The 57671-nt window shown below is 55.1% G+C and carries 51 protein-coding genes, 1 tRNA gene and 2 pseudogenes (1 of these 54 only partly in view); 31 read left to right on the top strand and 23 right to left on the bottom strand.

Annotation, left to right across the window (positions count from 1 at the left end):
• The 6 genes and pseudogenes from OM794_RS07570 to hutC form a co-directional block, all read left to right on the top strand.
• Positions 1-504, top strand: the 3' portion of a protein-coding gene (locus OM794_RS07570) for a transporter substrate-binding domain-containing protein (protein WP_226249652.1). 330 nt of this gene lie to the left of the window's left edge; 504 of the gene's 834 nt are visible here — the last part of the coding sequence; the start codon falls outside the window, past its left edge; it ends in the stop codon at positions 502-504.
• 78 nt (positions 505-582) lie between these two features.
• On the top strand, positions 583-1242 hold the full coding sequence (locus OM794_RS07565) for an amino acid ABC transporter permease (RefSeq protein ID WP_226249651.1): 660 nt from the start codon (positions 583-585) through the stop codon (positions 1240-1242).
• Positions 1239-1900: pseudogene (locus OM794_RS23345) on the top strand (amino acid ABC transporter permease). The gene OM794_RS07565 and the pseudogene OM794_RS23345 overlap by 4 nt, the downstream one beginning before the upstream one ends.
• Before the next feature lie 100 nt (positions 1901-2000).
• The gene (locus tag OM794_RS07550; protein WP_226249831.1) at positions 2001-2798 is read left to right on the top strand and encodes an amino acid ABC transporter ATP-binding protein; all 798 of its coding nucleotides are present in this window, start codon (positions 2001-2003) and stop codon (positions 2796-2798) included.
• The gene (hisC, locus tag OM794_RS07545; RefSeq protein ID WP_226249649.1) at positions 2798-3946 is read left to right on the top strand and encodes a histidinol-phosphate transaminase; all 1149 of its coding nucleotides are present in this window, start codon (positions 2798-2800) and stop codon (positions 3944-3946) included. The genes OM794_RS07550 and hisC overlap by 1 nt, the downstream gene beginning before the upstream one ends.
• A 132-nt stretch (positions 3947-4078) precedes the next feature.
• Positions 4079-4834, top strand: coding sequence for a histidine utilization repressor (gene hutC, locus OM794_RS07540; protein ID WP_226249648.1), 756 nt, complete (start codon positions 4079-4081; stop codon positions 4832-4834).
• Between the two features lie 79 nt (positions 4835-4913).
• Here hutC and OM794_RS07535 read toward each other — a convergent pair whose 3' ends face one another.
• Positions 4914-5231: a c-type cytochrome gene (locus OM794_RS07535; protein ID WP_226249647.1), complete on the bottom strand. Its 318-nt coding sequence runs from the start codon at positions 5229-5231 to the stop codon at positions 4914-4916.
• Between the two features lie 99 nt (positions 5232-5330).
• Positions 5331-6608, bottom strand: coding sequence for a PQQ-dependent sugar dehydrogenase (locus OM794_RS07530; RefSeq protein WP_226249646.1), 1278 nt, complete (start codon positions 6606-6608; stop codon positions 5331-5333).
• Between the two features lie 252 nt (positions 6609-6860).
• On the opposite strand from OM794_RS07530, the gene OM794_RS07525 reads away from it, so the two are divergent.
• The 4 genes from OM794_RS07525 (at position 6861) to OM794_RS07510 (ending at position 10009) form a co-directional block, all read left to right on the top strand.
• The gene (locus OM794_RS07525; protein ID WP_226249645.1) at positions 6861-7769 is read left to right on the top strand and encodes a 3-keto-5-aminohexanoate cleavage protein; all 909 of its coding nucleotides are present in this window, start codon (positions 6861-6863) and stop codon (positions 7767-7769) included.
• Positions 7766-8719, top strand: a complete 954-nt coding sequence (locus tag OM794_RS07520; protein ID WP_226249644.1) for an L-carnitine dehydrogenase — start codon at positions 7766-7768, stop codon at positions 8717-8719. The genes OM794_RS07525 and OM794_RS07520 overlap by 4 nt, the downstream gene beginning before the upstream one ends.
• Positions 8719-9174 (top strand): thioesterase family protein, encoded by a 456-nt coding sequence (locus tag OM794_RS07515; RefSeq protein WP_226249643.1) that lies wholly within the window; start codon positions 8719-8721, stop codon positions 9172-9174. Before OM794_RS07520 ends, OM794_RS07515 begins: the two co-directional genes overlap by 1 nt.
• A 142-nt stretch (positions 9175-9316) precedes the next feature.
• Positions 9317-10009 (top strand): alpha/beta hydrolase, encoded by a 693-nt coding sequence (locus tag OM794_RS07510; protein WP_265154430.1) that lies wholly within the window; start codon positions 9317-9319, stop codon positions 10007-10009.
• A gap of 26 nt (positions 10010-10035) precedes the next feature.
• Here OM794_RS07510 and OM794_RS07505 read toward each other — a convergent pair whose 3' ends face one another.
• The 3 genes from OM794_RS07505 to OM794_RS07495 all read right to left on the bottom strand — a co-directional run bounded on the left by OM794_RS07505 (position 10036) and on the right by OM794_RS07495 (position 13376).
• Positions 10036-11049: an ABC transporter substrate-binding protein gene (locus OM794_RS07505; protein WP_226249641.1), complete on the bottom strand. Its 1014-nt coding sequence runs from the start codon at positions 11047-11049 to the stop codon at positions 10036-10038.
• Positions 11050-11155: 106 nt separating this feature from the next.
• Positions 11156-12136 (bottom strand): GlxA family transcriptional regulator, encoded by a 981-nt coding sequence (locus OM794_RS07500; protein ID WP_226249640.1) that lies wholly within the window; start codon positions 12134-12136, stop codon positions 11156-11158.
• A gap of 4 nt (positions 12137-12140) precedes the next feature.
• Positions 12141-13376, bottom strand: coding sequence for a GAK system CofD-like protein (locus OM794_RS07495; protein ID WP_226249639.1), 1236 nt, complete (start codon positions 13374-13376; stop codon positions 12141-12143).
• A gap of 192 nt (positions 13377-13568) precedes the next feature.
• Between OM794_RS07495 and OM794_RS07490 the strand changes: the two genes are divergently transcribed.
• The 7 genes from OM794_RS07490 to OM794_RS07460 all read left to right on the top strand — a co-directional run bounded on the left by OM794_RS07490 (position 13569) and on the right by OM794_RS07460 (position 19867).
• Complete coding sequence (locus OM794_RS07490; protein ID WP_226249638.1) at positions 13569-15092, top strand: aminoglycoside phosphotransferase family protein; 1524 nt, start codon at positions 13569-13571, stop codon at positions 15090-15092.
• Entirely contained in the window at positions 15085-16008 is a 924-nt protein-coding gene (locus OM794_RS07485; protein WP_226249637.1) for a GAK system ATP-grasp enzyme, read from the top strand. Before OM794_RS07490 ends, OM794_RS07485 begins: the two co-directional genes overlap by 8 nt.
• Positions 16008-17117, top strand: a complete 1110-nt coding sequence (locus OM794_RS07480) for an HprK-related kinase B (protein ID WP_226249636.1) — start codon at positions 16008-16010, stop codon at positions 17115-17117. Before OM794_RS07485 ends, OM794_RS07480 begins: the two co-directional genes overlap by 1 nt.
• Positions 17117-17806, top strand: a complete 690-nt coding sequence (locus OM794_RS07475; RefSeq protein WP_226249635.1) for a histidine phosphatase family protein — start codon at positions 17117-17119, stop codon at positions 17804-17806. The genes OM794_RS07480 and OM794_RS07475 overlap by 1 nt, the downstream gene beginning before the upstream one ends.
• A gap of 27 nt (positions 17807-17833) precedes the next feature.
• Positions 17834-19165 (top strand): metallophosphoesterase, encoded by a 1332-nt coding sequence (locus OM794_RS07470; RefSeq protein ID WP_226249634.1) that lies wholly within the window; start codon positions 17834-17836, stop codon positions 19163-19165.
• Positions 19166-19447, top strand: a complete 282-nt coding sequence (locus OM794_RS07465; protein ID WP_226249633.1) for an amphi-Trp domain-containing protein — start codon at positions 19166-19168, stop codon at positions 19445-19447.
• Between the two features lie 102 nt (positions 19448-19549).
• Positions 19550-19867: a hypothetical protein gene (locus OM794_RS07460; protein WP_226249632.1), complete on the top strand. Its 318-nt coding sequence runs from the start codon at positions 19550-19552 to the stop codon at positions 19865-19867.
• Between the two features lie 46 nt (positions 19868-19913).
• Here OM794_RS07460 and OM794_RS07455 read toward each other — a convergent pair whose 3' ends face one another.
• Complete coding sequence (locus OM794_RS07455; protein ID WP_226249631.1) at positions 19914-20174, bottom strand: DUF333 domain-containing protein; 261 nt, start codon at positions 20172-20174, stop codon at positions 19914-19916.
• A 139-nt stretch (positions 20175-20313) separates the two neighbouring features.
• Between OM794_RS07455 and OM794_RS07450 the strand changes: the two genes are divergently transcribed.
• The 3 genes from OM794_RS07450 (at position 20314) to OM794_RS07440 (ending at position 21889) form a co-directional block, all read left to right on the top strand.
• Positions 20314-20709 (top strand): lysozyme inhibitor LprI family protein, encoded by a 396-nt coding sequence (locus OM794_RS07450; protein WP_226249630.1) that lies wholly within the window; start codon positions 20314-20316, stop codon positions 20707-20709.
• A gap of 135 nt (positions 20710-20844) precedes the next feature.
• Positions 20845-21333, top strand: coding sequence for a pyridoxamine 5'-phosphate oxidase family protein (locus tag OM794_RS07445; protein ID WP_226249629.1), 489 nt, complete (start codon positions 20845-20847; stop codon positions 21331-21333).
• Positions 21314-21889: a CAP domain-containing protein gene (locus OM794_RS07440; protein WP_226249628.1), complete on the top strand. Its 576-nt coding sequence runs from the start codon at positions 21314-21316 to the stop codon at positions 21887-21889. The genes OM794_RS07445 and OM794_RS07440 overlap by 20 nt, the downstream gene beginning before the upstream one ends.
• 15 nt (positions 21890-21904) lie before the next feature.
• Here the strand turns inward: OM794_RS07440 and OM794_RS07435 are convergent, their stop codons facing one another.
• The 4 genes from OM794_RS07435 to OM794_RS07420 all read right to left on the bottom strand — a co-directional run bounded on the left by OM794_RS07435 (position 21905) and on the right by OM794_RS07420 (position 23898).
• The gene (locus OM794_RS07435) at positions 21905-22393 is read right to left on the bottom strand and encodes a CreA family protein (RefSeq protein ID WP_226249627.1); all 489 of its coding nucleotides are present in this window, start codon (positions 22391-22393) and stop codon (positions 21905-21907) included.
• Between the two features lie 259 nt (positions 22394-22652).
• On the bottom strand, positions 22653-23213 hold the full coding sequence (locus tag OM794_RS07430) for a BON domain-containing protein (protein ID WP_265154428.1): 561 nt from the start codon (positions 23211-23213) through the stop codon (positions 22653-22655).
• Positions 23214-23390: 177 nt separating this feature from the next.
• Positions 23391-23543, bottom strand: a complete 153-nt coding sequence (locus tag OM794_RS07425; protein WP_265154426.1) for an Hsp20/alpha crystallin family protein — start codon at positions 23541-23543, stop codon at positions 23391-23393.
• A complete protein-coding gene (locus OM794_RS07420) occupies positions 23524-23898 on the bottom strand; it encodes an Hsp20/alpha crystallin family protein (RefSeq protein WP_265154424.1) in 375 nt (124 codons plus the stop codon). The genes OM794_RS07425 and OM794_RS07420 overlap by 20 nt, the downstream gene beginning before the upstream one ends.
• Before the next feature lie 374 nt (positions 23899-24272).
• Between OM794_RS07420 and OM794_RS07415 the strand changes: the two genes are divergently transcribed.
• Positions 24273-24965, top strand: a complete 693-nt coding sequence (locus tag OM794_RS07415) for a poly-beta-hydroxybutyrate polymerase N-terminal domain-containing protein (protein WP_226249625.1) — start codon at positions 24273-24275, stop codon at positions 24963-24965.
• A 359-nt stretch (positions 24966-25324) separates the two neighbouring features.
• Entirely contained in the window at positions 25325-26026 is a 702-nt protein-coding gene (locus tag OM794_RS07410; RefSeq protein WP_226249624.1) for a helix-turn-helix domain-containing protein, read from the top strand.
• A gap of 181 nt (positions 26027-26207) precedes the next feature.
• On the opposite strand, the gene OM794_RS07405 is transcribed toward OM794_RS07410, so the two are convergent.
• The 3 genes from OM794_RS07405 to OM794_RS07395 are packed head-to-tail and all read right to left on the bottom strand — an operon-like array spanning position 26208 to position 28847.
• Entirely contained in the window at positions 26208-27500 is a 1293-nt protein-coding gene (locus OM794_RS07405; RefSeq protein ID WP_265154421.1) for a GNAT family N-acetyltransferase, read from the bottom strand.
• Complete coding sequence (locus OM794_RS07400; protein ID WP_265154419.1) at positions 27425-28660, bottom strand: acetate--CoA ligase family protein; 1236 nt, start codon at positions 28658-28660, stop codon at positions 27425-27427. The genes OM794_RS07405 and OM794_RS07400 overlap by 76 nt, the downstream gene beginning before the upstream one ends.
• Before the next feature lie 22 nt (positions 28661-28682).
• Positions 28683-28847, bottom strand: coding sequence for a hypothetical protein (locus tag OM794_RS07395; protein WP_226249623.1), 165 nt, complete (start codon positions 28845-28847; stop codon positions 28683-28685).
• A 329-nt stretch (positions 28848-29176) separates the two neighbouring features.
• On the opposite strand from OM794_RS07395, the gene OM794_RS07390 reads away from it, so the two are divergent.
• Entirely contained in the window at positions 29177-29761 is a 585-nt protein-coding gene (locus OM794_RS07390; RefSeq protein ID WP_226249622.1) for a hypothetical protein, read from the top strand.
• Between the two features lie 139 nt (positions 29762-29900).
• Here OM794_RS07390 and OM794_RS07385 read toward each other — a convergent pair whose 3' ends face one another.
• The 8 genes from OM794_RS07385 to OM794_RS07350 form a co-directional block, all read right to left on the bottom strand.
• Positions 29901-30902 (bottom strand): GGDEF domain-containing protein, encoded by a 1002-nt coding sequence (locus OM794_RS07385; protein WP_226249621.1) that lies wholly within the window; start codon positions 30900-30902, stop codon positions 29901-29903.
• Positions 30903-30968: 66 nt separating this feature from the next.
• Positions 30969-31454 (bottom strand): hypothetical protein, encoded by a 486-nt coding sequence (locus OM794_RS07380; protein WP_226249620.1) that lies wholly within the window; start codon positions 31452-31454, stop codon positions 30969-30971.
• Between the two features lie 267 nt (positions 31455-31721).
• Positions 31722-32045, bottom strand: coding sequence for a chaperone modulator CbpM (locus OM794_RS07375; protein ID WP_226249619.1), 324 nt, complete (start codon positions 32043-32045; stop codon positions 31722-31724).
• A gap of 3 nt (positions 32046-32048) precedes the next feature.
• Positions 32049-32990 carry a DnaJ C-terminal domain-containing protein gene (locus tag OM794_RS07370; RefSeq protein ID WP_226249618.1) on the bottom strand — a complete coding sequence of 314 codons (942 nt, stop codon included), beginning with the start codon at positions 32988-32990 and terminating at the stop codon, positions 32049-32051.
• A gap of 596 nt (positions 32991-33586) precedes the next feature.
• Complete coding sequence (locus OM794_RS07365; protein ID WP_226251500.1) at positions 33587-34621, bottom strand: IS110 family transposase; 1035 nt, start codon at positions 34619-34621, stop codon at positions 33587-33589.
• Between the two features lie 800 nt (positions 34622-35421).
• A tRNA-Arg gene (locus tag OM794_RS07360) sits at positions 35422-35498 on the bottom strand.
• Between the two features lie 77 nt (positions 35499-35575).
• Positions 35576-36523 (bottom strand): AEC family transporter, encoded by a 948-nt coding sequence (locus OM794_RS07355; protein WP_226251451.1) that lies wholly within the window; start codon positions 36521-36523, stop codon positions 35576-35578.
• Positions 36524-36639: 116 nt separating this feature from the next.
• The gene (locus OM794_RS07350; RefSeq protein WP_265154413.1) at positions 36640-38661 is read right to left on the bottom strand and encodes a diguanylate cyclase; all 2022 of its coding nucleotides are present in this window, start codon (positions 38659-38661) and stop codon (positions 36640-36642) included.
• A 267-nt stretch (positions 38662-38928) separates the two neighbouring features.
• Between OM794_RS07350 and OM794_RS07345 the strand changes: the two genes are divergently transcribed.
• The 8 genes from OM794_RS07345 (at position 38929) to OM794_RS07310 (ending at position 54543) form a co-directional block, all read left to right on the top strand.
• Positions 38929-40935 carry a capsular polysaccharide biosynthesis protein gene (locus OM794_RS07345; protein ID WP_226251452.1) on the top strand — a complete coding sequence of 669 codons (2007 nt, stop codon included), beginning with the start codon at positions 38929-38931 and terminating at the stop codon, positions 40933-40935.
• A 1-nt stretch (position 40936) separates the two neighbouring features.
• On the top strand, positions 40937-42178 hold the full coding sequence (locus tag OM794_RS07340) for a capsule biosynthesis protein (RefSeq protein WP_226251453.1): 1242 nt from the start codon (positions 40937-40939) through the stop codon (positions 42176-42178).
• 20 nt (positions 42179-42198) lie between these two features.
• The gene (locus OM794_RS07335) at positions 42199-43020 is read left to right on the top strand and encodes an SDR family NAD(P)-dependent oxidoreductase (protein ID WP_226251459.1); all 822 of its coding nucleotides are present in this window, start codon (positions 42199-42201) and stop codon (positions 43018-43020) included.
• Complete coding sequence (locus OM794_RS07330; RefSeq protein WP_226251454.1) at positions 43013-44638, top strand: LTA synthase family protein; 1626 nt, start codon at positions 43013-43015, stop codon at positions 44636-44638. The genes OM794_RS07335 and OM794_RS07330 overlap by 8 nt, the downstream gene beginning before the upstream one ends.
• On the top strand, positions 44635-52086 hold the full coding sequence (locus tag OM794_RS07325; RefSeq protein WP_226251455.1) for a type I polyketide synthase: 7452 nt from the start codon (positions 44635-44637) through the stop codon (positions 52084-52086). The genes OM794_RS07330 and OM794_RS07325 overlap by 4 nt, the downstream gene beginning before the upstream one ends.
• Positions 52083-53408 (top strand): aminotransferase class I/II-fold pyridoxal phosphate-dependent enzyme, encoded by a 1326-nt coding sequence (locus OM794_RS07320; protein ID WP_226251456.1) that lies wholly within the window; start codon positions 52083-52085, stop codon positions 53406-53408. Before OM794_RS07325 ends, OM794_RS07320 begins: the two co-directional genes overlap by 4 nt.
• A 35-nt stretch (positions 53409-53443) precedes the next feature.
• A complete protein-coding gene (gene rfaH, locus OM794_RS07315) occupies positions 53444-53965 on the top strand; it encodes a transcription/translation regulatory transformer protein RfaH (RefSeq protein WP_226251457.1) in 522 nt (173 codons plus the stop codon).
• A gap of 68 nt (positions 53966-54033) precedes the next feature.
• The gene (locus tag OM794_RS07310) at positions 54034-54543 is read left to right on the top strand and encodes an REP-associated tyrosine transposase (protein ID WP_226251458.1); all 510 of its coding nucleotides are present in this window, start codon (positions 54034-54036) and stop codon (positions 54541-54543) included.
• Positions 54544-55060: 517 nt separating this feature from the next.
• Here OM794_RS07310 and OM794_RS07305 read toward each other — a convergent pair.
• Positions 55061-55267: a hypothetical protein gene (locus OM794_RS07305; protein WP_211593689.1), complete on the bottom strand. Its 207-nt coding sequence runs from the start codon at positions 55265-55267 to the stop codon at positions 55061-55063.
• 634 nt (positions 55268-55901) lie between these two features.
• Positions 55902-56878: pseudogene (locus OM794_RS07300) on the bottom strand (IS110 family transposase); the annotation flags it as partial.
• Between the last annotated feature and the right edge of the window lie 793 nt (positions 56879-57671).

Genomic DNA, 57671 nt, shown 5'->3' with positions numbered 1-57671 from the left:
CGCAAACTACGCTACAACTTCACCTTGCCTATCGCCGATGCCACGGTCGCTATTTTAAAACGTGCTGACGACGACTCTATTCAAACGCCTGAAGATATTTCGGGTAAAGCGGCCGGTGGTGGGCGCGGCACAGCGCAACTAGAGCAGCTAAAGACGTTTGCGGCTGAGCTGCCGGAGCCGCCCACCATTACCGAGTATGTTGATTATAGCCAAACCTACGCCGACCTTGCCGCTGGGCGAATTGATGCAGTGGCGAACTCGCTACCCAATATTGCTTATACCGCGACACAGCGCCCCATGTTCGAGGTTGTCCAACCACCTTTTGGTCAACCCGCCTACTTTGGCTATATGGCACGCAACGATGAGGAGTCCGCTTCCTTAGTTGAAGCTATCAACGAGGTACTTCTATCCATGCACGAAGATGGCAGCCTCTCGGAGCTGCAAACCAAGTGGTTCGGCGCACCAATGGACATTCCCAGCGAAGATTTTGAACCCGAGATCTAATCTGCCTCCAACGCGTGCTGAGGCAACCGCTGCATATGCCGCCCAGCACGCACTCCCTCACCTCCGGGGATCTTGCCAATGTTCGACTGGCCGACTTTTCTCTTTAGCCTGCCGCTGCTGGGTAAGGCGCTCCTTATCACGCTTCAGACGTCGCTGTTAGGCAATGCCATCGGCTTTGTGATTGGCACCCTTATTGCCAGCATGCAATTGGCCAAAATGCCCTTACTGCGGCGCATCGGCGGCAGCTATATCTTTATCTTTCGAGGAGTTCCGCTACTCGTCCAGCTACTGGTTATCTACTACTTGGCACCGATGTTCGGGCTACCCAACCTGTCCCCCATGGTAGCCGCCGTTATGGCGCTCTCGCTCTGCTCAGGCGCTTATATCGCAGAGATATTACGCGGGGGGCTGTTGGCGATTCCCTCTGGTCAGCGTGAAGCCGCCCATTTATTAGGCATGAGCCGTCCCGCTATTTTGCTACGCATCGAGCTGCCCCAAGCGGTTCAAAGCACCCTGCCCTCACTGGTAAACGAGTTGGTATTACTGATTAAAGCCTCGGCGCTGGTATCGGTCGTCGGTCTAGCAGATCTCACCCGGGTGGCCCAGAACCTGGCCTCTTCAGACTACTTGTTCTTCCAGCACTACCTGGTGCTGGCCGGGATCTACTGCCTGATCAACATACCGTTGACCATGTTCGGACGCCGACTTGAGCGTCACCTAGAGAGGAGTCTGGCGTGATTTTCGATCTATCCATTATTACCGCCAATGCCGACGCCATCCGGGGCGCTTTTTTAGTCACCATTTATACCTGGCTGGTGGGTAGCGTATTGGGGTTGGTAACGGGGCTGTTTATCGCTGCGCTGATGCTCTTTGGTGGTCGGCCACTGCAGCTCATATTGAGAGTGTTTATTGAGCTGGTACGCGGCACCCCCTTTTTGGTGATCCTGTTTCTGGTCTACTACGGCGGCCCATCATTCGGTGTACGTCTCGGCGCGATTACCGCTGGGGTGCTCTGCATCGCTTTCTACAGCAGCGTCTATTTCGCGGAGATTTTTCGTAGCGGCTTCGCCGCCGTCCCCGCGGGCAACTGGAAGCTGGCGAGTGCCTGGGACTAGGTCGCCTGCAGCTTATGTGGCGCATACAGCTGCCTCAAATGCTGGTACTGATCCTGCCAGCGATCGTCAATATGCTGACGATTCTATGCAAAGAGACCGCCGTTCTGTCGATTATCACCGTTCCTGAGTTAACCGCCGTGCTCACGGGCATTGGTACCCGCACGTTTACCTTTATTGAAACACTATTGGTTCTCTGCATCGCCTACCTGCTACTTATTGAGATCACCTCGCGGGTGGGCAGGTGGCTTGAGCACCGCGTCGGCACCTACTTACAGCGCTGAACAGGAGCTAGCTATGCCACTTTCCCTATCGTCGTCCACATCCACCCCTGCAGCGGCTTTGGTCGAAGCTACGCAAAAAGGGGCGGATAAGGCGCCCCCCATTATTCATCTTTCCGCCGTTGGCAAGCGCTTCGGCAAACATCAGGTACTCACTGATATCAACCTGGATGTGCATCACTCAGAGGTGGTCTGCCTGATTGGCCCATCGGGGTCGGGTAAAAGTACGCTTCTGCGCAGCATGGCCTTTCTTGAAGAGTATGACGAAGGGGAGATTCATATCGAGGGGCGCCTACTCGGCTGGGAAATTGATGACCGGGGGCGCCGCCAGCACGCCGGGCGCACCCGCCTCAATCAGGCCCGGCGCAATCTTGGCATCGTTTTTCAGCAGTTCAACTTATGGCCACATATGACAGCGCTGGGCAATGTCACCGAGGCCCTGGTAAGAGTGCGTCGGCTCAAGCGCAGCGAAGCTGAAAAACGCGCTATGGAAGTGCTCGACAAGGTTGGCCTGGCAGAGAAGGCCAAGGAGTACCCCGCACGGCTTTCCGGCGGCCAACAGCAGCGCGTGGCCATTGCCCGGGCACTAGCGATGGAGCCCAAGATTATGCTCTTCGATGAGCCTACCTCAGCACTCGACCCTGAGCTGGTGGGCGAGGTATTGGCAGTGATGAAACAGCTCGCTCTTGAAGGCATGACCATGGTAGTAGTGACTCATGAGATGGGCTTTGCCGCCCAAGTTGCTGACACCGTCGTCTTCCTTGATCAAGGCAGTATCGTTACCCGTGGTACGCCCAGCGAAGTATTCCGCGACACCCAGCATCCCCGCCTGCGCCAGTTTTTACAGAACTATCTTGACCGCAACGCCTTCTGGCATACCACAACGGAGCAAGCGAACTAATGCTGCCTCTCGACCCCTCTCCTCTCGCGCGCCGGGAAGTTCGCGAACTCGAAGGCTACAATGCAGGGCTTTCCAGCGAGCAGGTAGGCAAGCGCTTTGGTGTGTCAAAAATTGCCAAACTCGGTAGCAATGAAAACCCGTATGGCCCCTCACCCCAGGTAGCCACCGCCATCGCTAGCGCTATCACCGATAGTGGCCTTTACCCTGACGCCTCCTGTGGCCTGTTACGGGATGCGCTCGCGGCACGTCTCAAGGTTGCACCCGAGCGGCTGGTATTTGGAAATGGCTCAGAAGATCTGATTGCGATTTTGTGCCGGGTGTTTCTTGATCACGGTGACACCTTGGTCACTATCACACCTGCTTTTGGTCTGCATACGCTATATCCGCACTCGCTTGGTGCGCATATTCACGCCGTACCCATGTTAGATGGCGGACGTTTCGATATTGATGGGCTGCTTGAAGCGCTCATTGAGCCGCCACGTATGCTGATGTTCTCTTCACCTTCCAATCCGGTGGGCAGCACGCTATCAGCCAATCAGTTAGATCAACTGCTTAATGCGTTAACACCCGCCACCCTACTCGTCTTCGACGAGGCCTATTACGAGTACGCCCAGGCGAGTCCCGACTACCCGGATGTACTGGCTCGACTATCCCAACAGGAAACACCATGGATCGTTTTGCGCACCTTCTCAAAAGCCTACGCCCTGGCAGGATTACGCCTGGGCTATGGCATTGTGAGTAGTCCCGTGCTTGCCGACCTGATTGATCGCCTACGCACGCCATTTAACGTCAACCGTCTCGCTCAAGTGGCAGCACTTGCGGCACTGCAGGATGAAACTCACCTAAATACGGGGCTTGAAGAGACCATTCGCGAACGCGAGCGTGTTACCAAGGCGCTTAGAGACATGCATCTAACGGTAGTGTCTTCTCGGGCTAACTTCCTGTTTTTCAAAACAGATCAGACATCAGACGCCTTGCATGAAACACTGCTTACTCACGGAGTGATCGTTAAACCATGGCGTGAGCCGGGATACACCCACTGGGTGCGGGTCTCGATAGGTAGCCGCGAGCAAAACGACCAGTTTCTAGCAGCGCTATCTGCCTTACTGTCACCAGTCGCATTGAGTCATAACCATGATACTTTCTGAGCCAGGTCGCTTCATTCACACTACAGAATGGTTGACCATAAGACTATTGCCAACGCTAGCGTCACCTTAGATAGTTTACTTATTAAGAGGTTACGAGCGACTCGGCCTAATTTGTCATCACCGGAATAGCGAATGAAAAAAACCGATACTGATAGCGTGGCCACTCCAAAAGCACTCTATTTACAGGCCAAACAGTTTGTACTTGAGCGAACAGCCTCAGGTTTCTGGAAGCCTGGAGATATGATTCCATCTGAAAATCAGTTGGTTAACGAATTAGGCATGTCACGAATGACGATAAATCGGGCTTTGCGGGAATTGACCAACGAGGGTTACCTAGAACGTACCAGTGGGGTGGGGACTTTTATTGCCGAGCGCAAACCGCACTCCAATTTATTACAAATAGCCAATATCGCCGATGAGATCATTTCCCGCGGCCATCGTTACCATTGTGAAGTGCTCGAACTCGGTCGTGTCGCGGCACCATTCACCATTGCCTCAGCGCTTGAGCTAACGACAGGCAGTTCGGTTTATCATCTGCGCTGCGTTCACTATGAGGAAGACCTCGCCGTCCAGCTTGAGGATCGCTATGTTTCGCCAGCGATGGCCCCTGATTTTATTCTCCAGCAGTTCGATGACACGCTCCAACCTTCGCGCTACTTACTTAACACCATCCCTGTAGATGAGATAGAACATATCGTAGACGCACTACTGCCCTCGGATGAAGATGCTAAAGCGCTTGAGATCGATACCAACGAGCCATGCTTAGCGTTAATGCGTCGCACATGGAGTGCTTCACGGGTAGTCACCTACGTTAAGTTTCTGCATCCCTCCATGCGCTATCGGCTGGGTAGTCGGTACCCTGTCGATGCCAGTTCCCACGCGGGCTGACACTGCTCTTTATGATGAGGAATGACCCCATGAAATAAACAGGTCAAACCTACTAGAAGCTAATGTACAAAGAAGAGAGTCACTCGTCACTCTCAGTGAGAAAGGCGGCAAGGTTAGCAATATCATCATCCGACAAATCGGTGGCGTTGGGGATCATCAAAAAGGAGTTTGACCCCACCTTTTCACCAGCCCGATACGTTTCAAGGCGAGAAGTAATATACTCCGCGTCCCGACCACTAAGCGATGGAAAGCTAGCCATCCCTTGTGCATTTGGGCCGTGACACTGAGCGCATGCGTCCGCATAGAGTGTTTCTCCAGCCAACTTATCTGCCGCCTGCAGAGTAGCCGACTCCATTAGCAGCGCCGTCGCAATAACGAAAAAAAGTGATGCCTTCATAGAGACCTTTTCCCATTGGAGTGTTTTTAATCAAAAAGCTTAAAACGGCTTGAAGACAGCGCAGCCGCACAGGCATACGCCAGCGCGGCTGCCAATAACTCACTCCGGTGTGATGCGGTAAATACTGCCTTCATCAACTGCGGTATAAAGATCTCCCTCCGGGCCCAGCACTATCGACCGGAAGCGGGCCGCCCCCATGGGCAGCGGCATCTCAGCAACGTCATTGACCGAAAGACCATCCTCGGCAATATCGATCAGGTTAATGCGCTGCCCTACAGAAGTGCCTCCGAAACCGATGCCCATAAAACCAACAATCAGACGGCCATCCCAGTTGCCCCACTGCTCACCGGTCAGAAACTCGGCAGATGAGATGCCTTGCGAAAGTCCGTCGTTGCCCCAGGCCGGCTTCATGGCGTCGGGGTAGGTTTCGGTGTCCGTCACCGGCATATAGGCTGCACGCTCTTTGGGATCCATCCCCTCGGTCTGATTAGGCTCGTAACCGCAGTAATCGTCCGGGCAGTCGCCACGACCCGCCATATTGGGTTTCGGATCCCAGCCACTGTTACCACCATTGACCAACGCATTGATCTCATCCGAATGCCAGGGGCCGTGTTCCGTCACGATGGGCTGGCCGGTGTTCGGGTGGAAGGTAATGCCCTGTACGTTACGGTGACCATAGGTATAGATGCGAGGATCGAAGCCCTCTGGTGGTTCGTTACCCTCGGCAGCCTCGCCATCCCGGTCAATACGCAGAACTTTTCCCCCTAGCAGCTCCGGCGACTGAGGAATCTCGCTATTATGGTTATCGCCAGTAGTCACATAAAGATAGCCATCCTCGGGGCTGAAGCGAATACGGCCACCGTTATGGGCGCCAGCATCACCGAACGGATGGTCGGTGGCGGCAGGCTTGTACGGAATATCCTCGACAATATCGGTACGATCCGATACCTCATTAAACTCACTGTTTACCGTCATGCGCAGCACACGATTGGTGCGTGGCTCAGACATGTTGGAAGCAGAGTAAACGTAGACCGTGCGGTTTTCGTCAAAATCAGGATCGACTGCCACACCGTTCATCCCAGCCTGCCCCTCGCAAACAAGATCATCGGCGGTGGTGGCATACTCGTCCGTGCCTTCCATGCCTAGCAGGTGCTCTACCTCACCACCGGGCAGCCGTACCGACAGCCCTCGACAGCGCTCGGTGTAAAACATCGTCCCATCCGGTAAAAAGGCCATATCCCACGGGTTTTCTAGACCGGTTAACACCTCAGTTTGGCTGAGCTCAGGCTCATTGGCAGTCGCAACGGCAGGTAAGCCGATGATCACCGCAGAAGTGATGAACGTAGATAGCGGCCGCAGAACGGGTTTATAGGACATTGAAGGCACTCCTTCCTAGTGTTGTTTGTAATTGTTATCAACTTTGCCATGGGCTTCTTCAGTTTAGATCGGCAGCCATGCCGGTCAATATTTACCGCTCGCATAATGAGGAGATAGGAGTTAGGAGCAGTGAATTAATTAGCGAGGATCAAAACTGCATTTTGTGTATAGCGAATGTCGCTTTACGACAACTAATGTTTACCCACCGCGACACACTGGTAAGCGAATAAACCGCTGACTAGAGAGCACGCCATGAACCGCAATGTCATCCTCACCTGTGCCGTCACTGGCGCAGGTGATACCACCGCAAAAAATCCCAATGTGCCTGTTACACCCAAGGCTATCGCCGCTTCCTGCATTGAAGCGGCCCGTGCCGGGGCTAGCATCGCGCATATCCACGTTCGCGACCCGGAGACCGGCGGCATTAGCCATTCGACCGACCATTTCCGCGAGGTGATGGAGCGCGTACGCGAGGCCGATGTGGATATTGTGATGAACATCACCGCGGGCGGCGGCGGCGACTGGATACCGGATGCCACAGACCCGACCCGCGGCGGCCCAGGCACCGATATTCAAACGCCCGCCGAACGCCATGCCCCAGTCGGCGAGCTGCTCCCCGAGCTGTGTACGCTGGATTGCGGTAGCCTCAACTTTGGCGACATGGTCTACGTGAATCCCGCCGACTGGCTACGTGAGCACGCCCGTTTGGTGCAAGCCGCAGGTGTCAAGCCGGAGCTTGAGTGCTTTGATCTGGGCCATGTCTGGTTTGCCCGCCAGCTTCAACAAGAGGGCTTGATCGATGATGACCCACTCTATCAGCTCTGCCTGGGCATCCCCTGGGGCGCCGAAGCAGACACCGAAACCATGCTCGCCATGCGCAACAAGTTGCCAGAAAACGCCAACTGGGCAGCGTTCGGCATTGGCCGCCACCAGATGCCCATGGTCGCTCAAGCGGTGCTGCTGGGTGGTCACGCACGAGTGGGGTTGGAAGATAACTTGTTTCTAGAGAAAGGCGTGCTGGCCACTAACGGCCAACTGGTCGAGAAAGCCTCAACCATTATTGAAAACCTCGGTGCCCGGGTAATGACGCCAGCGGAAACACGCGCGCATCTTAGGTTACGTGACCCAGAGCTGCGCGCTCCGGCAGGAGGTGACGCATGAGCCGTTTAGCCGTGATTGGTACCGGCGTGATTGGCAATGGCTGGATTGCCCGCGCCCTCGCCCAAGGCTGGGACGTGGTTGCGTTTGATCCAGACCCATCAGCACCTACGCGCACCCGTGCATTTATCGACAACGCCTGGCCTTCGTTAACCCAGCTAGGCCTGTCACCTAATGCCAGCCCTGAGCGGCTAACGTTTGTGGCTACAATAGAAGAGGCCGTGAGCGGCGCTGATCTGATTCAGGAGAACGTGCCCGAGCGGCTACCGCTTAAGCAAGAAACTCTGGCCGCCATTGATGCCGCTGCCACGCCGGACGTTATCATTGGCTCGTCGACTTCTGGCTTTAAACCCAGTGATCTACAGCGGAACTGCCGCCAAGCGCCTGGTCGCGTGATCGTCGCTCACCCCTTCAACCCGGTGTATTTACTACCGCTGGTGGAGCTTGTGGGCGGCGAATCAACCCAGACCGCCCAGATTGCCACCGCCCAGAAACTCTATCAGGCCCTCGCCATGCGGCCGTTAGTGGTTCGCCGAGAAATAGAGGGCCATATCGCCGACCGCTTAATGGAAGCGCTATGGCGGGAAGCCCTGCATCTGGTCAACGATGGGGTGGCCACCACCGAAGAGATCGATGCGGCGGTGGTTTACGGCTGTGGGCTGCGCTGGCCGTTGATGGGCACTTTCTTGACCTTCCACCTGGCGGGCGGCGAGCCCGGCATGCGCCATATGCTGGAGCAGTTCGGCCCGGCGTTAAAACTGCCCTGGACCAAACTGGAAGCCCCAGAACTCACCGACGAACTGATTGATAAAGTGGTAGAAGGCTGTGAACATCAAGCCGCGGGTCGTTCAGTGGCCACGCTTGACCGCCGCCGGGATGACTTCCTGGTCGAGCTGCTTGAAGTGGTGCATAAGTACTGGCCAGAAGCCGAAGGCTTGGAGGGACGCATTTAATGATCATTTATAAGACCCAGGTCGCTCCCGAGTGGGTCGACTACAACGGGCATATGAACGACGCGGAGTACGCCCGCGTTTTCTCCCTGGCCTGTGAAGCACTGATTGACTACATTGGGCTGGATAAAGCGGGCCGTGAGCACTACGGCTATACGATCTATACCTTGGAAACGCACCTCTGCTACCGCCGCGAGGCACACCAAGGCCAAGCGCTAAACGTAGGATTTACATTGCTCGATAGCGACACAAAGCGCCTGCACCTCTTTTTCACCCTGTTCGATGACGAAGACAACCTGGTAGCGACCAGCGAGCAGATGCTGATGGGCATGAAACAAGCGTCTGGGCGTCCAAGCCCGTTTCCTGAAGCAATCGCGAATCGCATTGCAACACTGCCCAAAGCAGATAGCAGTGCCTGGCCAGAACTTGCCGGGCGCACCATCGGTATTCGGCGCTAAGGATGACAGTAGCGATGAATGTAGACGCCTTTATTCAGCGCTTTAGCGCAGGGCTGGCGGTAATGGAGGAGCAGCCCCTGCCTCAGGTAAGGCGCGCTTACGACAAGTTCTGCCGCTCGTTCGCCCCACCCGACCGGCCGGTATGCGGGTCGAAGATGGCAGTATTAATGGCGTTAGCGTGCGCCGCTTTACTCCTCAGCAGCAAGCGCCGGGTGTCGTGCTGTTTATACATGGCGGCGGTTTTACCATCGGCTCAACAGAGAGCCACCATGGCCCCGCTGCCAGCTTGGCCCAGCAGCTTGAGCGCGAAGTGGTCAGCGTTAACTACCGGCTGGCACCGGAAGTAACGTACCCCACCATGCTGGCAGACTGCCAAACGGTGTTAACAGCCATTCAACCTATTGCACTGGTGGGTGACAGCGCTGGCGGGCGACTAGCTATCGACCTTGCCCACCCGCTGAGTGAAGCGCCGCCGCTAGGGTTAATTTACCCGCCCGTTGGCGAACTTTCGCCAGCTTGCTTGGGTGAAGATGCCCCACTGCTTTCGCGCCACGATGTGCTCAGCATTCGCAAACAGTGCCCTGAGATTATCGCCGCTCAGCGGGATGGCCGTTCTCCTTCCCAGAGCATGGAAATCCTGACAGTAGAGCACGACCCGCTAACTCAGCCTATCGAAGCCGCAGTGGCCAACTGGCGAGCAGCAGGCGCCTCCGTGGGCTATCGTAGAGCGCCGCAGATGGTACACGCCGCCCTTCACGCCCAATCGCAGCTCCCCGAAATGGGCAGTGCGTGGCAGGATTTCTGCCACGCACTCAAGCAGCGGCTTGATGGATAAATAAACTATTTAAGAACCGAACCGGGTTAAGAATCGAACTGGGCCCGCACCTGCTCAATCGCGGACTCGCCATCGCGGGTTTTGACACCGTCGAGCCACTCAGCCACGGTGTCTAGATTATTACCAATCCACTCATGGGCCACTTCATCCGCCGGGCGGTCTTCGTAGCTATACTCGTGTACCCATTCGTTCTGGTCTTCGATATCGATCACGTACTGCGACAGGAAGCGGTGAACCTCCGGCGCTTCGTCCGCCAGGCTGGCAGGGGTAATTGTCCATACCGTGCTTTCAATGGAAGCCACGCCCGCATCATCGCTGTCGGCCAAGTAGGCCAAATCGAAGCTCACGTTCATCCAGTGGGGCTCCCAGCCGACAAAGGTCACCCACTCCTCATCGGCCATTTTCTGCTCAGCCTGGGCCAACATGGCCGACGTTGAGCTTTCACGGAGCTGCCAATCGCCTAGCCCGGCAAGGTCATTATCGATGGCGTTGAGAATGGCATCGTTGATGCCGGTGCCCGCTTCAATGCCCTGGATTTCACCATCAAAGCGGTCACGGTGTTCTGCCAGTTCAGCGACCGTGGTAACGCCGGCATCGTACACATACTGAGGAACCACCAGCCCCGAATTGGCGCCGCGGATATTGGAAACAACTTTTTCTACTTTGCCGTCGGCCACCAAGGGCTCGACCATATCGGTCTGAACCGGGTACCAGCCACCTAAATAAATTTCCAGATCGTTACGCGTCAGGCCTTCCAGAATAACGCTCACGGCTAAATCCTGCTGGCGGGTCTCATACCCCATGGCCTCGAGTAGTTGGGCGGCCACTTCGGACTTCACCGTCACCCCAGGCCATGGCGGCACCCCAAAACGCAGTTCATCAAGCTCCGCCATGGCCGGAGTGGCAGCAAACGCAGAGAGTAACAAGCCAGCTGTTACCGACAATGACTTGGTGGTGGGAGAGAGGGTCTTGGCAGAGATGGTTTTGGGAGAGACGGTTTTGGGAGAGATAGTCTTGGGAAAGATAGTCGTGGCAGACATTTAGCTAAACCTCTTATTCGTTGGGTTTAGTCAGTATGCGCGGCTGTCTCCTTACTACTAGGCATAAGGCGACACTTGCCATGCATTACACGACACTCATTGCGCTTTAAAGCTCTTTATCCGCCATGCCAGAACGAACCTGCCGGGGCGAGTAGCCGTAATGGGCACGAAAGGTACGCGCAAAGCTAGAGGAGGAATTAAACCCACAGGCTACGCCCACCGCCAGCACCGCGAGATCGGTCTCCGCCAGCAGCCGCCGGGCGCGCTTAACGCGCAGCTGCAAATACCACTGGCGCGGAGTTACGTTTAGCTCCTGCTCAAACAGGCGCTGTAGTTGGCGCACCGATACGTCTACTCGGCTGGCTATCTCTTCGAGGGGAAGTGGCTCTTCAAGGTTCTGCTCCATTAACGCCACCGCCTCCACAACCCGCCGGTTATGCGTACCTAAGCGCTTCACCAACGCCATGCGCTGCTGGTCGCTGCGGGTACGAATCCGGTCATGAATAAGCTGCTCAGAGACATCGATGGCCAACTTCGCGCCATGCCGCCGCGCAATCACTTCAAGCGCCATATCCATCGCCGCTGCACCACCCGCGCAGGAGAAACGTCGCTCACCCAACTCGTAAAGCTCATCAGTGGTATCAATGCCCGGAAAACGCTCGCGAAAGGCGGGCAGGCTCTCCCAGTGCAGCGCCACCCGTTCGTGCTTTAACAATCCTGTCGCGGCGAGCAGAAACGCCCCCGTATCGATACCGCCCAGGCAGCAGCCCGCCTGATCCAACTGATGCAGCCAGGCCATTAACGGTCGGGTAAGATGCGCTTCGGGGGTAAAGCCACTACACACCGCCAGGGAAGGTAGGTGGTGCACCTCCGCCGTTGCTTGATCGGCTATCAGGGTCATGCCGTTAGATGCCGTCACCGGCCCCCCATCAGCGCTGATTAATGTCCAGTCGAATAGCGGACGATGGGCGATGCGGTTGGCTATTCGTAGCGGCTCCACCGCCGCAAAAAAGGCCATCATGGAAAACTGCGGCAGCAGTAAAAATCCGACCATTTCCGGCAGCGGGCCTTGATAATTAAGACGCATGAAATCAGGTCAACCCCAGCAGCGCTTCAGCCAGCTTAACGTCATCATAACGGTGGCTTTCAGCGTTCTCCGGGGCAAGATCCAGGTCAATCACTTGTATTCCCATTTCATCGCGGATGGTCTCAATCTGTTGGGGAGAAACACTGAGCAGTTGCGAATCAAACAGTAAAAAATCGATGGAGGAGCGCTTAGACGACAAGGGCTCCAGTGTGCCAGACAAGTGTGCATTGAGCACTTGAACCTGATCCACCAGCGTCATGCCAAGCGTTTCAAGATCCGTGCCCAAACTCGGCACATACACCTTGGCTGACGGATTTTTAGCCAATGCTCTATCCACCCCTTTAGGCAGCAGGTTGGCAATGACACTGCTGTAAAAACTGCCCGGTGGGAAGACGATCAGCTCTGCCGAATCGATAAGATTACGGGTCTCTTTGCACACCTTGGAGGCATCCAGGGTATCGATATCATCCGCCTCACCGGATAATTTTATCGCTTGGATAGGTGAATCGATTTCCGCCATCTCTTTACCGGTAAAGCGGTGCTGGCCAATAATTTTTCGCCCATTCGCTAGCAACACCTCCAGTTGAAGGTTGGCGTCTGTCGTGGTGCGAACGGTTCCGCGGGTTTTGATCAACTGGCCAAACAGAAAAGCGATGGGATCCAGGGAGCGCTCATGAATCAGGTAGCCGCCGGTCAAGATAAGGTTCCCCACGCTGGCGCCAGCGAGGCTAAAATCCTTTGGCATATGTTTGTAGAAGGCAGCGATATAGCTCTGGATCAGTGAACGCATGGGCTCAGCGATCGCTTTAAGCAGCGGGTGCTTGGCACTGACAAGGGCCCGCAGGTTTTGCTCCAGGGCTGCCTTGACCGCTGCCTCGTCCTGCCCCTGCGCAGAAAGACGATGAGAGAAAAGCGCCGCCACTTCTGGGTGGCCAGTGACTGAGTCGTCAGCCAGCGCCAGCAGACGTGCTCTCAAGTCGCCCACGGCAGGCATTGCGAAGGCCCGGCGCAACTCTGCCGAGCTGCCCCCAGAATCAAACGGCGTCACCAGATGAATGGAGTTATGGGTATAGTCCGTCAACACTTCTGAAAAGCCTTTCAGTGCCGTACCGCCACTAAAGAAGAGTATTTTCGGCCCCAGCTCGGGAGCTTTCCGGTATCGGGCCAGGCGTAGATCCCGCCCCTTGCCAATCTCACGGGGCAGGCACATTCGGGTACCGATAAAACGTCTTTTTTTCATACAAGTCTTTGTACTGTAAGAAACATGTAACGTAAATGACGGCACGGTTATTTATACTGGTTACACTAAAATACAGTGGCTATCCAAGCGCACTTTATCTCGGTGAGGCAGCGTATCAATACGTCGATTTTGGAGCATTTCTATTTTCTACGATTCGAAGTTGAAAATCACTTCGAGTTAGTTGAAGTTTATGTGACCCAGCCTAGTGAATCGCTCGCGCAGCGCCTCATCAATCGCAAAGGGTATAGAAGCACACTGCTTGAGAAAGTCGAGCTTGCTGTCGCCATGGATGTGCAGCGACGCAAAGTCGATGGACAGGGTTTTCAACAATCCAAATCCCTTGAGCGTTTAGCCCGATTGCTTGACCAGCTTGGCCAAGCCTGCCTTGAATTCATCGCCATCAAGGCGCTAAAACAGCTTCCCGATAAGTCACGAAAAGAGTACGCCAAGCTGATTCGGCTGGTAGGTAAATCATTGAAGCTGGTGATCATCAACGTCGATGACGCAAACATTCGCCAAGGCCTTAAAATAGGCCGCCGAATACCCAAAATAACTAACCGTTTAACGACAGTTTTCGCCCCTGACAACTCAGGCGCCAAACACAGCGCCGTGGTGGATTTTCAGCTTCATCGTATGATCCACCTGCTCTCCGAACTCGCCGACGCCCTGCTCGCCACCAACTTTGGCCCAGCTGTACGCTTACAAAACTACAAGCAGTTGCAAGACGCCGCCCATGCGATGACTGCCCAAAGCGACGAATTTACCGTTGAGCGGCTGGCGCTTACCCGCAGCGGCAGCACCATCGCCACACTGAAAGCCGAGCACGCCGCCGGCAGCAGGATGGCCGTCTACAAGGAGGGTGAAAGTCAGAAAGTCATTGAAGAGCTGTACGGGGTCGATCAATGGAAGCGGGTCTACCCCAAGGTGGCGCCCACGGTGCTCTCGCACCACGTGGAGCAAGGGAACGAGCTGGGATCAATGGTCATCGAACACCTCCCAGGCCGAACCCTTGAGTCACTGCTGTTAAACAGCCAGTGGAAATCCGCCAATCAACTTATCCGTACACTCCAGCGGACGTTGAGAAAAATCTGGAAGAGCTCGCGCACGCCAGAACCCGCGCAGGCCGAGTATATGCAGCAATTGCGTAAACGCATGCCGGAAACCCGCCACACCCACTCGACGCTGTTTAAAGAACGCCAGACGATTTGCGGACTGCCACGCCCCAGCTTTGACGAGCTGATTGATCGGGTTGAGGCCCTGGAGAGTCAGTTGAGGGCGCCATTTTCCGTGCTGATCCACGGCGACTTTAACGTCGATAACCTCATTTATGACGACCTCAAAAATCGCATCTATTTCATTGACCTACACCGCGCCTCCTACTCAGATTATGTGCAGGATCTCTCCGTACTGATGGCGTCGATTTATCGGCTGCCCATTATGGACGCTGGCCCTAGAGCCGAACTAATGGCATTAATCGGGCAGCTCTATCAGTTTGCTCGTCGGTTTGCCAAGCAGAGTAGCGATACCCATTTTGACGCCCGGCTGGCGATCGCCCTAGGTCGCTCCTTTGCCACTTCCACACGCTTTATTTATGACAAGCCTTTTGCCACCAGGCTCGCCCTTAGAGCGAGCTACCTGCTAGAGGCTGTGACGCTTCTAAACCCTGAGCACAGTGATAAGTACCGGCTTCCCCTAGAGGACATTTTTAGTGATTAATAAGCGGATTGCAGTCATCGGGATACCTGGCAAATGGTCAACCGAAGTATTGGCGACGCACTTAGAGCAGCGCACCGGCTACCGCTGCGTCGTCGATATGGCGGACGTCGTACTGGAGCTTGAAACAGGCCAGTTGCGTTATCGGGACACCCTGCTCAATACACTTGATGGGGTGATCATCAAAAAAATAAGCCAGGATTACTCCCCTGCCGCAGACGACCGACTCCGCATGCTCAGCAGCCTCGAAGCACAGGGAGTGCGCTGCTTTAGCAGCCCGCACCAGGTAAGCCGTTTAATTAATCGACTGGAAGGCACCGCCGCCCTGGCAGCAGGCGGCGTCCCGCTGCCCCCAACTCGAGTTACCGAGAACACGGCTGCTGCGCTGGAGGCGATTCAAGCGTTTGGCAAAGCGATCCTAAAACCGCTCTACTCAACCAAAGCCCGCGGCATGGTGGTGCTAAAAGCGGCAGACGGTGAAAAAGCCAACACCCAAAAGCTTGAAAAGTTTAAGGCCAAACATGGTCTGTTTTACCTTCAGCAATTCGTTAACCTGGGCGGACAGGATCTAGGCATGGTATTTCTAGGCGGCGAGTACCTGTGTACCTATGCCCGCGTTAGCGATGGCAAAGCCTGGAACACGACGATCCACAGTGGCGGCAAATACCAACGCTATGAAGCCAGCCCTGAACTGATTGAACTTGGCCGCAAAGCCCAGGCATGCTTCGATCTCAGCTTTACCACTGTGGACATTGCCTTGACCGACGCAGGCCCCGTGGTGTTTGAGGTCTCCGCCTTTGGCGGGTTTAGCGGCGCCAAAAAAGGCTGTGGCATCGATGCCGCCGAAAAGCTGGGTGACTATGTGCTGAGCCAACTTGAGCCAGAGACAGCAGAGGCAGCAACAGCAGAGGCAGGCTAATGATCAATCTTTTTGACGACCAGCACATCATTCAGGCCAAGGCCGCGTGTCACTATGCGCTACCGCTGACGTTCAATGGCTTAACGGTGCGCGTGCGGGCCGAACAACCGGCCATTCTTGACCATCTGGAGAGTTACTACGCTGGCTTAACGGCGTCTGGTCTGCTCCCGAAAGACTTCCATACCCTTGACCAGCCAGAGCTACCGGTATGGCTACTGGATCAACAGGTGGATACCAGCGACCGCGAGTGGACAGCGGTCAAGCGGGCCAAGACCAGTACTCTAGGGCTGAAAGAGGCCTACGTGGATACGCCCCAAGGGCGCTGGATTCATAAAGTACGCACCGGGATGGTGCTGTTCCAGTCGTTAACGGCGCCGCTCGCGGTGGGTGAGCTAACCAGGCACCCCTCACAAGTCATCAACTTTATTAACAACCAGTTTCTCAATCATCACCAACGCCATGGTTACCTGCTTGGCCACGCCTCGGCTTTCGATATTGATGGCAACGTCACGGCTATTGCCGCCAGTTCCGGTGGCGGTAAATCCACCCTGATGCTGAAAGCACTGGAAACCGCCAAGGCGAGTTTTCTCTCCAATGACCGGATTCTGTTTAAGCCCGCAAACGGCCAGATAAACATTCTTGGGGTGGCCAAACACCCCCGCGTTAACCCAGGCACGCTGATCAACTCGCCGCGCTTGATCGACATACTGCCTGCCCATGAGCGTACCCGGTTTGAGCACATGCCCAGCAGCCAGCTATGGGGTATCGAGCAGAAGTACGATGTGCTGATCCCTAACGCCTACGGTGCGGATAAAACCGCCCTATCCGGCACGCTTAAACACTTGGTTCTGCTGGACTGGGCATTAGACTCAACCGCACCCACCGCGCTGAGCAGCGTGGATATTGCCACCACGCCAGAGGCTCTGGAGGGGTTACGCAAAAGCCCAGGACCATTTTTTCAACACGCGGATGGCAGCTTTCCCACTGAACAAGCCCAATCTGCCCAGATCTATGCAGACCACCTAGCGGGCGTTGAAGTACTGCGTCTCACCGGCGCTATCGACTTTGCACGGGCCATTGCGCTACTCCAAGAGAGGGGCATTCTCTAATGGTGGCGCTGGCACTGATTCGCCACGGCGAGTATGCGCAGTTGGCGAATACGCCCAGCGCCCTGCAGCCCTACCCCCTCACGGAAAAGGGTGCGGAAGAGGTTCGAGAGCAGGCGCAGCAATTCGGCGAATGGCTAGCCACATCAGGCTATCAGCTCAATGCCGAGATACACTGCTCGACGCTACTAAGAGCCTGGCAAACCGCCGAGATCTACCGGGAAGAGCTAGCCCCGTTTTTTATAGAGTCATCCTGCTCGCGCAGCTTTTCAGCCCTACGTGAACGCAGCGTAGGGGCACTGGCCAACCTGAGCGTTCAAGAAATAGAGCGCATCGTTGCTTTAGACCCCCGCCTTGAGCCGCTTCCAGCGGGCTGGAAATCGGCCAGCGATTTCAGGCTGCCCTTCGATGGCGCGGAGTCCCTGTTAGAGGCTGGCAAACGGGTTGCTGCCCATCTACAAACGCTTTTAGCGTCATCGCCGCGGTTTGCGGGTAAGCAACTGCAACTGATAGTGGGCCACGGCGCCTCCCTTCGCCACGCGAGCTATCATTTAGATGTCATACCCTTCAGCGATATTAAACGGTTAAGTATGTTTCATGGTCATCCGGTCGTTTTCGAGCGGCACCACCAAGGCTGGAGCCGACTGTACGGCAACTGGAAACAGCGCCAGTCGGCTGACCCACTCGATTAAACAATAGCGACCTACAAGATGGCTTCCATGACCGCGTTCAATGTTATTCCAAAAGTGACCGACCACCCCTATCACCATGCCATCCTGGCTCGCCTGCCCACGGAGTGGACACCCTGGCCCGACGATTCCAGCTCGGTCAATCACGACGAGGCGCTAAGCACCTTTGCTAAGCGCGCACAGAAAAAGGGCTTCTCCTGGCCCAAAAAGCCGGTGGTATTTATCTCAGACCCCCATGCGGATGCCGAGGCCTTCGAGGCATCGCTGATTGCCGCCGGGGTGATCGAACGTGACGGTGCTCACCTATGTGAATATGCACTGACCAAATTCGGCAAACATGCCGACATCGTGGTGGGCGGCGACTGCCTGGATAAAGGACCCAGCAACCTGATGATGCTGCGCAGCCTGGCCCACTTATACCGCCTCAACGCCAAGGTCACTCTGCTGGCCGGTAACCATGACCTACGCCTGTTGATGGGGCTGCTTTCCCTGGAACGCGACACGGACGCCGGTAGCCAGCACCTTTTTGTGCGCATGGGTAAAAAGGTGGTGCCACTCTTCAAGGAAGTCTTCGATCAATACCTGGCCGACACCCAGTGGGACAAAGGCGTACCGTCAGAAGAGGCGTGCCGACAAGCGCTGTTTCCAGGCAGCGACTGGTTCGAGAACTTCCCCTTCTATGCCGCCGGATTTCTAACGGATGAGGGCATAGCGCGTGAAATTAGCAAGATGACGACCAAAGCCCAGAACTTTGAAGCGCACTGTGCAAAAAACGGCCTATCGCTCTCCCAGGTCTACGCCGCCGCGATGAAGTGCCGTTCGCTGTTCCTCAAAAAGTCAGGGGAGTTTAGCTGGTTTTTCCGCCGCATGCGGCTGGTTAAAAAGCGCGGCTCCTTTCTGTTCCTGCATGCAGGCCTCGATGACCACATGGCCGTACTGCTCGCCAATCACGGCGTCAAGTATGCCAACCGCGCCTTCAAACAAAACCTGATGCACCAGAATCTGTTCAGTTTCTATTACGGCCCTTTAGCCAACACCTTCAGAACCAAATACCGTAAAGCAGACCTGCCCCTTACACCCCGCGGCGCCTACATTGCCCGACAGGCAGGCATTCAGGTACTGGTTCACGGCCATATCAACCAACACTTTGGCCAGCGGGTCACGCTTAAAAACGGCCTGATTCATATCGAAGCCGATATCACCCTGGACGCCCACTCGCGTAAAAACGAGGGGCTCGATGGCTGCGGTGTAGGGGTAACGTTAATCGACAAAAAGCGCGGTGTGGTCGGCCTGAGCTGTGACTACCCTCAGGCAAAAGTGTTCAACCCCGGCCTCAAAGAGAAACGGGTGGGAGCCCACTAAATGAAGTCCAAAACCAAATTCAGCCACGACTCGCTGCTGGATCGTCAGGCAACTCAGGAGCTGTTGATCACCCTGGCAAATGCGATCAATAAGGGCGAGTTAGCCTTCCAGGAGAGCGAAGGCGAGCTGGTGCTGACGCCCCAGCAGTTGCTGCAAGTCTCCCTACGCGCCAGTGATGAAGGCGACAAACAGGAGGTGGAAGTAAAGATTAAATGGCGCACCAAAGAGAAAGCGCTTGCCGATACGCCACCCAAAATTAAAACCAAGGCGGGTAAACGCTAGGCTCCACAGATGCCCCGTGCCCTACCATATGAATATGGGAGTATGATGCCCATGTTTGCGCCAGAGCCCTTTCGGCTCAGGAAAGGCGGTAGGAGCATGGAAATGGACGTTACACATTTAGAGCACGTCATTATCGCTTTACTAATTCAACTCTCTCTACTGCCGTTTGTTTCTGCACGTGTAGCCGGTGTTATTCCGCTGGCAATACTGCTCGGGCGCGAGATCGCGCAGCACGAATACCGGCTAGGCATTCAGCGTGGATGGGCGTGGGGCGAAACGCTACCGGTCGGCATGTTTGAAGGCGTCTGGGGTGCGTGGACGTTAGACTCAGTGCTTGATGTGCTGCTGCCAGCACTGGCATGCGGGCTGCTAGCGTTTCTGATTGAGTTTCAAAAAAGGCATACCACCAAGAAGAGCTAAGCCCTTTACATCCAGTGACTGACCTCAGCGGCATCAACGGTGTCGACTAGTCATTATCGAGACGCTCAGTACGGTATAGCTTCCACTCATTTTCAACCCGCCCATCAGGCAAGCGGCAGTAGCGACCGGTGCCCAGGCTGCTTTCGCGAATTTCATTCTCTCCGCCAAGGCTTCTGCAGTATTCAGCGGCATATTGCGTCATCTGATTTTCAGAATCCGGGCCTCCCCCGCTGCTGGCACAGCCAGCGAGCAGCAGCACCATAGGCATTGCTAAGTAGCGATATAAGTTACCCATACCTACCGACATTGTGATCTTCCTTCGTTCCCAGGGCCTGTTGACCTAGCCATTCATCGGCTACCCTTCATATTCGTAGATCAATGACGAAGTTGCCAATCCCAATAACCAGTGTCGGCTCAGTGTCAGCACCGCAATAGAGAAAAGCCTAATGAAACACTTCCTACTTCCGCTCTGCCTGTTCAGCACCACCCTACTGGCGAGTGCTGTCGTTTATGGTGAAGAAGCACGGCAGTCTCATGATGCCTGTCTGGAAAGCGCGGTCAGCACCGTGGACATTGTGGCATGCATTACGGAAGAGTTTGAACGCGAAGATAAGCGGCTTAACGACAACTACCAGCAACTGCGCAACCAGTTGAGTGAGAGTCGTAAAGAGCAACTGCTAACCGCCCAGCGAGCTTGGATTGCGTATAAGGAGGCTAACTGTGATTTTTATGCCGACCCGGAAGGTGGCACCTTGGCGAGGGTAAGTGCCAACTCCTGCGTACTTACCGAAACGACCAATCGTGCAGATGAGCTCGAAGCACTCATGCAGCCCCAAGAATAAGAGCCTGCATCTGCCGAGAGCGATGCGGGAGGGTCAGTTTGCTGTTATCAAAAATAGCAGCTAACCTTATACAGGCTATATACATAAAGATAGTCGTGTTCATATATAAACCCATTTCATAAGGAAACTGAAATTATGTCCAGCCCAGAGCATAAGCAGAAAATCTGGAAGATGATCAAAGATATCAAAGTCGGCATGCTCGTAACCTTGGATAACGACACACCGCGCGCCCGGCCCATGCACTTGGTGCAAGATGAGTACGACGGCACCCTATGGTTCTTCACCCGCCGCAGTGCCGAAAAAGTATTTGAAACCAAAAGCGATCACGATGTGTGCCTTAGCTTCTCCGATCAGGAGGATGGTGTTTATGTCTCGCTATCGGGCAAAGCCAACCTGACCGATAACCGCGAACTAATCGAGAAATACTGGAACCCCTTCGTCGCTGCCTGGTTCCCGGAAGGTAAAGACGACCCAGATGTTGCCCTACTGGAAATTAAAGTTGAGATGGGCGAGCACTGGAAAGCCAAAGAGAGCAAGACGTTCCAGCTCTACGAAATAGCCAAAGCTAACCTCAAAAAGGACGCTACGCCGAACCTTGGTGAGAATGAAAAGTTCGGTGGGTAACTTTCTACCCAAGCGCCCCGCTGCCGGGGCGCTTTTCTTCAGCCTGATCATCATCATGCTCATGGTTTCATCCACTTCATGGGCCAATGATCAGCCCCAGAGAGATGATGCTACCCATCAGGGTGAATGCGAGCCCAACGATCAGCAGCAGTCAATGCTCTCTCAAGTCAACGAAGCGCGTAGCCAAGCACGCCAATGCGGTGACCAACCGTTCGAGGCCGCAGAGCCGTTAACATGGAGCTGCAAGCTTGAAGCAGCGGCCGAAAGCCACTCCAAAGATATGGCCGAGAATGACTACTTTAGCCATACCGGCCCGGAGGGCGCAGGTATCGAGCAACGGGTGGGTAATCAGGATTACACATGGCAAGCCGTGGGGGAAAATATCGCCGCTGGCCACACCTCAGTCTCTGCCGTAGTAGCAGGCTGGCTAGACAGCCCCGGCCACTGCCGCAACATCATGAATGGCGCCTTTACCGAGATGGGCATGGCGAAAGCCGCAGATCCAGAGTCGCGCTACTCGACCTACTGGACACAAACGTTCGGCAATCCTCGCTAGGCGCCCATGAATCAATTATTGCCCGCCTCCTAAATCACCGTAGTGAACAGCCGTAATCGCATTTTTAGGCGAGCCATCAACCAGCTTGGTGCTATAGGTCAGGTACACAAAGGTCTCTGTTTCTGCATCATGCATGCGCACGACGCGCATATTCTTGAAAAGCGCCGAGCGGCGTTGACTAAAAATTACCTCTTGCTCCTCTACTTCCGCGGGGTCGAAGACAATCTCCCCTGTCTGCCGACACGCCACGCTCGCCTCACTGGCCTCCTCAGCCAGCCCCACCGCACCAGAGATTCCGCCAATCTGCGAATAGGAGAGATAACAGGAAATACCCTCAACCTTAGGGTCATCGAAGCGCTCCACTTCAATGGTGTTGTTCGGGCCCAGCAGCTTGAACTCGGTACGCACGCTGCCAATGTGGGCATCCTGGGCGAATAGCGTGGGTGGCAGTAGCGCAAACATAACGATGAACGAGGTGAGGACAACGCGTTTTGGGGAAAACATGGGTAACTTCCTTGGCAAGAGTCAGACGGTGGGATAGGGAAGCGTAGAGGATACCTGATGCGCCAACGTATCCAGATACACAGTTTGCCTCGGGGCATACAACACGCCAACGCCCTGCGCAAAGTCGGGGCGCTCATAACGCCAGCGTCAACACCAATCTCCCCCCACTACATTCCAGAAAAGCGAAGCCAAAAAGACAAAGGGTCGTCGCTCCCCCCTGGGATTCGTCGACCCTTCCCCCTTCTCAACAGCCAACGCATTAAGTTTTTATATTATCTGTAACCTTCCAAACACCGGGTGAATTCCAGACCGCATTATGTATTAAGTTTTTTTCTGCGAGGCTGTGCACCTTCCCACTCAGTGTTACATCATGATCATGCACTTCTACTTTGATGGCGTTAGCATCCTGAACAGCCCTACGTTTCAGTGAGGCTTCAATATCAGCCTTGACAGCCGCCGCCGTCGGCTTAGGTTTTAGAACGATTTGATTGCTAACACCGGTAACACCGGCCAGGTAGCGGATAGAACTAGCAGCCAAACGGCGTTGATACTCCCAGGGAACTTCTCCAGTCAGCGTCACCCAACCATCCTCTACCATTACTTTCAACGGATCATTGGGTATAAATACATTCCACTCCAGCGTGTTCTTCACCGCTCGTGCGATATCCGCATCGGTGCGCTGATTACTTCCTGGCAACTTCACGTCAATTTCTACCGCAACCCCTTTCACACCGCTGACTCTCTGTGCTGCGGTTTCTGCATGCCACTTCTCTGCATAGCTATCGACATGCCCAGCCAGTGTCACAATGCCGTCTTTCACCTCCACTCCAATATCTGTAGCGCGAACGGAGGATTCCCATTGAGTTCAGCAAGCACATCTTGCTGAATTTGAGTATCTGACTTAAACATAGCTATATCTCCTTTAACCGTATGAGTGAACTTAGGCGCAGACACTTTCAGTTAGCACACATTACCTATTAACAATTACTTACCTGACTCAGCTGGCTAATTTAACGTCTAACTTACGTCGTGAAGTCTTTTTTTCTTTAGGCAAAGTAATTGTCAAGATACCATCCTTAAACTTAGCGTCAGCATTTTGCGCATCCACTTCAGCGGGTAAAGCAACCGTCCTAGAAAAAGAGCCTTGCATATTTCCGAATAAAAATACTCATCCTTTTTTCTTCAGTCTCACCAGACCGCTGACCTTTCAATATTACCGAATGCTCAGTCACTTCAACCTCCAATTCTTTTCGATCAATTCCAGAAACTTCAGCACGTACTATTATTTCCTTTTCGCGATCAATAATATCAACCTTAGGGTTGCGTTGAGAGAACAGCCCCAAGCGCTCTTTCAATACATCGTCTTTAAAGAAGGGTTTCATCCAACTGCGTTCAAAAAACCCTTCCATCATACGGTCAAACTCATCCAAGGGGCTCAATGCACGACTAGGTGTCTGGGCATTACTTTTATCCTCTACTGAAGGTTTGATGGCAGTCTTGTTCATTTCATCACTCCTACTTAGGTTTTTCACACAAGCAATACAAAACATATTGCCCATTTCAGTATCGACAAATTCTCTCAATGATCACAAATAACCATTTTATTTTTTATAGCCCAACCCCAAATGAAAAGTAGATTATTAAAGTCATCAAAAAGTATTAACATACGTAAAAATTGACCTAGATCAAAACAGAACATAACACCCAAAATTCATCCAACACCCTTGATAATTATTCTTAGCAACTGCTTTTTATAAAATATAAATTTCAGAGCTTGAGTTTTCCTCGTCAGCGACCAAACTGAAGAGTGAAATAGACACTGATACTAGATAAGCGTAACTGCGCCCATGTTAATAACCGCACGTGAGGCATGAGACATATGTTTTACGAAAATTCTCAGCACCAAGATATTGATAGACTAGTGCGTGCTTCACTGGCGGGGCTGACTATGGGTATTTCACCCTCGTCGGTCATGCTTACTTATTTGGACTGGCTATCCAGCCTGGCCCTTTCGCCAGGAACCCAAGCTCATTTGCTACAAAAAGCGCTTAAAAAACAGCTACGCTTGCTTTCCTGGGCTAGCCATTCGGCTTTTGACCGCAATGCCCCTCCTTGCATTATCCCCTTACCTCAGGATCGTCGCTTTCGCGACCCTAGCTTGCGGGTGGATGACCACCCAGTAGCGCTTAGCGATATACAGGTACCGATCTTCTGTGTCGGCACCGAATGGGACCACGTTGCACCTTGGCGATCCACTTACAGACTGCACTTGCTTTCTGATGCACCTGAAATCACTTTCCTGCTCACCAGCGGTGGCCATAATGCGGGCATTATTAGCCCTCCTGAGCACCCTCACCGGCACTACCGAATAACGGTGGCCCATGAAAAAGATAGTTATATTGACCCCGACACTTGGCTTGAGAGCACAACCATACAGCCAGGCTCCTGGTGGGAAGAGTGGCAAATCTGGCTTGAGAAACGCTCAGGGCCTCTGGTTAGAAAGCCAACTCTAGGGTCAAACGACTATCCGCCATTAGAAGATGCACCGGGGAGCTACGTGAAGCAGCCATGAACAAGGCTTTCTTTTCGACAAGACCAGTCGAACACTGGTTCGCCAGAGAAACGCCAAGACTGAATTAACTGGCAAGATGCAGCTTCAGGGTGCTACCTAATATTGCCCCCCTCTTTTTTAACTTAAGAATCATCACGAACAGCCATTTTTTAAATAAACTTCAAATATAAAAAACACCTACTTTTTTCGTATTGCACAACTCAAAATCTCTTCTACGCTTAATTTCGCCAGCGTCTAAAAAATCAAAAAAAACACATAACTAACTGAATTACAATACTTACGGTAAAACCATTTTTAAAAATCGTTCGTGGCTCACGGCGCTTGCACTAATTTTCGTTGCAGAATCTAGGGTAAAACGTATGGAAACGTTTACTGGTTTGGATAAGCCATATCTCGAACAACGAGCGACTTCCAGTCACTCTTCCCTTTTAATTGTACAAGAGTTGAAAAACCTATCTCGATCCATATTAATCTTGCGTAGAAAAAAAACGCTATTATACCAAGGGGATGCTTTTCAAGGCTTATACATCGTACAATCTGGCATGCTAAAACAAACGCTTCAGTGCAAAAACGACAATGAGCAGCTTACACACTTTTTTCTACCTGACGACATTATTGGCCTAGATGCTATTGGCGAGGGATTTTATGCAGGTACCGTGATTGCCATTGAAACATCCGGTTTACTGCACATCCCCTTTAGACGAATTGAAGAGTTTCCCAACCTTCAAACTAACCATATGCAATTGCTGCGCTGCTTGAGTCGGGCCATGAGCCTTGAACACTCACGAATGTGGCAAATGATTAGCCAGCCTGCAGACGTCAGATTAGCCTGTTTTTTTGCTGCAATGTCGAGGAGTTTTTTTGCTCGGGGCTATTCGCCCTACTCTTTCAGACTGGCCATGTCGCGACAAGAAATGGCCGACTATCTCTGTATGGCAGTAGAGACACTCAGTCGCCTCATCAACCGCTTTCAGCAGCAAGGTATATTAACAGCACGTGGTCATGAGTACTGCATAGTAGACCTTGAAGCGTTAGCGTCTATAGCTGCAAAAAGGAAGTGAACTTATCGCAGACAACACTCTTCTAAGAAACCGCTTCCATGCTGGGTACAGGCGTGCTTTATCGCTTTCCTTTTACACAGTACGCATTATAAAAAACAACATCCTGGGCGCTCGTTACCGCAACTTTAAAAGCACTTATATTGGCGAAAGAGTTAACCATCGGTTCGGCGATGAGCTTCCATTACAGATTAAGCACGACGGTGACGCTATCTGCCTGATGGTTCGTTGGTAGCACCAGAAAACCAAACTCTTTTACCATCTTTAGCATTGGGTGATTCTCCCGCAGCACATCCGCAAATAGCTGCTTAATCGCGTTCATGCGTGCAAAATCAATTATCTGCTGCATAAGGCTATAACCCAGCCCGGTTCCTTTAAAATCACTACGCACCATGACCGCAAACTCCGCTTTATCTTTATCGGGATCGGCAGACAGGCGCACTACCCCCACAATCTCGTCGCTGCCAGAAGGTATCGCTACAAAGGCCATTTCCCGGTCGTAATCTATCTGGGTTAGTCGCGCCGCAAAGGCATAGTCAAACTTTCTGATGGCTGCAAAGAAGCGCAACCGCACATCACTGGGAGAAGACTGACCCAGCATGTGAACCAGCGCCGATTCGTCTTCGGGGCGTATGGGGCGCAAGCAATAGGCTTGGCCACTGCGTGTCGTGATTGTTTGGGCGAGCTGCTTGGGATAAGGGCGGATGGCCATTGGCAGCCGTTGTCGCTGACTGTATCTAATCACGATGCGCGCATCCAAAGCCATCACACCAGAGGCGTCAGCCAACAGCGGGTTGATATCCAGTTCGACTACGCGCTCCAAGTCGCTGGCCAGTTGTGACAATTTTATCAACGTGAGCGTGATTGCTTCCAAATCAGCTGCCGGCCGATCACGATAACCTTTCAACAGACGCGATATGCGTGTCGAGCTGATCATATCTTGAGCCAGCAGTGAGTTAAGCGGGGGCAAACCAACCACGCGGTCACCAATGACTTCAACGGCTTTACCACCCTGCCCAAACAGAATCACGGGGCCAAAAACGCGATCTTCAGCGACGCCTAAAATGAGTTCATGCGCCCCTGGACGTCGAATCATCGGTTGCACATTGAAACCATCGACCCGTGCCGTGGGAGCCTCATGGTGAATGACCCTAAGCATATTCTCGGCCGCCAGAAACACGGCCTCGGACGAAGCCAAATTTAGCTGCACGCCCCCGATATCAGACTTGTGAGAAATATCGCGCGACAAAATTTTCAGCACAACCGGGAAGCCCAACTGCTCTGCTGCGTGACTGGCCTCCTCCGGCGTGCGAGCCAACATGGCTGGCACCGTAGGTATGCCATAGGCAGCCAAGACAGCTGATGCTTCAGGTTCCGTCAGTACACTCCGGCCCTCATCAGTTACACGATCAATAATCGCGTTCGCGCTAGTCGTGTCGATGGTAATAAGATCAGAAACAGACGCTGGCGTCTCCATAAGGGCTCGCTGATTGCGACAGTAGCTGGAGAGGTGCAAAAGGCACGAACCGCCTGCTCCGGCGTGCCATACGAGGGGATACGTTTCTCCGCAAACAGTCGTCGGGCTTCTGCGGGCGCGCCTTCGCCGAGCCAACAGGTCAAAACGGGCAGCCGATGTTTCTCAAGTGTCGTGATTAACGCTTGAGCAGCCTCCAAACTGTCGGTAACCGCGACTGGGCAGTTAATAACGAAGAGTGCATCAGCACCGCGTTCATCAAGCAGTACGTTAACCGCCTCTGCATAGCGTTGGCCCGATGCATCGCCGAGAATATCAACGGGATTGGCGTGTGACCAAGCCTTGGGCAACACGGCATTCAAACGCGCCAAGGTCGCCTCGGAGAGCTCTGCCAAGTGGCCACCCACATCGATCAGTTCATCCACGGCTAACACACCGACCCCGCCACCGTTGGTGAGTATAGCCAGCCGATCTCCCTGCACGCGGATGCCCGTGGCAAGCGTTCCTGCCGCCTGAAATAGTTCATCCAGGGTTTTCACCCGAAGCATTCCCGCACGCCTAAAGGCAGCGTCATAGATAGCATCGGATCCCGCCAGAGCCCCAGTATGCGAAAGCGCCGCTTTGGCACCTTCATCACTGCGGCCGGCTTTCACCACCACGACCGGCTTGTTTCGTGAAGCCATGCGTGCAGCCGACAAGAATTTACGTGCGTCCGAAATGGCCTCGACGTAGAGCAGAATGGAGTGCGTTTTTGGGTCAAGCGCCAGGAAGTCGAGCACATCGCCAAAATCAACATCGCTCATTGCGCCTAGCGAAATGATATATGAGAAGCCGATCCCGCGCGCCGATGCCCAGTCGAGGATTGATGTTGCCACAGCCCCCGACTGGGTAACGAAAGCGATATCGCCCTTCAGAGGGGTAAGATGAGCGAAACTGGCATTGATACCCTTGTGAGGAGCCAAAATACCCAAACAGTTGGGCCCTACAATTCGCATTAGATAAGGGCGTGCCGCCTCAAGCATTGCCTGCTGAAGCGCCTTGCCATCCGCCTGCTCTCCTTCACCAAAGCCTGCGGTAATAACCACCGCCGCACGACAGCCCCGCTCGCCAAGTTCCTTGATCAAGCCCGGCACGCTCTCCGGCGGGGTCGCGATGATTGCCAAGTCAGGAGTCAGTGGCAGTTCACTAACAGAGTGGTAGTTCAGGGTTGACGGTTAGCACCGGCCCGGCAAAACCAGCACAGAGTAAATTGCGTGCCAACACGGCCCCCACCGACCCAGGCTGGTTGCTAGCACCGATGAGGGCAATTGTTTCAGGGGAGAACAGTACGTCTAAATTGCGAATCGACATCTAACATCTCCGATCATCGTGGGATTTCGGGACGCCTCACCTCGTTAGTAAAGTCATCTGAAGCAAGAAGATTGACCCTCACACTCGCTTTGCGTGAGAAATGACATGGACTAAATCATTGTATGACACTACTTGTTGCCGCAACTGTTTACTAACAGCAAAAATATTGATCTACAGCATCAAAGCATTGATTAATAGATACGCCAGGGAGCCTATTAGCTTCTATACTATTTTTCAGCTCTGGGAGGTAAAATCGACGACCATAACAACGTTACAGTCAAACACATCATAAAAACCTGTATGGATTCAAGTAGAAAGTAACGAGTGCTATGGTTGACGTAACCAAGAGGCGAATACACAAGGTCTCTGTGCTTAACGTGGAAACCCCAAGAGTGTCGCTGGTGCAAAACATAGCACAGCGTAAAACTAAAGAAATCAAAACTCTAACCAAAGCTGGACAAAACATGTCAGTCGAAACTGTTCAACAATTGTTGAAGATGACGCGTTTATTACACACTAACTTAGCTAATAGCTTAGAAAAAGCATCGCTTTCAACAAAAAATGAAAAAATGCTCATGCTGCTTGATTATCTATCACTACATGAAAAAGAGCTGAGCCGTGTCTTGGCACTGAGCGAGCAGGATGCCCAGTCAGCTGCCATTCACACATGGTGTGTAGAGTACTTCGACAAGCACGCTATCGCCCTCGACAATATTGACTACAGCAACATGACCTTCGCAGAAATCATGCGCTCAATCGTAACCATACATAACAAAATCATAGAGCTTTATCGCTATTTGGCGCTACGTGCAGAGTCAGTAGTTGCAAATGAGCTACTGAACAACCTCCTCACGCTTGAACAGCACGAAGCGATGCGCATGGTTCGTGACGCGCAAGAGCTTGAAGATCTTTAGTACTCTAAATAAAGGTACTCACGAGTTTAAAAAACCACCAAAGCTAACCTTGCATTAAAATAATTTCTGTCCAAATACATGAACATTAGACAATGACATCAAATAAAGTGAAGATTTCTTTGCTTTTATTAAGCACTCATCAGGCTGTGAGCGCATAAGAAGTACATTCAATACGGTTGCGGCCGTTTCGCTTGGCATTCAGTAGCAAGTGATCGGCACGGTTGATCAAATCATCAATGCAGCGATCATTCAGTTCAAGCGTGGCGATGCCAATGCTGACAGATAGCCTGGCACTCTGCAGAGTGTTACTCAGTCGCTCTGCTATCACCTGGGCGCCTTGGATATCCGTTTCAGGTAAGATGATAATAAATTCGTCCCCACCATACCGACCCACCAAATCCCAATCGCGCACCGTAGAACGCATCGCATGGGCAAGCGTTTTCAGCATATGATCACCCGCCGCGTGCCCCTGCTCATCATTGATAGTCTTAAAGTGGTCAATATCCAACATCATCACACAGAGCGATAAGCCATAACGAACAGCCCGCTTGAACTCAGTGTTAGCCAAATCAAGGAGATGGAGCCGATTATACGTTTGCGTGAGGCCATCATGGGTAGCCAGGTAGGTCAGATGCAAATTGGTAGCTACCAACTCAGCGGTACGCTCTATAACCCGGCGCTCCACTTCTTGCTCGGAGTATGTCGCAATCTGCGTCATGCTGGTCATATCTGAGTTCAAGACGATACAGAGTAGATGCGACACTACCCCTGGTTGATGCATGATAGGAAATAGAAGAAGCCTAAAGCTGCGCTGGTTATCCCCTGTATTGAAGCACCCACCCGCCACTTCAAAATTAACAGGCACTACCCCTTTTACGCAGCGTGTGCAGTTTACGATCAACTCCTCAGCTAGAGGGGATGGAAGTAGATTTCGGAAGGGTTTACCCACACTTACTAGATGATTGCTAAATTCAGCAGGTTGCAGATTCTTAATCTCTTCAATGATATAGTGATTTCGTTCAGTAACACGTACGATCATCATCTCTTTAGGGAAACACTCCCAAAGGCTTTTAGCCACTGAATTAAAATCGCAATCAAAACAGCTAAAAAAATCCGGTTTATTGCATACTGAAGAAAGCATGAACACACCTCACGGATATGAGCGTCTATATGTACAAAACTCTATTTCAGCTTTGAATGCAACAAGCTACTTATAAAAACCTATAGCCCGCTGTTCGCGACACTCCTGTATGATGCGAAACTCATTACTCTTCTGCGTTACAAATTGGAATAAAGTATTATGTAGCTCAGGAGTGGCATTGGTCTCTAGCAACCAGACAAAAAAAGCACACGAAAGTTTAGCAGCCTCTTCAGCGCTGGCAAGAATTTGATCTCCCATTTGATCATCCACTACAAAAAAATGCGATTCTTTTGTATTGAGCAAAGGGCTTTGTTCTAACGTCTCAGCATTAACGCAAGCACAGAGATCCATTTTCCTAGCCACCTCTTGTAAATTACAAAGGCGGTGCACGCACTCCATGCTAATCGCCGTCATCAAGCGACTAACCGATGAATCAAAAGGCAGAAAAGTAAGGGCTAGCCATTTATAGCGTTTTAGCTCACCAGCTTCATTAGAATAGGCTAAATTTAACTGCTCTTGAGGCAGAAGAGAAAGAGCTGCTAGATTATTCATGTTTACGACCTTTGGGTAATGAGAAAGAGACAAAGTGGTACCCACGGGTGCATACTAGAGTGGATGAAAGCCAGCTTTCTATGACATAGATCAACTTTTATATCGCGGTTAAAAATATACAAAAACCAATTAAAAAGATCCAACCACGACCCTTAATTTTTTATTGTTTGCTTTCAACAAGATTAGGGTGATCGTATTAATACTAATATTGCATTTTCGCATAAACAAAAGCACTAATAGCACGGGCGACACCACTGCCCGCGCCCCCTATCGGGCAGGATTTCCGCAAAGCCCAGCAGCGCGCATTCGATCTTTAAGTCGCTGGTTTTCCTCAATTAGGTCGGCCGTTAGTGCGGCAAGTTCGGGCACGGCCTCAAAATCGCGTTCCAACTGACGCATTCGCCGGGCACGGATCAAATCAAAGCTGGTGAAACGCCAGCTCGCCACAAAAGGCGAGCCATCAGCCAGTAAGCCACGCTCAATACGCTCGATGACCCAGGAGGTTTCCACTGAGCAAGCACGCGCCAACTCTTCAAGGGACAGGGTCGCCTCATCAATTAGATCACCGCTAATAGTAGCCCGCTGTACCATGGCTTAGCCTCCCTTGCGTTGGCGCGGATTAAAAGCCATTTCCCGCGCCATGGTTTCGTAGAGTTTCCGCGCCTTATCGCTATTGGCTGGGGGCAGTACGACCTCTAATTCCACATACAGATCGCCCGACTCAGGCCCAGGAATACCACGCCCCTTCAAGCGCAACCGGCGCCCTGTTTGAGAGCCAGGAGGCACCTTAAGTTTCACCCCCCCGGAAGGGGTGGGGATTTCAATGCTGGCACCTAACGCAGCCTCCCAGGGCGTGACCGGTACCGTCTGATACACATCACGCCCTTCAACACGGTAACGCGAGTTGGGGGTAAAGTGGATCTCAAGGAACAGATCCCCCGGAGATCCCCCGCCGACACCGGGGCCGCCCTGCCCCGTAAGACGGATATGCTGGCCCGCTTTAACGCCTTTGGGTATGCGCACGTTGAGGGTATGTTCTTTAGAACTGACGCGACCTTGGGCATCGGCCTGTGGCACAAGCAACGTGATCGGCCGGGTAGCACCGAGGTAGGCATCTTCGAGATCAATAACTACCTTGGCGTGACGATCTTCGCCACGCATTTGATGCCCGCCGGCGCCTCTTCTTGGGCGGCGCGCATGGCCGAAAATATTCGCAAAGAAATCACTGAATTCACCGAGGTCAGCCTCCTCGAAGCCACGGCCGCTGAACTCAAAACCTGCATCCCAGTCCGGAGGGGGATGGAAATCCTGGCCAGAGTGATACTGCTCAGCCAGTTGGTCATAGGCGAGACGCTTCTCGGGATCAGACAGCACTGCCTTGGCCTCATTGATTTCCTGCATACGCTGCTCGGCATCCGGCTCTTTGCTCACATCAGGATGAAACTTACGAGCCAGCTTGCGGTAGGCTTTTTTAATCTCCTCGGACGTTGCGGACTTCTCCACGCCGAGCATCTGATAATAATCCTTAAACTCCATGTTGAGAGCCTCCCGCAGTCGGAATGGGCTCCAGGCACTGTTCCGCCAAGTATCCCGGGTAACAAGCAGTAAATGACTCAAGGATAGTCGAAGTTCACCTTGCATGCTTGCAAGTTGGGTCGGGTGCCACTGGGCGTCGTTCCGCCGCCATTCGCGGGTGCCTGCGAACACTCGTTGAAATCGCGTTCTTCGTTACCACGCGCTACGGGTATGTGTACTCACGCGATTTCTGTGGTGTGATTATGTGCCAAGGCCATATGCATAACGTGCACACTCCCTTGGAATCCCCGCCTTCATGTGCAGGCGTGATTTAGTAGCGCGTATATGGACTCCTCCTCGCTTGCAAGCACAAAAGGTCATAGCGGCACGGTCGACTGCTAGCGTATATCCGGTCTCGTAAAAGATGCCTAACGTGTGGGCATCGGACCTTAATGGGCTATTCGCACGCCGGGTACCCGCAGGGTAAACGAGCTTTCATGCTCTACGCGCTACACGGTATGGCCCGGCGTCGGTTCGACCAGTTCGCCATCTCTCTTGTGGTGTTGCAATCGGGGTGGTGGGAACACTGGTTAAATGTTTCTGACCACGTCGCCCGCTTACGCCGCGGCAGCCAACTCAGGGTTATACGGCACCTCGTAACGCGTGACGGCCCACGCCATACGCGCTGTCTTGTTGGCTAGCGCCACAATCGCCACGTTACGATGTTTGCGCACGGCAAGATGCTTGATCCACTGACTAAGCCCGTCTTCTTGCCTGACGGCAAAACGCAGCACCGCTCGTGCGCCATGTACCAACAGCTTTCGTAGATAACTGTTGCCACGCTTACTAATCCCCAACAGGCGCTCTCGTCCGCCCGTGCTGTGTTGACGCGGGGTCAGCCCTAACGAGGCGGCAAAGTCGCGTCCTCGCTTGTAAATAGCGCCGTCACCCAGCACACCCGATAAGGCACTGGCGGTGATGGGGCCAATGCCGCGCAGGGTCATTAAGCGTTTGGCGACGGGGTCAGTGTTGGCGTGCGTTTCAATGGCAGACGTTAATTGCGCAACGCGCTCGTCTAAATAACGGAGGTCATCCGCTAAGTCGGCCAGAAGGCAGCGAAAGCGGTCACTGAGCCCATTGGTGGCATCCTCCAGCCAAAGAGGCAGCGCCCGCCGTAACTGCTGGATACCGGTGGGTGCAGTAAACCCATACTCACCGACGAGGCCACGGATTTGATTGGCCTTCGCCGTGCGCTGGCTAATCAGCTCTTCACGGATCCGGTGGGTGGCTTGGCAGTCCTGTTGATCAACGGTTTTTACGGCCACGAAGCGCATCGTAGGACGGCCTAATGCTTCACAAATCGCTTCAGCATCTGCCCGATCATTTTTATTCGTTTTAACGTAAGGCTTCACGAATTGGGCGGCGATCAGCTTGACCTGGTAACCACGCGCTTGAAGTTCACGTGCCCAGTAGTGGGCAGACGCACAGGCTTCCATGCCGATGACAGCCCCTTGGGGCACACGGCGCGAGATAGCTTCCAACCACTTGGCCCGGGAATATTTACCCCGCCATTGAGGCTTCTCATGCCGGTCAACGCCATGTACGTGAAAGACAGACTTTGCGATATCCACACCAACTCGGCTAATGTTCATATGGGCTTCTCCTGACTCTCAAGCTGATAGTTTTCCAACCACCTACCAGTATGGCGCACTGACGCCGGAGTAGGGTGAGGAGGAGTCCATCCCATTGGGTAAGCCTACAGCGCACCCGCGGGAGCAGCGCGCAGCGGTGCCGGGGTTTGGCTGAAGTGGATTTGGGCGTCGTTCCGCCTCCTAATGCCTTGACCTAACCATTGCAAGCGCGCTACGGGATGTGCACGAAGCTAAGTCGGTGGGTTTCGTAGCGCGTGGTAAGCCTACAGCGCACCCGCGGGAGCAGCGCGCAGCGGTGCCGGGGTTTGGCTGAAGTGGATTTGGGCGTCGTTCCGCCTCCTAATGCCTTGACCTAACCATTGCAAGCGCAGCCTCTCGGTTGATGGCAGGTATAGTTACGACTAATGCATGAGTTACCGCATGCTTTTCCTTTGGAGCAGGTGCGACAGCATCCGCCCTGAGCAAATAAAAGCTCTTCGGGTATCGTATCAAACACTAGGTCGCACTCGGTTTCTTCACCGCTCACGATAAGTTCGGCTTGGGTTATCCATTGACCAGGCATATCGGGCGTTTGTTCAGCGCTTGCCACACTGGCGAAACATAGCGCCAGCATTAATATCATTGCTTTGATAAGCACGGGCTTTCCCTTTAATTATTATTCGTCGATGCAGTATGGAGGTGAAGAGCAATATCTAATAGCCATTACACATCAAAACAAGCAAATACTTACCCTAAGCACATCATCACAAGATGTTATAAGGAGAACAAAGTCAGGTAGGAACAATTCGTAGATAGCCCGTTGGCGTCCCTGGCAGGAGTCGAACCTGCGACCTGCCGCTTAGGAGGCGGCTGCTCTATCCTACTGAGCTACAGGGACAAACGTGGTCTAAAACTAGCGGGCGCGTAGTATAACGCGTCGACTTAGGTAGGGCCAACCGCGTTGCGCTATTCCTGCTATATCCAGCCGAGCAAACGCAGCGCGAAGATGCCTAGTGTCACGGTAATGCTCGCCATTAGCGTGGTGATGGCGATGATATTGGCGGCCAATGACACATTCCCGCCTATCGCTTTCACCATCACAAAGCTGGCGGCGGCGGTGGGGCTGGCGAAGAATAGGAACAATAGGCCCAACTGCTCGCCTGAAAAGCCCACCATCCAGGCCGCCAACGTGGAGAGAACCGGGAGCGTGACCATCTTCATCAGGCTAGCGCCGAGTGCCACTTGGCTGCTGTCGCGCATGCTCGAAACGGAGAGCGTCGCGCCAATACAAATCAGCGCCAATGGCAGTGTTAACGAGGCAAAATAGTCGCCGGAGGTGATCACCCAGGAGGGCAAAGGGATCGAAAGCGCCGTAAAAGGTAGTGCCGCAAACACCGAGATAATCAGCGGGTTGGTGGCCACATGTTTGAGCAGGCTGCGCCAATCGGTGGATTGGCCGGGTTGGTAAAATGCCAGCACGACAACCGAAAGCGCGTTGTACATCACAATTACCACGCCCAGCAAAAGACTACCCGCTGAAAGGCCATAGTTACCGTACATTCCCGCCGCCAGTGCTAAGCCCACCACCCCACAGTTACCGCGAAACGCGCCCTGAACGTAAATACCGCGATCCTGGCGGGCCACTCGGTAGTGCGCCCATGCCCAACTGAGCAAAAACTGGCCGAGCGTTGCAGCCGCAAACAACACCATTAGCGAAACGTCTAGAGCAACGCTTAAATCGGCTTTTATCAAACTGAGGAAAATCAAGGTGGGGAGCGTTGCTTTAAATACCAGCGCTGAGGCGGTCGAGACAAAAGCGCTATCGATCCATTTCAAGCGCTTAAGCCCCAGTCCAACAAATACCATCGCGAAGACAGGCAGGGTGACATCCAGCGTGCGGGCAAACAGTTCAAGTAGGTTCACAACGGTATCTCGGTCAGCCTCAAATTTAGCACCTGCTTATACTGTACTGCCGGGCAATGTTTGTCGACTGGCAAGTGGTGCCTAATGTTTGGAACAGAACGCTCGCTTACCAGAGACTATTTAAGCTGATCAAAGAGCTCCATGACATCATCGTTGGGCATATTAACCACCACCCCATCACGCCCGTGCTCTTTGGCTTTGTAACTGCCGGCATCGGCACGCGCCAAAACATCCTCCACGCTGGTATCAATATCATCAAAGGTAGTCACACCAATACTTAAGGTGACCCTGTACTCTTTGCCTGCATGGCTGACGGAGATTTCACTGACTGATTGGCGCAGTGACTCTGCGATTTTCTTTGCCTGAGACAGCGTACAGCTGGGCAACAGCACGCCAAACTCGTCGCCCCCCTGGCGCGCCACGTGGTCACTACGACGCACGTCCCAGGCAACCACCTGGGCGATACGGCGCAACATTTCGTCGCCTAGGGCGTGGCCACCTTCGTCATTAATGGGCTTGAAGTGATCCAGATCAAACAGCAAAAGGGCTGAAGGCGTGCTGGTTTTTTGGAAGTCGGCAAATGCTTCTTCCAGGCGGCGCTCAAAGCCTCGGCGATTCAACAGGCCGGTTAAGGGATCATGCTCCGCCTCCCAGCGCTGAATGGCTTCCTGTTGACGACGCTCGGTAATATCTTTGACGACCCCCACTAAACCGAGGGTATGCCCATCCTGGGAGAGCATTACCACACGGGCATGAATATCCAGCCACAGCAGCTCATTATCACTGCGTAAGAAACGCAACTGGCGGACAAAATCGCTGCCGGTTTGCAGGCTGTGCAGCCACATATCCTTCGCACCGTCGACATCGTCAGTATGAACCTGCTTAAGCCATGTTTGCATGGGTACGTCAGTGGATATCCCCAGCATCTCCAGTAGCGCGGGGTTCATATAGGTAATATTGCCCTTCATATTGGCGACAAACATGCCCTGAGGCGCCGCATTGAGCACTGAGTCAAGAAACGCCTCGCGCTCTTGAAGGTTGCCTAGCAGCAACTGCCGCTCATCTTCCACGCGATTAAAGGTGCTCGCCACCTGCTGTAACTCTTGCATGTTGGTCGCCAAACTGATGCTCTCACGGTGCCCTAATCCCACCTCACCAATCTGCTTTTCCAAATGCTTCAAGGGTGAAAGCACGCGCCCCAGCATCCACCAAAGCAGCGGGAAAATGAGTAGCACCAGCACCACCCATGTCCACCATAGCTGCCTGATAAAATCGGCTAACGGAAGTTGCGCTTCAGAGATGGGCAAGTAAAGACCAACGACCCAACCGGCAGACCAGACCTGCGTATAGGATTGAAGCGCCATCTCCCCTTGCACAAGTTGCCCTACGGCATCCCCCTCCCAGCCATCCAGCGCCAAGTCCAACCAGGGGTTAAACTCCTTACTGGGCACAGAAGCATTAATCAATGAACTGTTTGGATGATATAAAACTTTCCCAGAGGACGTCGCAATGCCTGCATAGCCTTTTTCGCCCAGGCGTACTTTGGCTAAACGGCTAAATATCCCCCCTGAGTCCAGGCTAAGAATCCCCCCCACAAAGCCATCAAAATCGCCCTGTTCGGTGAAACGAGGCACCCCCACCAACACCATCGGCATGCCGCTCGCCCGGCCTATGAAAGGTTCGCTAACATAGGGATGGCGAATACCACGCAGCATACGAAAATACTCAAGCTCGGCGGTTTCAAGCCCTACCCTGCCAACGATAGCGGGCCAGTCGGCAATAATCCTTCCATCGCGGTTGGCCACCACAATGCCCTCGAACCATGCCATGAGGCTATCGTTCTGCCGCAGCTGGTGGCTGATCCAGCTCGCATCATCAGTGGGGCCTATCATTTCGCTTAATCGCTCTAACGCCTCAATGCGCATATCAATTTGTTGAGTGACCTCATCAGCGAGCAAGGTGGCTTCATAGCGCAGGTGCGACATATTCGCTTCCTGCACCATGGTCTTACCTAATTGCCACGCCATGCCCAGCACCAACGCGATCAGCAACAACAAGGTAAAAGAGAGCCCCAGCAGAAGCCGGCCCTTTAACGAACTGAAAGAAAATAGATTTTTTAGCAGATGGGCAAAGCGCACCGATTATCCTTTTTATGCATCCTTTACTTAACTCCAGGTTCGCCAGAGCAGTATCAACGATACAGAGAGCAAACAAACTTACCAAAAAAGTAGCAATTATGCGCGTTGAATAAACCAAACTTAAGACAATTTTTTTTTATCATGCAAATGGTTGCTGCGGGTAGAAAAAAGAGTGAGCACTTACAAAACCTGAATTGATAACCCCCTACAAATCACGTATGTTCGCCCGCCTACACCTTATCCTGTTTCCTCACCGCGACCTTATCTATGGCGAAACGAACAGCAGGTTACACATCTTCAGGTATTCGCAAGCTGGTTGCCCTGCCTGCGCTGCTGTCCGAATTTGACCAATTCACCAGAATAAGTGCACTTAAGCCCCAACCCGACGCCGTGATTGGCTGGGGATTAAAGCCCACCAGCGTCCGTGCCAGACAGTATGCCCAGCGTCGTCAGCTAGCGTACATCGCATTGGAAGATGGCTTCATACGCTCGTTAGGATTAGGCGTAAACGGATTTCAGCCGCACAGCCTGGTGGTTGATGAATGCGGTATTTATTACGACGCATCACGCCCTTCTGATTTAGAAAACTGGCTTAATACGGCCACGTTCGACGCTGAGGAGTTAGCCCAGGCGGAGCGCTGTATGGCGCTGATTGCCCACCACCGGCTCTCCAAATATAACCACGCCCCCGACCGACCTATTGACAGTAACAGCCGAGGGCGCGTGCTGGTGGTTGACCAAACCGCCGGGGATGCCTCTATTCATTACGGCGGCGCCAGCGCTAGTAGCTTCGACCAAATGCTCGAGACCGCGTTAGCAGAGCACCCGGACAGCGATATTCTGGTCAAGATCCATCCGGATGTCATCGCCGGGAAGAAACAGGGCCACCTGCTTAACGCTGCTGCTCATCCGCGCTGCCAGGTAATCGGCGAAGACCTTAACCCCTGGGCACTATTTGATCAGGTCGACCATGTCTATGTGGTCACCAGCCAGCTTGGCTTTGAGGCCCTGCTGGCCGATAAGCAGGTACACTGCTTCGGCATTCCGTTTTACGCGGGCTGGGGGCTTACCCATGACCAACTGCCCTGCCACCGCCGGCGCGTTAAACGCACATTAGTTGAGGTGTTTGCTGCCGCCTATTTGCGCTACTGCCGCTACGCCAACCCTTACACTCGGCAGTCCGCCACGCTGGAAGAGACGCTTGCCTTAATCGCCGACCAAAAGCGCCAGCAGGAGCGCTACCGGGGCAACTGGCGGGCGTGTGGTTTCTCCTCATGGAAACGGCGCTTCATTGGCGATTTTTTAGGTCCCGCTGCTCAGGTGAATTTTCAAGCCGAACTGGCAGCCAATAAACAGCCCGACGAACGGCAGTTGGTGTGGTCGAGCCGTATTGATGCTGACTTTAAACGCCAGCACGCTCAGCACATGGCCAACCTATGGCGCATGGAAGATGGCTTTATTCGCTCGGTGGGTCTGGGGGTCGATCTCACCCAGCCATTGTCACTGGTGATTGATTCCCAAGGCATCTATTACGACCCCAGCCAGCCCAGCGACTTGGAAGAGCTACTCAATAGCAGCCACTTTAGCGACGACCTGCTGCTACGCGCCCGGTATTTACGTGAAAGGTTGGTGGCGCTCAAGCTATCCAAATACAACGTGCGTGGCCAGTCAGAGGTCGAGCTGCCCCAGGATCGTTACACCATATTAGTGCCCGGCCAGGTCGAGAGCGATGCCTCAATTGCCACCGGCTCGCCGCACATCAATACCAATAGCGGGCTGTTGAACGCCGTACGTAGCGCCCATCCGGATGCCTACATCATTTACAAAGCGCATCCAGACGTATTGAGCGGTGCGCGTGTCGGGGCACTCGATACCAAAGCCAAACGCCTGTATGATCTAGATGCCAGCGACATCGACATCGCCACCCTGTTAGAGCGCGTCGATGCAGTGCATACGATGAGCTCCTTGACCGGATTTGAAGCACTTTTGCGCCAGCGAGAAGTCAGCACCTACGGGCTACCGTTTTATGCTGGCTGGGGCCTAACGCAGGATGCGCTTAGCTGCCCACGTCGTACGCGCTCACTCTCGCTGGATGCGCTGGTTGCCGGGACACTGATTCTCTACCCCGGCTATGTGGATCCAACGACCCGCCAGCTATGCAATGCTGAAACCGTCGTCAGCCTGTTGGAACAGGCAAGAAACCAAAAAAACATCCTTACATGGAAACAGCATCTCTACCGCTGTTATCGTAACTTGTTGATCGGAAGGCATTGAGTTGAAGCATCAGAAGCGTGCATTCTTATTTTTGCAGGGCGTTTGTTCACCCTTTTACCAACGCTTGGCCAAGCGTTTGGTTAACGATGGGCACCGAGTCGTTAAGGTCAACTTTAATGGGGGCGATATTGCCTATTGGCAGCGCACCCACGGTGAAAGCCACCTGTTTCGGGGCCCTACCGCTGAATTACCCGGTTATATCAAATCACTCTGGGAGCAGTACGCCATCACCGACCAGGTAGTGTTCGGTGATCGTCGCCCTGTTCATCGCCCCGCGGTCAATAATGCCGCCGCCGCAGGCGTACGCACCCACGTATTTGAAGAGGGCTACTTTCGCCCGTTCTGGATAACGCTGGAACGCGAAGGGGTTAACGGCCACTCGCTGCTGCCCCGTGACCCCAATTGGTTTTATGAGACTGGCAAAGCGCTGCCCGAGTCGCCCGCACCGGTGCGCTTCCGTTCATCTTTTAAAATTCGTGCCATACACGATGTTAGCTACCACTTGGCCGGGCTGGCCAATCCGCTGGTCGCGCCGCACTACCGCAATCACGCGCCAATCACCGCCCCCATTGAGTACGCAGGCTATCTCAAGAGATTTACCCAGCTAAAAGCCGTTTGGAAAAAACGCGATGCGGCGCGCATCAAAGCGCTGATCGAAAGCGGTCGTCCCTACTTTATGCTGCCGCTGCAGTTAAATAGCGATGCGCAAATTCGCGATCACTCCCCCTACGCCAATATGCAGGAAGTGATGGACGACGTAATGGCATCGTTCGCCAAACACGCACCCAGCGAGACACAGCTCTGCATCAAGAACCATCCTTTGGATATGGGCTTGGTCAATTACCCCAAGATCATCAAGAAGCTTGCCGAACGCCATGGCTTGCAAGGGCGCATCGTCTATCTGGAGTCGGGGGATCTCAACGCCCTGCTCAAACACGCCAGAGGAAATGTGACCGTTAACAGCACCGTGGGCATCGTGTCGCTGGAGAAAAACTGCCCCACCTATGCGCTTAGCGATCCGATCTACAATTTAGATGGACTGACCTATCAAGGCGACCTGGCAGATTTTTGGCAGCAGCCGCAGCCGCCCAACGGCGAGCTCTTTGGCTATTTTCAAAAGACCGTCATGCATGCCGTTCAGGTTAATGGAGGCTACTACTGCCAGCCCGGCATCGATTTAGCCGTGGATAACGCCGCCCGCATACTCGAAGCCTGCCCGTCGCCGCTGGAGAAGTTGCTGTGACTGATTCTGTGACAGAAACTGTGACCGTTACTGGGAAAGCGACGACGAAACAGCCGCCTAATAACCGCTGCGTCCTGATCACCGGTGCCACTGGCGCGATTGGGGGTGCCCTGGCAAGCGCCTATGCCGATCCCAGCACCCATTTGGTGCTGCACGGACGCCAGCAGGAGAAGCTAGAGACGCTTGCCACCACTTGCCGCCAACAAGGCGCCCAGGTCACCCTATCCACCATCGATCTGACCGATGACCACGCGCTGAAGGGCTGGCTGGCCGAACTCTGCGCCCAACAAGTGCCGGATATCGTGATTGCCAACGCGGGCAAGAATACCCACCCCCAAGGGCCTGATACCTTAGAGCCCTGGGCAGACGTGCAGGCGCTGCTGGATATCAACCTGAAAACCCCCATCGCCATGGTGCAACACCTGGTACCTGCCATGCAGACCCGCGGCAGCGGCCAACTGGTGCTGATCAGCTCGCTTGCCGCATGGCACGGCTTACCCACCACTCCCAGCTATAGCGCCAGCAAAGCAGGTATCAAAGCCTATGGCGAAGGGTTACGTGGTCTGCTCGCGCCTCAGGGCATTGGTGTAACGGTAGTCATGCCCGGCTATGTCACCTCCCCAATGTGCGAAGCCATGCCCGGCCCCAAGCCCTGGGAGTGGCCACCCGAACGCGCCGCCAAGGTCATTAAGCGCGGTATCACTGCCAACCGTGCACGCATCAGCTTCCCCTTCCCGCTCAATTTTGGCACCTGGTGGCTGGCGGTACTGCCCGCAGGCATTTCTCAGTGGTTGATCAAACGCCTGGGCTTTAATCACCCGGGAGACACGCCCCATGATTAGCGCGCTGATAGGGCCGCTGCTATTGGGGCTGTTGATAAGCGGCGCGTTTGAAGCCCTGCTCAGCCCGCGGCCGCGCCCTTTTTGGCAGCGCGGAGCAGCCGCCAATAGTGTCCACCTTGGCACATGGCTACTGCTTTTCGGAGTGCTGGTGCTGCTACTCCAGCGCCCGTGGTTTGCGGTGATGGTGTTTCTCTCGCTGCAACTGGTCGTCGTGCAGTCGAGCAATGCTAAATCGCATACGCTCAACGAGCCGTTTATCTGCCACGACTTTGAATACTTCTGGGACGCCATTCTCCACCCGCGCCTCTACGTACCTTTCTTCGGGGTTGGCTTGGCGATTGCCGCCAGCAGCGCCGCTGCGGTAGCGATTGGCGGCTTCTTTTACTGGGAAGGCTCACTGGTAACCAGCCAGGGTGCCAGCCGTTTTTTATCCAATGCGCTGGGGTTAATAGCAGCAGGTGCTTTTCTACTGGTATTGAGCGTGGGTAGGCTACCCTCCATTACCTTACGCCCCGCAGATGACCTACACCGCTTGGGGCTATTCGCCAGCCTGTGGGCTTACGGTGTCGCACTGATGCGCTCCCCCGTGCCTGCGCCGGAGCAATCCCCCTTTCACGCTTTAACGGCGGTGGCGAGCGCGCATCAGAGCGAGCAGCCACTGCCCAACGTAGTGCTGGTACAGAGCGAATCGTTTTTCGACCCGCGCCCCTGGTGTGCAGAAGTCAACAGCGACCTGCTCCCCCATTTTGATGCCACCCGCGCAAACGCCACCCTGCATGGCGCATTAAACGTGCCCGCCTGGGGTGCCAACACAGTGCGTACCGAATGCGCGGTATTAACCGGTATTGCACCCGGCCACTGGGGTGTTCGCCAGTTCAACCCTTACCGCACGCTTGCGCGCCATCCAATGCCCAGTTTAGCGAGCGCGCTAAAAGCGGCAGGCTACCGCACGGTGTGCGTGCACCCGTACCTGGCGAGCTTCTATTTTCGTCATAAGGTGATACCCCAATTAGGCTTTGACCACTTCATAGATATCAATGCCTTCCAGAGCAGCGATAAAAACGGTCAATACGTTAGTGACCAGGCGGTTGCACGAAAAATTGGACGGCTGCTTGAAGATGACGATAATAGACCGCTATTTGTGTTTGTTATCACCATGGAAAATCACGGCCCGCTACATTTAGAAGCACCAAACCAAGCAACGTTAGCCAATACGCTGCCCGGAGCTCCTTGGCCGTTACCCGACCACCTGCGTGATTTGGCGGTCTATTTGCAGCATTTAAGTGAATCCGACAAGATGCTAGCCAGCGTTAAAAATTCGCTAAATACTGCAAAACGACCAGGGCTGCTAGGCTGGTATGGGGATCATGTGCCGATTCTGCCACAGGCGTATACGCACTTTACGCCCCCAGATAGCCGCACCCCCTACATGATATGGTCATCGGCGGATTGGAAAGCAGCAGGCGAGCGGTTAGCAACGGCGCATTGGGAAACGACTAATGAGCCACTCGAATTAGCCGCAAACGAACTTGGTGTCCAGTTATTCAAACAGGTGTTTGGACACGATATAAGTAGCGATGTGATCAAGGTAGAACCAGAACCTCAGGAGCAAGAATGACTAAACGCGTTGCCATTATCGGCGCCGCCCATCGTTTCCCCGGCACCACCCCTGAAACGTTCTGGCAGGACCTGCAAGCCGAAAAAGATTTAGTTACCGAAGTGGCCGCCGATCGCTGGAGCCACGACGCCTTTTTACACCCGGATAAGCGCCACCCCGGCACCAGCGTGACCTTTGCCGCCGGTAGCCTGGGCGATATCAGTGGTTTTGACGCTGAGTTTTTTGGTATTTCGCCCCGCGAAGCGGCCAATATGGATCCCCAGCAGCGCATGCTCTTGGAGCTCGCCTGGGAAGCCATGGAAAACGCCAGCATTCCTCCCAGCTCGCTGCGCGGCAGCCAGTGTGGAGTATTTTTAGGCGTTGCCAGTCTCGACTACTCGTATCGCATTGCAGACGACATGGCGGCAATCGATGCCTCCACCGCCACCGGCAACACCTCCAGCATCGCCTCTAACCGATTGTCCTACGTGTTCGACCTGCATGGCCCCAGTATGTCCCTGGATACCGCCTGCTCGTCCTCTATGGTCGCCTTTCATCAGGCCTGCCAATCGATTCGCAGTGGCGAAACCACAATGGCGCTGGCGGGCGGCATCAGCCTGCACCTGCACCCCTATGGCTTTATCATCTTCTCCAAAGCCAGCATGCTTTCACCCACTGGCCGCTGTCAGGTGTTTGATGAAGCGGGCAACGGCTATGTGCGCTCGGAAGGGGCCGGCATTTTCCTACTCAAGGATTATGACCAGGCCGTCGCCGACGGCGACAACATTATTGCCGTCGTGGCAGGCTCCGCGGTCAACACCGATGGCTATAAATCCGGCCTGACCGTGCCTAACCCCAGCGCCCAAATTGACCTGATGAAGCGCGCCTACCAGCAGGCGGGCATCTCGCCGGATGAAATCGACTACCTGGAAGCCCACGGCACCGGCACCGCCGTTGGCGACCCCATTGAAACCCGCGCGATTGGTGAAGCACTCGGCCAGCAGCGTAAAACGCCGCTGCTGATTGGCTCGGTAAAGAGCAACCTGGGCCACCTGGAAACCGCCTCCGGCGTGGCGGGTTTGGCCAAGGCGCTCTACAGCATTCAGCATCGCGAAGTCCCCGCCACCATCGGCATACGTAAACTCAATCCGCGCATCAAGTTTGATGAGTGGAATATCTCGGTGGTCACCAAGGCACAGCCGCTGAAGAAGCAGGGCCGCCTGGTGATTGGCGTGAACTCCTTCGGTTTTGGCGGTGCCAACGCCCACGTTATTCTGGAAAGCCCGCCCGAGCGGGCAAAACCCGAACCACAAACGCCGGATCAACCGCTACCCCTTCGCCTTAGCGCCCGCAGTGAAGCCGCGCTTAGCCAAAGCGCTGAAGCCCTGGCTAACTTTCTGCGTGAAAACGACTTACGCGAAAACGACGGCGCCAGCTTTTACGATATCGCCTATACGCTGTTCAACCACCGCGACCAGCATAGCCACGGCGCGCTGCTGTACGCCCAAACGGCAGAAGAGGCCGCTGTGCAACTCAGCGAGTTTGCCGCCGGTGAAGCCAACAGCGTTATTACGCTGGAGCGCCTCCCCAAGGCAGTAGGCCCGGTGTTCGTTTACGATGGCAACGGCTGTCAGTGGGAAACCATGGGGCACGACCTGCTCGCCCAATCGCCGATTTTCGCTGAGGCCATTGACCGCGTCGACGCCCTCTTTCAGCAGTACGGTGATTTCTCACTGCGTGCCGAGCTCGAAGGTCGTAATGGTCAAAGTGAGGAGAACCGCTTCGGCTTAACCGAGATCGCCCAGCCGGCGCTGTTTGCCCTGCAAGTGGCATTAACCGAGTGGCTTTACGAACAAGGCATCACACCCACGGCGGTATTTGGCCACAGCGTCGGTGAAGTAGCCGCCGCCTGGGCCAGTGGCGCATTAAGCCTGGAAGATGCGGTGAAAGTGATTTACTACCGCAGCGACTACCAGGGCAAAACCCGTGGCCAAGGCGAAATGACCGCCGTGGCCATGAGCGCCGACGACATCGCCGCGTGGCTCGATAAGCCCGAGTTCAATCAGGTTTGCCTGGCCGGCATTAACAGCCCGAAAGGTATTACGCTAGCAGGCGACAGCCAGCAGCTCGGCGCCCTGGAAGCAGCCCTGAGCGAGCAGGATATCTTTGCCAAGCGTCTCCCCCTGGACTACGCCTTCCACAGCCCGGCGATGGACAGCATTGAAGCCGGGGTTATTGACGCGTTGGCGGACATTACCCCACGGCCCACGCAGATCCCCTACTACTCCACCGTGACCGGCGCGCTAAGTGACGGTCTTGAGTTGGATGCCACCTACTGGTGGAAAAATATTCGTGAGCCGGTGCTGTTTGAAGCCGCCGCCAGCGCGCTGATCGAGCAAGGCCATAACGTATTTGTAGAAATGGGTGCCCACCCCATACTGCGCCGATACCTTAATGAGTCACTCCGCCAGTTGGAGCGCCCGGGGCTGGTGTTTGGCACCATCGAGCGCCATAAGCCGGGCCTTGAGGGTTTGCAGCGCTGCTTAAGTCAAGTGCTGTTAAGCGGTCTTGCTGTGGGCAGCCGCTACTTCCCTGTGGAAGGGCAGCGCGTACCGTTACCCCGCTATGCCTGGCAGCGTAGTCACCACTGGGTACACGGCACCAGTGACAGCCAAGGCCTGCTTTCTCGCTACTACCAGCACCCGCTGCTGGGCTACCCGTTAGCCCAGCACGAACACACCTGGGAGAGCCAACTCGACACCCAGCGTCAGCCCTGGCTGGCTGACCACGTGGTGGGTGAAGGCGCGGTGTTCCCCGGTGCGGGGTTTGTAGAGCTAACGCTAGCGGCGGCGCTGCAGCTAAAAGACTCCCCACTACTGGATATCGAAGAGCTGGAAATCCGCGCCCCGCTGCTGCTGGATGGCCCCCATGGTCGCACCATGCGGTTGGCCTACTTGCCGGAAGATGGCCGCCTGGAGATCCACTCCCGCGAGCCAGCCACCGGGGTTGAGTGGCAGTTGAATGCCGTGGCGCGCACCATGCGTGAAAGCCGTGGCTTTTTACTCAATCGCAAAGCCCCTGCACTGCCCGCCCGTGCACCGGATTACACGCTGGCAGACCATCTGGAGATGGCCGAGCGTATTGGGCTGCACTACGGCCCCGCCTTCCAGGCGATTTCCCAGGGCTGGATTGAAGGCGATGCGGTGATTGGGGAAATCGCCCTTTCGGATGAAGTCCAGGCGCAGCTCAGCACGTTGCACGTGCACCCCGGCATTCTGGATAGCGCTTTCCAGATGTTTATCCCGCTGCTGGCCCAGCACAGCGAGTTTGCTTCCCAGCTTGCCTTTGTGCCGGTGCGCGTGGAGCGCATTCAAGTCAATACCCAGGCAGGCGTGCCGGTTCTCGCCCGCGCCGTGATGGGCAAGCGCGCGCCGCACTCCTTCACCGCTGATTTCGAGCTGTATGATGCCGCCGGAAATGCGGTCGCTGTGTTGAGCAAAACCCGCTTCAAAGCGATTCGTCTCAACCGCGCCCATCACCAGCACTTCAGCTATTTGGACGTGGAACTCACGCCAGCGCCACTGCAGGCAGAGCCGCTGGCGCTGCCCGCCGATGCGCTCGCCCGCCTGGCCGATATCGCCAGCGCTTACGGCGAAAGCACCGGCCAGCGTTACGGCAACGAAGTCGCCCCGCTGCTCGACACCCTCAGCGCAGCCTTCGCCCAGCAGAGCCTCGCTGTCGATAGCGAAGCAACCCAACACTCGCCAGACGTTATCTGGCAACTGCTGGTGCAGGACTACCCCGACTACTTTGCGCCCATTCACTTGGTAGGCCGATTAGGGCTTCACCAACAGGCGCTGCGAAGCGGCACGAGTGACCTGGAAACCCTGGGTATTAGCCACGACCACTTGGCGCGCTTAAACCGTGTGCTGGTAGGTGAAAGCGGCTGGCAGGCACTGGCAGGCAAGTTAGCCGAGCTAATCGATACCCTGATCGCCGAACTCCCAAGTGGACAGCGCTTGCAACTGCTGGAAGCAGGCCCCAGCGCGCCAGCGTTAGGCGAACGCCTGCTGGAACGCAGCGCCCAGGCGCTTTACCACGACCTTACCCACTACCGCGTGATCACCACCCTCGATAGCACGCGCCATCAGGCGGAACAGTTGCAAGAGCGCTTCCCGCTGATGGATATGCAGCATTTAGACCAAAACGAGTTTGCTGCGTTAGCCGCCCCCAGCGACGTTGAAAAAGCCCAATTGGCATTCGTCAGCGTGGATATCACCCACCCGGCCGCAACGCGTCAGTTGATTGAAGCCTTACCTGAACAGCTAGCTCCCGGTGCCCAGGTGATGCTGATCGGCATCGCCCCCAGCCGCTGGCTGGATGATCTGCTGGCCACGCCCGGCATCGATCAAACCGCGCTGGAGCAAGAGGCCCTTATCGGCTGGCTAAACGACCAGGGCTTTATGGTCTCCGAACCGATGGCGCTGGAAGAGAGCGAAAGCGGTGCCTACCTGCTCCACGCTCACTACCCGTTTGATACCGCCACCAGCGCATCAAACACCACTCAGCGGCGCCATTTGGTGGTCGCGGATGACCACAGCGAAGCGCTCGCCGCCAGCCTGGTCGAAGCGCTGCGATCACTAGACGCCCCGGCCCTGCTCAGCCTCAGCCAAGGCACACCCGCCGAGCTGCTTGAACACGCTTTAACCCAGCCAGCGCTCGCCCAACCTGAAATGGGTGAGCATGGAGAGCTACCGCTCAATGTCATCGACCTGCGTGGCCTCGGCGCCAGCAGCACCGAGGCGCAAACCGCACGCTGTGAGCACGCGCTACAGTGGACGCTGGCCCTGGAGCAGCACTCACTCGCCGCCTCCCTGTGGCTGGTCACCAACGGCCTTAGCGCGCTGTGGCAGGCAACACCCGCCTCTGGCCTTAGCGATAGCGAAGCCCTTAGCGATAGCGAAGCCCTTAGCGAGATAGAAGCCCCTGGCGATGCCGCCCTGTGGGGCTTTGGCCGCTCACTGGCCAACGAGGCCGTCGGCCATAGCGTCTACCTGCTGGATGTACCGGCGACGATGAGCGAATCTGCGCTACAGGCCTGGGCGCAGCTGCTGGCTCAACCGGATAGCGAAAACGAAGCGCTGATTGATGATCAGGGCCATCGTTTTGCGACCCGACTGCGCACGCTACCGGCACCCCGCCCGGCAGCAGAGGATCAAGGCAGACCCTCGCACCAAGCGATGACGCTGGGCTTCTCCATGCCTGGACAGTTGCGCCAATTAACCTGGCGCCCGCGTCCGCTACCGGAAGCCGATTCCGATGAGGTGGTCATTCGTGTTAAAGCCACCGGGCTCAACTTCCGCGATGTGATGTACACCCTCGGCCTGCTCTCCGACGAAGCGATCGAGAACGGCTTTGCCGGGCCGACCCTGGGCCTTGAGTTTTCGGGCGTGGTGGAAAGCGTGGGTAGCAACGTCACCCATGTGACGCCAGGGCAAGCCGTGGTGGGCTTCGGGCCCGCCAGCTTCAGCGATAAGGTCATCGCCAGCCAGCACGCGGTGGCACCGCTGCCAGAGGGCATTAGCTTTGCCGCGGCGGCCACGATTCCGACCACCTTCTTCACGGTCTACTACGCGCTCAAGCACCTGGCGCGGGTCGAGCCTGGCGAGAAAGTGCTGATTCACGGCGCCGCTGGCGGTGTAGGCATCGCCGCACTGCAAATTGCCCAGTGGCTGGGGGCGGAAATCTACGCCACGGTAGGCTCCGAAGAGAAGCGCGACTTCCTGCGTTTGATGGGTATCGAGCGGCTTTACGACTCACGCTCGCTCACCTTCGCCGAAGAGATCCTCGAAGATACCCAAGGCGAAGGCGTCGATGTAGTGCTTAACTCACTCGCTGGGGAAGCGATCAACCAGAACCTGCGCGCCCTGCGCCCATTCGGCCGCTTCCTGGAGCTGGGTAAACGCGACTTCTACGAAAACACCCATATAGGCCTGCGCCCGTTCCGCAACAACCTCAGCTACTTCGGTATCGACTCCGACCAGCTAATGAAGGTGCAGCCCGCCCTTACCCAGCGCCTGTTTGGCGAGATGATGGCGCTGTTTAACGACGGCACCCTCAGCCCGCTGCCGTTTACCTCGTTCAGCCACACCCAGGTCATCGACGCCTTCCGCTACATGCAGCAGGCGCGCCAGATCGGCAAGGTCGTGGTGACTTACGAGCAGCCTATCGCGCCGCCGAAAAACGACGTGCTAGGTACCGCAACGATGCAGCTCTCCGCGGATGCCAGCTACCTGGTCACCGGCGGCCTGGGTGGTTTTGGGTTAAGAACCGCCCAATGGCTGGTCGATAAAGGCGCACGGCAGCTGATTCTGCTCAGCCGCAGTGGCCCCGCCAGTGAAGAGGCCCAGGCAGCGATAACGGCGTTTGAACAGCAAGGGGTTACAGTACTTGCCGCCGCCTGCGATATTACCGACCGTGGGGCGCTGGCCGATGTACTTGAGCGCGCCAAGGGTGAACTGGCACCGCTGCGGGGCATCGTGCACGCCGCCACGGTGATCGATGACGGCTTGATCCGCAACCTGGACGCCGAACGCATTCAGAAAGTGCTAGCGCCTAAAATCGACGGTGCCCGCCACCTGGACGCACTCACCCGCGAGGCCGAGCTGGACTTCTTCGTGCTTTACTCGTCGGCCACTACGCTGTTCGGCAACCCTGGCCAGGCCAACTACGTCGCCGCCAACCACTGGCTGGAAGCATTTGCCGCCAGCCGCCGCGCTGCGGGCTTACCGGCCACCTGCGTACGCTGGGGCGCCATTGAAGATGTCGGCTTCCTGGCTCGCAACACCCGTACACGGGATGCACTGCAAGAGCGCCTGGGCGGCTCCGCGCTGCGCTCGGAGGACGCGCTGAAAGTACTCGAACAGATGCTGCTGACCCCAGGGCCAAGCCTGGGCGTGCTGGAACTGGAGTGGAGCGCGCTTGCCCGCTTCTTACCGACGGCTGAAGCACCGCGCTTTAACGAAATTGCCCGCGCCAGCGACGACGATGGCAGCCGGGATGCCGACGACGACATCAGCGCCCTACTGGCCGACCTATCGCCGGAGGAACTGCACAGCACCGTCACCGACCTGCTGCGCGCCGAACTGGCCAGCATCCTGCTGATTGATGAAGAGAAGCTCGATATTCACCGTTCGGTCTACGATATGGGCTTTGACTCCCTGATGGGCGTTGAGCTAATGACCGCTATCGAGAACCGCTTAGGCGTTCAGGTGTCAGTCATGGTGCTCAGTGAAGCATCCACCCTCGACAAGCTGGCGGGCGTACTGATTCAGAAAATGCATCAGCACGACGATGTTGAAGACGCTCCGCAAGATGCGATAGCCTCGCTGGCCGCACAACACGGGGCGGAAGGCTTCACCACTGAGCCTGCGTCTGCCTCTTCATCACCCGCGACTGAGACACCATGACCGCCAAGCGCTCTGAACTGAAACAGCAACTGTTGGAACAAGCACGCAGGCGTACCGCGCCGCGTGCTGCCAGCGCCGCCGCACCGTCATCCAACGGGCAAGGAACTGAACAGCGAACAGTGCCCGAGCGCTTCACGCGCTTTGATGCCCAGCCCGGCTACCAGCAAATTGCCATGATGCGCCAGGCCGCCGACCAGTTAGGCTTGGTCGACCCATTCTTCAAGGTGCACGAAGGCACCGCCGGGGCGACCAGCGTGATCAATGGGCAGACCTGCATCAACTTTGCCAGCTACAACTACCTCGGCTTCTCAGGTGACCCGCGCATCAATCAGGCCGCCTGCGATGCTGTGGCGCGTTACGGCACCTCGGTCTCCGCCAGTCGCGTGGTCTCCGGCGAACGGCCCATTCATCAGGAGTTGGAACAGGCACTGGCCACCGCCTACAACGTTGAAGACGCCGTGGTGTTTGTCAGTGGTCACGCCACCAATGTCTCCACCCTGGGCCACCTGCTGGGCCCCAAGGATTTAGTGCTCCACGACGAGTATATCCACAACAGCTCGCTGGTCGGGGCGCAGCTTTCCGGTGCCAAGCGCATGTCGTTTAGCCATAACGACCCTGCCGCTCTGGAAGCCCTGCTGGCCCGTCATCGGCATCAGTTTGAACGCGTGCTGGTGGTGATCGAAGGGCTCTACAGCATGGACGGCGACATCCCGGAGCTGCCCCGTTTTATCGAGCTCAAGCAGCGCTACCAGTCCTGGCTGATGGTCGATGAAGCTCACTCCTTTGGTGTCATGGGCGACACTGGCCTGGGACTGCGCGAGTATTTTGATATCGACCCGCGTGACGTGGATATCTGGATGGGCACCATGAGTAAAGCCATGGCAGGCTGCGGCGGTTATATCGCCGGCAGCAAGCCACTGGTGGAAACGCTGCGCTACCTGGCTCCCGGCTTTCTCTACAGCGTGGGCATGCCCGCCCAGGTCGCCGCCCCTTCGCTGGCCGCGCTGCAATTGATGCAGCAAGAGCCCGAACGGGTAGAACGCCTGCACGCCATCTCCCGCTACTTCCTCGAGCAGGCCACTGCCCGCGGGTTAGATACCGGCAAAAGCGTCGGCGCCGCGGTCGTACCGGTGATTATTGGCAGCTCCGCGTCGGCGGCCCGGCTCTCCAACGCCCTGTTGGAACAGCACATCAACGTGCAGCCGATTCTGCACCCGGCGGTACCCGAAAAAAGCGCACGGTTACGCTTCTTTCTCTCCTGCGATCACACCCAGGCGCACATTGATCAGACCCTTGATGCGCTCACCACGCTACTGCCATAATTTTGTAACGCTTTCCCAGACGCAAGGATGATGGCATGGATGTTTGCAATGACCAGGAGGGCGCAGCAGCGCCCGCCTGGTACGTTATTCAGTGTAAAGGGGGCGAATCATTTCGCGCTGCCGAGCACCTCGCCAACCAAGGTTTTGAGGTGTTTCATCCTGTCCTGAATAGCCAACGCAAGCGTCAAGGCAAGCTCACTACGGTGACCGAACCACTCTTCCCCTACTACCTGTTTATCTGCCTGGATCAGCTTGTCAGCAACTGGCGGCCAATTCGCTCCACCCGCGGCGTGCTGCGCCTGCTCACCTTTGGCGACAGGCCCGTCTCAGTGCCTTCGCAGCTCGTCGAAACCCTGCGCGCCCAGCCGCACAGCAAGGAAGGCATTCACACCTACTTCAACGCCGGCGAGAAAGTCACCATCACCGACGGCCCCTTCAAAAACCTGGAAGCCATCTTCACCCGCTGTAAAGGCGAAGAGCGCGCCATCGTGCTGCTCAATGTGCTCAACCGGCCCCAGCATCTGGAAATACCGCTCGATACGTTAAGCAAGTCATAGCCCCCACAACCCATAACGATGCGCTACACTAGGCCTTCATAACCCAATCATTCTGCATGGAGGCAAGGGTGGCAACCTATCGACGCGCGCATGTTCCTGGCGGCTGCTACTTTTTTACCGTCGTCACCTACGCACGACAACCACTACTGGCGGATCGTCTTAATATTGATGCCCTAGGACGCGCCTTTCGTAGAGTTCGAGAAGAGCAGCCTTTCGCAATGGATGCGTTCGTACTGCTCCCAGACCACCTCCACTGCCTGTGGAGATTGCCTGAAGGCGACGCCGACTACTCCTCACGCTGGCGGGATATCAAAAAATACGCCTCACAGGAATTCTTCTTTCCACCCGGCACCCATAACGCCTGGCAGCGCGGCTTCTGGGAACACGTCATTCGCGACGAAAACGACTGGCAACGCCATATGGATTACATCCACTACAACCCCGTCAAACACGGCTGGACGAAAGCCCCACGGGACTGGGAGTGGTCAAGCTTTCAACAATGCGTTCAAAAAGGCTGGTACGACCCCGACTGGGGCACACAACAAGCCCCCGATGTCGCCAATATGGATTGGGAATAAAAGTGGAAACGCATTCAAGTGGCTGCACCCGCGGGAGGCGGCGGAACGACGCCCAGTGGCACCGAACCATCATCGCCTACACGGGCCAACCCCGGCACCGCTGCGCGCTGCTCCCACGGGTGCGCTTCGCTTACCACGCGCTACTAAATCTCGCGTGCACATGGAAATGGGGATTCCAGAAGAGTGCTCAACAGCAATCAAAATACCGACAGAAATCCTGATGGAGTTGTTGGAAGCGTACGGCTGTTAAAGAACCATACTTCTTCACAACAACCTATTTTGAAATGACAAATGTTTTTCTTACCATAACTTTAGAACGCTTTGGCAGACCACCTTCTTCTAAATCAGCTTCTTCAAGCAGCGATTCATCATTATGCAGTCTATGTAATTGGCTACTGACAGGAACCCCGACAAAAATCATCAAAAGGCAGGTTATCCCTAAAAACAATCACGGGCCTGAGTTTCCGCTGTTTAGAGTCGGAAAAGTAGAACTCGCACAATACGAGTTCACCTCGACTCACTTCCATACTGCGTCCTCAACTGCACTGCTCCATTCATCTACCAATCCAGCAGAGTGTTCAGAAAATGCTCGTAGATCCGAGCTTTCGGAATCATCTTCCAGCAAGATAACAACACGCGCATGCGTATTAGCAAACGCTTTATACTCATCAGGAATATTGACCACACCATCCTGGATATCGGTTTCAAATTCAATCGCGTACATCGTATCCTCCTAACCCCCTCACATCTTGGTTAATCATTGGACACCCTTTTTACAATAAATTCGAGTATTACCACACCCCGTAGCGCGTGGTAACGAAGAACGCGAGTTCAGCGAGCGTTTGTAGGCACCCGCGGGAGGCGTCGGAACGACGCCCAGTGGCACCGAACCATCATCGCCTACACGGGCCAACCCCGGCACCGCTGCGCGCTGCTTTCGCGGGTGCGCCCGAGGCTTACCACGCGCTACTCAATCTCGCATGCACATGCAGGTGGGGATGCCACCGGAATCGAGCGAGCACCCGTAGCGCGTATATGGACTCCTCCTCGCTTGCAAGCACAAAAGGTCATAGCGGCACGGTCGACTGCTAGCGTATATCCGGTCTCGTAAAAGATGCCTAACGTGTGGGCATCGGACCTTAATGGGCTATTCGCACGCCGGGTACCCGCAGGGTAAACGAGCTTTCATGCTCTACGCGCTACACGGTATGGCCTGGCGTCGGTTCGACCAGTTCGCCATCTCTTGTGGTGTTGCAATCGGGGTGGTGGGAACACTGGTTAAATGTTTCTGACCACGTCGCCCGCTTACGCCGCGGCAGCCAACTCAGGGTTATACGGCACCTCGTAACGCGTGACGGCCACGCCATACGCGCTGTCTTGTTGGCTAGCGCCACAATCGCCACGTTACGATGTTTGCGCACGGCAAGATGCTTGATCCACTGACTAAGCTCTGTCTTCTTGCCTGACGGCAAAACGCAGCACCGCTCGTGCGCCATGTACCAACAGCTTTCGTAGATAACTGTTGCCACGCTTACTAATCCCCAACAGGCGCTCTCGTCCGCCCGTGCTGTGTTGACGCGGGGTCAGCCCTAACGAGGCGGCAAAGTCGCGTCCTCGCTTGTAAATAGCGCCGTCACCCAGCACACCCGATAAGGCACTGGCGGTGATGGGGCCAATGCCGCGCAGGGTCATTAAGCGTTTGGCGACGGGTCAGTGTTGGCGTGCGTTTCAATGGCAGACGTTAATTGCGCAACGCGCTCGTCTAAATAACGGAGGTCATCCGCTGTCGGCCAGAAGGCAGCGAAAGCGGTCACTGAGCCCATTGGTGGCATCCTCCAGCCAAAGAGGCAGCGCCCGCCGTAACTGCTGGATACCGGTGGGTGCAGTAAACCCATACTCACCGACGAGGCCACGGATTTGATTGGCCTTCGCCGTGCGCTGGCTAATCAGCTCTTCACGGATCCGGTGGGTGGCTTGGCAGTCCTGTTGATCAACGTTTTACGGCCACGAAGCGCATCGTAGGACGGCCTAATGCTTCACAAATCGCTTCAGCATCTGCCCGATCATTTTTATTCGTTTTAACGTAAGGCTTCACGAATTGGGCGGCGATCAGCTTGACCTGGTAACCACGCGCTTGAAGTTCACGTGCCCAGTAGTGGGCAGACGCACAGGCTTCCATGCCGATGACAGCCCCTTGGGGCACACGGCGCGAGATAGCTTCCAAACCACTTGGCCCGGAATATTTACCCCGCCATTGAGGCTTCATGCCGGTCAACGCCATGTACGTGGAAAGACAGACTTTTGCGATATCCACACCAACTCGGCTAATGTTCATATGGGCTTCTCCTGACTCTCAAGCTGATAGTTTTCCAACCACCTACCAGTATGGCGCACTGACGCCGGAGTAGGGTGAGGAGGAGTCCATCCCATTGGGTAAGCCTACGGCGCACCCGCGGGAGCAGCGCGCAGCGGTGCCGGGGTTGGCCCATGTAGGCGGTGATGGTTGGTTGCCACAGGGCGTCGTTCCGACGCCTCCCGCGGGTGCCTCATTCGCTCGTGCCTCGCGAGATTCGTTACCACGCGCTGCGATAATCACTCGATTTCGGTGGCGTGATGACGTGCACACTTCCTTGGCATCCCCACCTGCATGTGCACGCGAGATTGAGTAGCGCGTGGTAAGCGAAGCGCACCCGCGGGAGCAGCGCGCAGCGGTGCCGGAGTTTGGCTCGTGTGGGCAGTGTGGGTTGGTTGCCCTTGGGCGTCGTGCCGACGCCTTTCGCGGGTGCCTACGAACGCTCGCTGAGCTCGCGTTCTTCGTTACCCAATGGGATGGACTCCTCCTCACCCTACTCCGGCGTCAGTGCGCCATACTGGTAGGTGGTTGGAAAACTATCAGCTTGAGAGTCAGGAGAAGCCCATATGAACATTAGCCGAGTTGGTGTGGATATCGCAAAGTCTGTCTTTCACGTACATGGCGTTGACCGGCATGAGAAGCCTCAATGGCGGGGTAAATATTCCCGGGCCAAGTGGTTGGAAGCTATCTGCGCCGTGTGCCCCAAGGGGCTGTCATCGGCATGGAAGCCTGTGCGTCTGCCCACTACTGGGCACGTGAACTTCAAGCGCGTGGT

The sequence above is a fragment of the Halomonas sp. BDJS001 genome, from assembly GCF_026104355.1.
Taxonomy (GTDB): domain Bacteria; phylum Pseudomonadota; class Gammaproteobacteria; order Pseudomonadales; family Halomonadaceae; genus Vreelandella.
Note: the sequence above shows the minus strand (reverse complement) of the source record. Positions and strands in the feature narration are given on the sequence as shown.

What these genes read in the sequence shown, in the direction of transcription:
- hisC (WP_226249649.1), top strand. Translation starts at nt 2,798, where the DNA reads ATGCTGCCTCTCGACCCCTCTCCTCTCGCGCGCCGGGAAGTTCGCGAA.
- OM794_RS07455 (WP_226249631.1), bottom strand. Translation starts at nt 20,174, where the DNA reads ATGTCGGTAGGTATGGGTAACTTATATCGCTACTTAGCAATGCCTATG.
- OM794_RS07370 (WP_226249618.1), bottom strand. Translation starts at nt 32,990, where the DNA reads ATGGAGTTTAAGGATTATTATCAGATGCTCGGCGTGGAGAAGTCCGCA.
- OM794_RS07445 (WP_226249629.1), top strand. Translation starts at nt 20,845, where the DNA reads ATGTCCAGCCCAGAGCATAAGCAGAAAATCTGGAAGATGATCAAAGAT.
- OM794_RS07530 (WP_226249646.1), bottom strand. Translation starts at nt 6,608, where the DNA reads ATGTCCTATAAACCCGTTCTGCGGCCGCTATCTACGTTCATCACTTCT.
- hutC (WP_226249648.1), top strand. Translation starts at nt 4,079, where the DNA reads ATGAAAAAAACCGATACTGATAGCGTGGCCACTCCAAAAGCACTCTAT.
- OM794_RS07405 (WP_265154421.1), bottom strand. Translation starts at nt 27,500, where the DNA reads ATGGAGACGCCAGCGTCTGTTTCTGATCTTATTACCATCGACACGACT.
- OM794_RS07495 (WP_226249639.1), bottom strand. Translation starts at nt 13,376, where the DNA reads ATGAAAAAAAGACGTTTTATCGGTACCCGAATGTGCCTGCCCCGTGAG.
- OM794_RS07475 (WP_226249635.1), top strand. Translation starts at nt 17,117, where the DNA reads ATGGTGGCGCTGGCACTGATTCGCCACGGCGAGTATGCGCAGTTGGCG.
- OM794_RS07565 (WP_226249651.1), top strand. Translation starts at nt 583, where the DNA reads ATGTTCGACTGGCCGACTTTTCTCTTTAGCCTGCCGCTGCTGGGTAAG.
- OM794_RS07510 (WP_265154430.1), top strand. Translation starts at nt 9,317, where the DNA reads ATGCGGGTCGAAGATGGCAGTATTAATGGCGTTAGCGTGCGCCGCTTT.
- OM794_RS07520 (WP_226249644.1), top strand. Translation starts at nt 7,766, where the DNA reads ATGAGCCGTTTAGCCGTGATTGGTACCGGCGTGATTGGCAATGGCTGG.
- OM794_RS07330 (WP_226251454.1), top strand. Translation starts at nt 43,013, where the DNA reads ATGATTAGCGCGCTGATAGGGCCGCTGCTATTGGGGCTGTTGATAAGC.
- OM794_RS07390 (WP_226249622.1), top strand. Translation starts at nt 29,177, where the DNA reads ATGGTTGACGTAACCAAGAGGCGAATACACAAGGTCTCTGTGCTTAAC.
- OM794_RS07460 (WP_226249632.1), top strand. Translation starts at nt 19,550, where the DNA reads ATGGACGTTACACATTTAGAGCACGTCATTATCGCTTTACTAATTCAA.
- rfaH (WP_226251457.1), top strand. Translation starts at nt 53,444, where the DNA reads ATGGATGTTTGCAATGACCAGGAGGGCGCAGCAGCGCCCGCCTGGTAC.
- OM794_RS07420 (WP_265154424.1), bottom strand. Translation starts at nt 23,898, where the DNA reads ATGAACAAGACTGCCATCAAACCTTCAGTAGAGGATAAAAGTAATGCC.
- OM794_RS07450 (WP_226249630.1), top strand. Translation starts at nt 20,314, where the DNA reads ATGAAACACTTCCTACTTCCGCTCTGCCTGTTCAGCACCACCCTACTG.
- OM794_RS07440 (WP_226249628.1), top strand. Translation starts at nt 21,314, where the DNA reads ATGAAAAGTTCGGTGGGTAACTTTCTACCCAAGCGCCCCGCTGCCGGG.
- OM794_RS07375 (WP_226249619.1), bottom strand. Translation starts at nt 32,045, where the DNA reads ATGGTACAGCGGGCTACTATTAGCGGTGATCTAATTGATGAGGCGACC.
- OM794_RS07325 (WP_226251455.1), top strand. Translation starts at nt 44,635, where the DNA reads ATGACTAAACGCGTTGCCATTATCGGCGCCGCCCATCGTTTCCCCGGC.
- OM794_RS07365 (WP_226251500.1), bottom strand. Translation starts at nt 34,621, where the DNA reads ATGAACATTAGCCGAGTTGGTGTGGATATCGCAAAGTCTGTCTTTCAC.
- OM794_RS07505 (WP_226249641.1), bottom strand. Translation starts at nt 11,049, where the DNA reads ATGTCTGCCACGACTATCTTTCCCAAGACTATCTCTCCCAAAACCGTC.
- OM794_RS07425 (WP_265154426.1), bottom strand. Translation starts at nt 23,543, where the DNA reads ATGCAAGGCTCTTTTTCTAGGACGGTTGCTTTACCCGCTGAAGTGGAT.
- OM794_RS07395 (WP_226249623.1), bottom strand. Translation starts at nt 28,847, where the DNA reads ATGTCGATTCGCAATTTAGACGTACTGTTCTCCCCTGAAACAATTGCC.
- OM794_RS07480 (WP_226249636.1), top strand. Translation starts at nt 16,008, where the DNA reads ATGATCAATCTTTTTGACGACCAGCACATCATTCAGGCCAAGGCCGCG.
- OM794_RS07515 (WP_226249643.1), top strand. Translation starts at nt 8,719, where the DNA reads ATGATCATTTATAAGACCCAGGTCGCTCCCGAGTGGGTCGACTACAAC.
- OM794_RS07385 (WP_226249621.1), bottom strand. Translation starts at nt 30,902, where the DNA reads ATGCTTTCTTCAGTATGCAATAAACCGGATTTTTTTAGCTGTTTTGAT.
- OM794_RS07465 (WP_226249633.1), top strand. Translation starts at nt 19,166, where the DNA reads ATGAAGTCCAAAACCAAATTCAGCCACGACTCGCTGCTGGATCGTCAG.
- OM794_RS07535 (WP_226249647.1), bottom strand. Translation starts at nt 5,231, where the DNA reads ATGAAGGCATCACTTTTTTTCGTTATTGCGACGGCGCTGCTAATGGAG.
- OM794_RS07380 (WP_226249620.1), bottom strand. Translation starts at nt 31,454, where the DNA reads ATGAATAATCTAGCAGCTCTTTCTCTTCTGCCTCAAGAGCAGTTAAAT.
- OM794_RS07305 (WP_211593689.1), bottom strand. Translation starts at nt 55,267, where the DNA reads ATGTACGCGATTGAATTTGAAACCGATATCCAGGATGGTGTGGTCAAT.
- OM794_RS07470 (WP_226249634.1), top strand. Translation starts at nt 17,834, where the DNA reads ATGACCGCGTTCAATGTTATTCCAAAAGTGACCGACCACCCCTATCAC.
- OM794_RS07415 (WP_226249625.1), top strand. Translation starts at nt 24,273, where the DNA reads ATGTTTTACGAAAATTCTCAGCACCAAGATATTGATAGACTAGTGCGT.
- OM794_RS07525 (WP_226249645.1), top strand. Translation starts at nt 6,861, where the DNA reads ATGAACCGCAATGTCATCCTCACCTGTGCCGTCACTGGCGCAGGTGAT.
- OM794_RS07320 (WP_226251456.1), top strand. Translation starts at nt 52,083, where the DNA reads ATGACCGCCAAGCGCTCTGAACTGAAACAGCAACTGTTGGAACAAGCA.
- OM794_RS07410 (WP_226249624.1), top strand. Translation starts at nt 25,325, where the DNA reads ATGGAAACGTTTACTGGTTTGGATAAGCCATATCTCGAACAACGAGCG.
- OM794_RS07345 (WP_226251452.1), top strand. Translation starts at nt 38,929, where the DNA reads ATGGCGAAACGAACAGCAGGTTACACATCTTCAGGTATTCGCAAGCTG.
- OM794_RS07435 (WP_226249627.1), bottom strand. Translation starts at nt 22,393, where the DNA reads ATGTTTTCCCCAAAACGCGTTGTCCTCACCTCGTTCATCGTTATGTTT.
- OM794_RS07500 (WP_226249640.1), bottom strand. Translation starts at nt 12,136, where the DNA reads ATGCGTCTTAATTATCAAGGCCCGCTGCCGGAAATGGTCGGATTTTTA.